This is a genomic window from Halorussus halophilus (genome assembly GCF_008831545.1).
Lineage (GTDB): Archaea > Halobacteriota > Halobacteria > Halobacteriales > Haladaptataceae > Halorussus > Halorussus halophilus.
This window is the reverse complement of the sequence record NZ_CP044523.1, coordinates 3,136,871-3,189,272: the sequence shown is the minus strand read 5'-3', so window position 1 is coordinate 3,189,272 and position 52,402 is coordinate 3,136,871. Positions and strand designations below refer to the sequence as shown.

The window sequence follows — 52,402 nt, the reverse complement described above, 5'->3', positions numbered from 1 at the left end:
AGCGGACAGTAGAAGCAATCGCGCTGGTCGCAGTAGCCGTAGACGAACAGCACCATCTTGCCCCCTTCGGCGCACTGTTCACATCCCTTCGAAATCATTCGTTACAGCCGTTTATCGTCCCGAGACCCAAAAAGCGTGCGAATCTGGTGGCTGGGCGATACGCGTCGTTCGAACCGTCGGAACCACGTCCCCGAAAAGAGTTAAAGGTAGCACTCGTAGCCCCCGACGATGCTGCTGGTCCTGTGCGTGGACCTCGACGACGACCTCGGACGCAAGACAGACTTCGATACCCCGGTCATCGGCCGCGACAACGTCGAAGCGGCAGCGGTTGCGCTGGCGACTGCGGACCCCGAAGACAGCGACGTGAACGTCATGTTCGAAGGCGTCCACCTCGCGGACCGCATCGACGACGAGACGGTCGAAGTCGCCGTCGTTACGGGCGTCGAGGGGAGCGACATCGCGGCGAACCGCGCAGTCGGTGACGAAGTGGACGAAGTGCTTGCGAGTCTCTCGACCAGCGAAGAAGTGCAGGCTATCATCTGCACCGACGGCGCACAGGACGAGAGCGTCATCCCGGTCATCCGCTCGCGGGTGCCCGTCGATGGCGTCCGGCGCGTGGTCGTCCGGCAGGCGCAGGACCTCGAATCGATGTATTACACCATCAAGCAGGTGTTGGACGACCCCGAGACGCGCGGAACGATTCTCGTCCCGCTGGGAATCCTCCTACTCATCTACCCGCTGGCAGTCGTCTCCCAGTGGATGGGCCTGACCGGCGCGGCGGTCTTCGGGATGGTCTCGGGACTGCTCGGTCTCTACGTCCTCGGAAGAGGACTAGGCGTCGAACGGCTGCTCGACCGGGCCGCCGAAAAAGCTCGAAACAGCCTCTACGCGGGTCGCGTGACGATTATCACCTACGTCATCGCGGCCGCCCTCCTCGTCGTCGGCGGCGTCCAAGGCGTCGAGACGTTGGAGACGGTCAAGAGCCAAGTCGGAGGCGAAGTCGGTCCAACCACGGTGCTAGCCTCGCTCGTCTACGGCGCGGTGACGTGGTTCACCGCCGCCGGTATCACGACCAGTCTCGGCCAGATTACCGACGAGTATCTGGCAGACCGATTCCGGTGGCGCTACCTCAACGCGCCGTTCTACGTGCTGGCCATCGCCGTCGTGTTGCACGCGATTAGTGCCTTCTTCCTCCAACGAGTACCGCTTGGTCTGCCCAGACTGACTTACCTCGCGGTCATGCTTACCGTCGGTACCTTGCTCGGACTCGCCAGCACGCTCGCGTTCGCTATCGCAGAATCTCGACAGGCAAAACGAGCGAAGCCGAGTTGAAAATTATCTCTCTCGTGTGACGACGAACTCCGCGAGGTCTCGCAGATAGCCGGTCGCTTCGTCGTCGGGCGTCTCCGCGCGGTCGAGTGCCGACAGAGCCGCCTCCGACTGTTCGTGTGCGAGTTCGTTGGCCTCCGCGGCGTCTAAGTCGGTCACTTGGACGACGGAGGGGCGACCGATTTCTTCGTCCTGACCGGTCGGCTTTCCGAGGTCGTCGGCGTCGGCAGTCGCGTCGAGAACGTCATCCCGAATCTGGAAGGCGATGCCGACTCTCTCCGCGTACTCGCCGAACGCTTCGACCGTCTCGGGCGAGGCGTCGGCCGCGATTGCGCCCAACTCGGCGGCCGCCCGAAAGAGCGCACCGGTCTTCCGGCGCGCGAGTTGCATGTACTCCGCCTCGTCAGTCGGCTTGGCGACGAGTTCTGTGGCTTCGCCTTCGCCGAGTTCGACCATTGCTTCGGCGACTGCCTCTGTCGCACGGGGGTCCTTCGAGAAGAGACCGAACGCTTCCCCCAGCAAGCCGTCGCTGGCGATGATTGCCGGGCCGTGGCCGTACTCGGCCCACGCGCTGGCACTCCCCCTGCGCACGTCCGAGCGGTCGATAATGTCGTCGATGACTAGCGAGGCATCGTGGACGAGTTCTACACCCACCGCGAAATCGACCGCGTCTTCGGTGTCACCACCTGCCGCCTCGCAGGCCAGCACCGTGACGGTCGGCCGGACGCGCTTGCCCCCCGACAGCGCGACGTGGCGGACCTCCTCGGAGAGTTCCGTCGGCTCGACGCGGTCGAGGACTGCTTCGAGGCGCTCCTCGACCAGCGCCCGCCGAGACTCGGGATAATCCATTACCGGGATTCGGGAGCGACAAAGCAAGTAGGTGACGATAGCGCGTAGGTGACGACGGCGTGGCAGTTTACTATATTTAATCTTACATATGCGAACATTTATAATTTACCGGTTATACGTACGGAGCATGATACCGGTCGTGCCAGCGGTGTTCCTCCCGTTGTTCACCCTCGCCGTTACGGCGTACCTCTGTTTCGCGGGGACACTGTGGATTGCAGGCACCATTGGCGACGTACCGGAAGCCCAGCAGTTCGCCAAGTCGTTGGCAGTTAGCACCGCCGGAACTGTCACGCTGGTCATCGCGAGTCATGTACTTAGACTGTTCGCCGCGGACGTTGGCGCGGAACCACTCGGCGACCTCGTGGGTCTGTTGCTCGTCGTCGCGCTCCCGGGGATGCTCCTCGCGCCGCTCCTCTACAGTCTGGTGTCGTTCGCGCGAACCCGGCGACTCCGGACGGCGCTCCGCGACCGGGACGCGACAGACCCTTAGAATCGACATTCGTTTTTGTAGATGTGCCGCGTCGTTAGTGTCCTACTCGTCGTCCTCCTCGTCGGCGTTGCCAGCGGTGCCGTACTCGACTCGACGGTGACGAGCGTCGATGGCGACGACGTTCCCATCGTCACGGAACTCGGTGCAGGGACGAACCCACTGCTTTCTGACACCGACGGCGACGGAATTCGGGACGACGTAGAACGTGTCGTCGGCCGTTCCAACTCCGCGTTGAACGGCTTCGTCGGCGCGCGCTCGGCGTACTCGTCGGCCATCTTTTCGTAGGCGTCGAGCGCCAGCGGCGTGTCGTCGGGCATGGCTCCCGAGTTTCGATACTGGTTCTAAATAGCCGTCGCGTCGCGCGCTCTGTCGCCGTCCCGAAGAAGGTCGTTCTGTATTAGTCGCCGAACGGCCCCATACCGCCCATTCCACCGCCGCCACCGCCGCCGCCGCCCTGCATCTTCTTCATCATGCGTTCCATGTTCCCTTGGCCCATCCCTTGGAACTGCTTGAGCGTCTGGGACATCATCTTGTGCTGTTCGAGCAGTTCTTGGACCGTCTGTTCGTCCTGGCCGCTTCCGCGGGCGATGCGCTCGACCTGACTCGCACCGATGGAACGGGGGTTCTCCATCTCGTTCTCGGTCATCGAGTCCATGATGACCTCGAAGCTCCGCATCCGGTCTTGGGTCACGTCCATCGCGTCGTCCGGCAGTTCGTCCATCATGCCGCCGCCCATGCCCGGAATCATGTCCATCACCTGGTCGAGCGGCCCCATGTTGTTCATCGCCGTCATCTGGCGGCGCATGTCCACGAGCGTGAACTCGCCTTTCAGCATGTCCTCTGGGTCCCAGTCCTCGTCTTCCTCCTGGGTCTCCTGCATCGCGCGCTCGACGCGCTCGGTGAGTTGCTTGAGGTCGCCCATCCCGAGCAGTCGAGAGATGAATCCCGAAGGCTCGAAGCGTTCGATGTCTCGGACCGTCTCACCAGTACCGAGGAACGCGATGGACGAATCGGTCTCGTTGACGGCAGTGAGTGCGCCACCACCTTTCGCAGTACCGTCGAGCTTTGTGATGACGACGCCGTCGATGCCGATGGCCGACTCGAACTCGCGGGCCTGGTCTTTCGCGCCCTGGCCGATTGCGGCGTCGAGGACGAGCAGCGACATGTCGGGGTTCACGACCCGGTCGATGTCCTCGATTTCGTCGATGAGGTCGCCTTCCAGCGCGTGGCGACCGGCCGTGTCCACGATGTGAACGTCGGCGTCCGCGGTTTCTTCGAGTCCGTCGCGGGCGATTTGGACGGGGTCCTCACCGTCCGGGTCACCGTAGAAGTCCACTTCGGCGCGCTCGGTCATCTCCTTCGCTTGGTCGTACGCACCGGGGCGGAAGGTGTCGGTCTGGATGACCGCCGGGCGAAGCCCTTTCTTCGAGAACCAACTCGCCATCTTCGCGGACGTGGTCGTCTTACCGGACCCCTGAAGCCCGGCGAGCAGGATGGTCTGGTTCTCCAGCGGAATCTCGGTGCTGTCACCGACGAGTTCGACCATCTCCTCGTAGACGATTTTGAGGACGTGGTCGCGCGCGGACGTGCCGCCCGGTGCCTCTTCCTCCAGCGCACGCTCTTTGATGGATTCGGAGAGGTCCATCACCATCGAGACCTCGACGTCGGCCTGCAACAGCGAGCGCTGAATCTCTTTGACGATTTCCTCCACGTCCTCCTCGGTCACGCGGGACTGCCCGCTGAGTTTGCCGAGGGAACTCTGGAGGGAGCTTCCCAAGTCGTCGAGTACCATTGTTACGGGAAGTTAGCGCGCCGACGCGTTAAAGGCTTTTTCTCCACCTTTTTTGCCGTCGGGTGCCTGCGCGCCAGAGGCGCTTGGCACCACTCCGGCAAAAAATGTGGATCAAAAAAGGGACGCGACGAAATCTGGCCGCGTCGCGGCCAGATTTCACGCGTCTTCTGCGTGCTGGTGCGACGACCACACCGCTACCACAACCGTACCGCTACCGCACCTACCGCAATCGCACCGCTACCGCCCCACGCCCCGTGCTTCCCACTGTCGCAGACGCTCGGAGTCTGCTCAGTGTACCCTGCGGATTGTGTCACTTCGCACAGTTCTGTCGTCTGTGTGAGTTCTCGCAACCCGACCGTGACGACTTTCGACGCGAGAAGGCCAATAAGATTATAACCTCCCATTGAAAATCAACGGTCGCGGCACACCTCAATGCATGGCACGCGATTTAAGTCAAAAAAGGGACTCCACCGCGCCACCCCCCGACACGTCCGACGTGACCGGTGAACCCCGAAATCAGTCGCCCCGCGACTTGGCGAGCGAGTTAGCGTCCGACGCCTACAACATCGTCGTCGCGCTCGCTATCCTCTCGCTGTCGTACTGGGTGCTGTTTCGCAATCTCCCAGTCGAGTGGTTCACGCTCGGACTGACTGCGACGGTACTCATCGCACTCAACGTCCTCGTGGCCGCGAAACGCTGGTACTGAAAGAAAGAGACTACTCTTCGTCTTCGCCGAGCAAGTCCGAGACCAACTCTTCTGGCACGAACTGCTCGATGTCGTCGTAGCCCTGTCCAGTTCCGAGGAACAGGATGGGCTTGCCCGTGACGTGCGCGATGGAAATCGCCGCGCCACCCTGTGAGTCGGCGTCGGCTTTCGTCAGAATCGCGCCGTCGATTTCCGCGGCGTCGTTGAACTGCTTGGCGCGCTGGACCGCGTCCTGCCCGGCGACCGCTTCGTCTACGAAGATGGTCATGTCCGGACCGACGACGCGCTCTATCTTCTCCAACTGCTCCATCAGGTCGTCGCTGGTGTGGAGTCGGCCCGCCGTGTCGCCCAACACCACGTCCACGTCGTTCGACTCGGCGTACTCCACGGCATCGTAGATGACCGCCGCGGGGTCGCCACCCTGTTCGTGGGCGATGAGCTTCGTGTCGAGATTCTCTGCGTGTTCTCGAATCTGCTCGTTCGCCCCGGCACGGTAGGTGTCGCCGTTGGCCATCACCGACGAGTAGCCCTTCGTTTCGAGGTATTGGGAGAGCTTCGCGATGCTCGTCGTCTTCCCGACGCCGTTGACGCCGGTGAAGATGATGGTGACGGGCTTGTCCGCTTCGGCGATTCGCTGGTCGAAGTCGAACTGCCCGACGGAGATGACCGACACGAGCGAATCGTGGAGTGCCTGTTGGACGACGTCGCCGGTCTCGTCGCTGAACGAACGCGTCGCGCCGACGAGGTCTTCCCGGATGTTCTCCAAGATTTCCTTGGCGACGTTCATCTCCACGTCGCTCTCCAGCAGTGCCATCTCCAACTGCCAGAGCGGGTCTTCTAAGTCCTGCTCCTCGATGACGATTTGGCCCTTGGCGAACGACGTGAGCTTCTTGCCGAACCCGCCGGAACTGGCGGAGTCGCTCTCCGCGTCCTCGCCAGATTCGGAACCAGCGTCCGTCACGATGGATTTAGAGGCAGTCGAATCGGCGTCGGCCGTCTCCGCTTCGACTGTCTCCGCTTCACTCGACTCCGCTTCGGCCTCGGTCGTCGCGCCTGCGTCGGCAGTGACCGCTGCGTCGGCAGTCGCTTCCACGTCCGCCTCAGCAGCGGCTTCTGCTTCCGCATCCGCTTCAGCGGTCGCTTCCGCCTCGGCTTCCTCCTCGGCCTTCTCTTCGGTCGTTTCCTCGACGTCTTTGCGGAAACTCCCGAGTTTGTCCTTCAGGCTATCGAACATCGCCCGTTATTCGTCCTCGCCTTCTTCGCCCTGTTGCATCTGCTGCATCTGCTGTTGCATCTGCTGTTGTTGAAGCTGCTGGGCCTTCTCTTCGAGTTGCGAGGACTCATCGTCCAGTTCAGCGATCTCGTCTTCGAGGTCGTCGATACGCTCGTCGAGCACGTCCTGCTTGGTCTCCAGCGTATCGATGGCGTCGTCTTCCTCACGCTCTGCGGCGTAGCCGCCACCGAGGTCTACGACGACCTCGTCCATATCCTGCACTTCTGCGCGGACGTGCGCGCCGCCACCGAGCGGCACCTGCACCGTCGAACCGCTTTCGAGGCCCTCGATGGTTCGAATCGCCTCGTCGATGTCTCCCTTCTCGTCGCGGAGGTCCTCGACTTCGCCTTGGACTGCTTCTTTCTCCTCTTCGATCTGCTGTAGCTGCTGGGAGAGCTCCTGAAGCTCCTGATTTCCGCCACCGCCCATCATTGTGCTTCGACCTCCTCGACCTCGACCTGCGAACGGTTCAGACCGTGACGACCACCGAAGTTCGTGTACGTGTGTTCCTCTGCGACGTTCTCGTTTACGGCTTCGATGCTCGTCTCGAACTCTTCCCACCCGTCTCGGGCTTGATAGCGACCGCGAACAGTAAACTCACTCATGGCTCATGGTGAGGTACGAGGAGGGAAGAATCTTCCTACTCGGGAAGACGCGAAGCGACCGAAGAAGGCGAGAAAATTACTCGACGTCGATGTAGCCAAGCGCGTCCTCGATGCGACCGAGTTCCGGACCGGTCGTGTCTTGCCCGACGACGTAGTCGTGGGCGTTGGCGAGCAGTCCGGAACCGACGAGCGGCGCGCCGTAGTTGATGGTGCCGATGTCGGCGGGCACGTCTAAGACCTCCTCCAAGAGGTCGAGTTGTGCGTCGGTCGTCTTGGGATGACAGAGGACACCGCGGTCTGTCGCGACGGCGGCGGTGCCGACGGTTCGGACGCCCGCGATTTTCCCGCGTTCGACCTCCACGTCGAGGGTGTCCTGTACTGCTTGGACGGCCTCGCGCGAGAGGTCCGGATGAACGTACGCGCCGCTGTCGTTGGCCAGCACGACGTTTCCGGCGGCGTTGATGCGACCGGGGAGTTCGCCGACCGGCACGTCGAGTTCGTCTTCGAGACGGTCTTTCTCGCGGTCGGTGATTCGACTGCTGACGAGCAGGCCGTTGCTGTTGCTCACGGCCAGCGCGCCGACGGTCGAGGAACCGCCGACGTTTGTCTGAATCGCTTGCACTTCCAACTCTTCGGCGAGGTCCGCGACGAGGTCGTCCTCCACGTCCGGGCGAACCAGCAGGTAGTCGTCCGTAGCGCGTGCGAAGACACCGACGTACGACGACCCAAGAAAGGCGGCGCGAAGCAAAGCTCTACTCTGCGTGTTCCGCTTCGACGATGGTCTCGCCCTCTTCCTCGAATCGGGCGGCGCGCACGCGAAGCTTGCTCGGCGGGTTCTTGCGGCCCTGCGACCAGATAGCCTCGTTGATGGAGGGGTCGAGTCGGACCTCCTCGCCCTCGACCTTGAAGTGTTGGGAGAGGTGGTCTCGGACCAGCTTCATCGCCTTGTCGGCGCGCTTGTGCTTCGCTTCCGCTTTGGCGTCTCGGAGCGGCACCGTCATGACGCGCTCCTCGAAGTCGTTCGCGCTCATTATTCGTCAGTGTCGTTACGACGCCAGTTACGGCGCTTGGGGTTTCGCATCGTGTTGCGGTCGGTCTTCATGATGACCCACGCCGGAACACGGCTGTTCTGCCGGTCGAGCTTGGAGAGGCGCTTCTTTTTCGCCTTCGACTTCTTGCTCATGGTACCGGACATTACCCTACGGTGGCTTAAAATCGTGTTGCTTTGAGACTGTTCCCGCAAGTTACTCCCTGACGGCGCTCTCGCCCGCCGACAGCACGGTCTCGTACGTCTCGGACCCGACGTCCAGCAGTTCGACGGGCCGCGGTTCTTCCGGGTCTACGGGCCGCTCCTGCAACTGTTTCTGCCACCACCCGACGTCGTGCCACGCGCCGTGCTTGTAGCCCACTGACTCGTAGACGCCGACCGGTTCGAACCCGAGCGACTCGTGTAGCCCGACGCTCGCGGCGTTCGGCAGCGAGATACCCGCGTAGGCGTTGTAGAATCCCTGTAGCTGAAGGAGGGCGAACAACGACTCGTACAGCCCTCGCCCGACTCCCGTCCTGCGGTGGTTCTCTGCGACGTACACCGATACGTCCACCGACCAGCGGTAGGCGTCGCGCTTGCGGTGCTGGCCCGCGTAGGCGTAGCCTGCGATTTCGGTATCGGAGTCTTGCTCCTCGGAGTCTTGCTCCTCGTTGTCTCCGCTGTCCTCGCTCCTGCGCTCACAGACTAGCCACGGATACCGCGGGAGTGTGTCGCCGATGCGCTCGGCCATCTCCTCCGTCGTGGGTGGCGTCTCCTCGAAGGAGGTCACGGTGTCTTCGACTATCGGTGCGTAGATAGCCCTGATTTCTGTGGCGTCGGCCTGTTCGGCGAGGCGGATGGTGGCGGTAGTCATGTGGAATCTTCGACTACCCCAGCGGGAACGACTCGACGGTCGTGTACTCGGGCCCGGCCTCGGTCTGGGTGCTCTCGGTCAGTCGGATTTCGGACACCTGCATCCGGCCGACGGTCGGTGCTAACTCCTCGACGTTCTCCTGTACCATCTCTTTGCCGCCAGCGTGTTCCATCCTCGCGAGGGTCACGTGCGGCGTGAAGTCGTGGTCCTCGGGGTCGAAGCCGAGTCTCGTGACTTCTGGCTCGATAGCTTCGTGGAGTTTGGTCATCTCCTCGCTCCCGTCGCCGACGCCGAGCCAGACGACGTTGATGTAGCCCAGTCCGGGAAAGACGCCGAGTCCTTCGAAGGAAGCTTCGAACGGTTCGACGTCGGTCTTGGAGAGTGCGCGCCTGACGGCGTTCTTCACGCGGGGCAGTTGGCCGCGACTCACGTCACCGAGGAATTTGAGCGTGACGTGAACTTGCGCGGGGTCGGTGAAGTTGAGGCCGGAGGCACCGCTGAACTCCTCTTGGAGCGCGCGTACTTCGGCTGTGAGTTCGTCGGGGAGGTCGATGCTCACGAACAGTCGCATGCGTGGGCTATTGTTGGATGACGGCTTGAAGGTAGTGGGACGCTGGGTTCGTGATGGTTTCCAGGTTGGTATTTGGATTTTTGCGCTCTTCTCGTCGATTGACGGTGCTGACGCGATGGAGCTAGCTACTCCGATACCGAGAATACCGCACCCACCCTCCCCAACCGACTGCGCGATTCGGTTCTGGAAAGCGCGACCACGGGTCGCACTTTCCACGCTCGTTGTCTACGGATTACATCCGCAGATCAGCGAGACGCGAAGCGTCTCGCAAGTCTCGTCCCTCGCACGAGTCGCTCCTGTCGTCGCTCCCGCGCGCCATCTGGACGGTGTAATGCGCGAAATTGACCAACCGACACGGCGCGCGCTTGCGCGGCCCGTTAGTGGCCGCGCTAAAACGTGCGAGGGATGAGCGAAACGACCGCAGGAGTGGAGCGAATCGGCTGGGGAGGGATGTGGCCCATACGGTGCGGCGCGGTGCTGTGCGGTCTCTCCTCGGCACCGGGAGTAGCTAGCTTCGACTTGACTGCAATGGAATCACGAGCGGTTGCAGTCTCCAATCCAGGCGAACCAGAACTACGATTCCACACCTCTCGCTTCCACGCCTTCCAATCTCGAAGACGCAGTTCTTAACCCCATTCGACCCCAAACACGTCCACATGACCGACCCGACGGACGAAAATCGAGACCACCAGTTCTCCGAGGGCGAGGGCTTCGACGACCCTTACGAGGAGTTCGACCTCGACCCGCCGGAACTCGACGTGGACCCCGAGAAGGTTGACCCCGTGGACTCGCGGGTCGTCGCCGACCTGCTCGACCAGCGGAGCGTCGCCGACGACGAGGTAGACGTAGAGCAACTGCTCGACGTGGGCCTGAACTACATGAAGATAAACCGCTTCGAGCAGGCCGCAGACACCTTCGAGCGGACCGCCCAGTACGCTCCCGACGACAGTCTCCTCGAACAGGAGGCGTGGACGAACAAGGGCGCGGCCCACTCGAAACTCGAAGAGTGGGACGAAGCCATCGGAGCCTACAAAGAAGCCCTGCACATCGACGACGAGAGCGAACACGCCGCCACCGCGGAGACCAACCTCGCCTACGCGCTCTGGGAGTCGGGCCGGAGCGAGCAGGCGCTCGAACACGCCGAGAAGGCGGTCGAGATAGACGACCGCTTCGCCGAGGCGTGGTTCAACCGCGGGTTCTTCCTGCTCGAACGCGGCCTCGCGGAGGACGCGCTCAACAGCCTCGAAAACGCCATCCGACTCGGCCTGCGCAACTCCCAAATTCTAGACGAGAAGGCCCGTGCGCTCGAAGAACTCGGCGAGTACGACGAAGCCGAAGAGATAGCCGAAGAGGCCGAAGAGATGCGCGAGCAGGCCGAACAGGAACTGGTGGACGAACACCAACAGAAGCAACAGGAGTTGTAGATGATACTCAACGAGCGACAGACCGACGAAGGACTGCTCGTGGCAGTCTGTGACGACGACGTACTCGGCGAGACGTTCGAGGACGGGCAAATATCACTGCACGTCTCCGAAGAGTTCTACGGCGGCGAGGAGGCCGACGAGCAGGCGATTGCGGACAGTCTCGCCCGCGCCACCGTCGCCAACCTCGTCGGCGAGCAGACGGTCGAAATCGCGGTCGAACGCGGGTTCGTGGACGAGGAGAACGTCCTCGACGTGGATTCGACGCGGCACGCGCAGTTCCTGCGGATGTAGTTTCTTGCGGATTCCCGATTTCTCACCGATTTCCCGCATTTCTCGCTGACTTCCGTCTCGTATCAGCTATGGAGAAAGCATTTACGGGACCAGTGTCGTCTTTGTCGAAAATGCCTCCGTCGAGACGCCGCCTGCTCCGTAGCAGTCTCTCAGCGGGACTCGCGAGTATCGCTGGCTGTGTCGCCGGATTCGGGAACCAGACAGAGTGTCAGACTGGGCGGACGCGCCACGAGTCGGACGTTTCCCTCCCCGCGACGGCGGCGTGGCCGACGTACCAGTACGACGCCGGGAACTCCGGCTACAATCCCGAAGCAACCGGCCCGCAGGAAGACGCGTCCGTCGCGTGGCGCTACAGTGCTTGCACGGAAGCCGGAGCCGGTGTCGTCGTCAGCAGTGGCAGGGCCTTCGCCGGGAAGTTGGCTGTCGATGGCGAAACCGGCACCGCGAACGAGGGCAACTGGAGCGGCCACATGAGTACGCCAGCGGTCGATGACAATATGCTGTTCGTGGGCACGTCCGACCTCGAAGCGAAGAACGTAGAGACCGGGTCGGACGCGTGGACGTTTCAAACCGACGAGGACGCCGGAGCGCTCCCCTCGCCCACGGTCGCGGGTGGCACCGTGTACGTTCCCGGCGCGATTGACGACCCGACGATATACGCCGTCGATGCGGCCGATGGCTCCGAAAAGTGGCGATTTCAGACGACCGCGGACGTTCGAGTCCCCGTCGCGTTCAGTGATGGTGATACCGGTATCGTGTTCGCGCTCGACGAATCGCCCACGCTGTTCGCGCTGGACGGGAAGAGCGGCGAGGAGTTGTGGACACGCTCTCTCGACCGTTCAGACCCGGGGATTGCACCAACCGTCATCGAGGGACGCCTCTACGTCGGGTCGGCGGACGGCGGCGTCTACGCCATCGACCCGAACAGCGGCGAGACCGTCTGGCGACAGCAGGACGGTATTGGCGGGGCAGTTGCCGGTGGAGCAGGCACCCTATTCGTCGCCGGTCGGGACGCGATTGGCGCACTCGACGCCGCGGATGGCAGTGTACAGTGGCAGACATCGACGGGCGATTTGAAGCCGGGACCACCGGCCGTCACGAACGATGCCGTGTACGTCGGCGACACCTCCCGAACGGGTGACGGCGCTGTCGTCGCATTCGACGCCACGAGCGGTGAGGAACGCTGGCGAGTGCAGACGCGCCAAGTCCTCTTCGGGGATTACACGCGGGCCGGAATCAACCACGGTCCGGCCGTGGTGGACGGCGTCGTCTACGTTGCGACGGCCCCCGGCGACCTGTACGCAATCACGTGATTCGAATCCGATGGCGCAATCTCACTCATCGCCTCCACTCTCACCGAGCGCTGGCAGGTTGACGACGACCAGACTCAACAGCGATATTCCAGCCAATCCGGCACCGACTTGCGCGAGTCCAGTGCCGAACGCGACGGCCGCGACTGCGTGGAACGCGCCGACGAACGCCAAGCCGAGGAGGAGCAGACTCGCACCGAGTCGCCGTTTCGAGACCATACCAGTTGGAGGGACCGGAGCGTCTTAACCGCGTTCCCCGTTCGCGCTGTTCTGCTCTGCTCTGCTTTGCTTTGCTTTGCTTTGCTTTGCTTTGCTTTGCTTTGCTTCGATTCACGCTCTCGCCCGGACAACGAGTTCCAGTTTCGTCACCGCCGGTCCAGCTAAAACGTAACCATTCGTGGTTTCGAGCAGAGCGTCGGGACCGAAGGAAAGTTCATCCTCGAAGCCGTAGACGTGCCTAATGGGAATTCAGAAGTCAGACGCGCTCGACGTAGAGCGCATCCGGGAGGACTTCCCGATACTACAGCGGGAGTTCGACGGCCAACAGGTCGTCTACCTCGACAACGCCGCGACGACCCAGACGCCAAAGCAGGTCGTCGAAGCCATCTCGGAGTACTACTACGAGTACAACGCGAACGTCCACCGAGGTATCCACCAGTTGAGCCAAGAGGCGTCCATCGCCTACGAGGAGGCCCACGACACAGTGGCCGACTTCGTCGGTGCCGACGGCCGAGAGGAGATGGTGTTCACGAAGAACACCACAGAAGCGGAGAATCTGGTCGCCTACTCGTGGGGCCTGAACGAACTCGGCCCCGAGGACGAAATCGTCCTCACGGAGATGGAACACCACGCCTCGCTGGTCACGTGGCAACAGGTCGGCAAGAAGACCGGCGCCGAGGTCAAGTACATCCCGATTACGGAGGACGGCTACCTCGACATGGAAGCGGCCGCCGAACTCATCACCGACGACACCGAGATGGTCAGCGCAGTCCACGTCTCGAACTCGCTGGGCACTGTCAACCCCATCTCGGAACTCGCCGACATCGCCCACGACCACGACGCACTCATCTTCGGCGACGGCGCGCAGGCGGTGCCGAACCGGCCGGTGGACGTGAAGGACCTCGATGTGGACTTCTACGCCTTCTCGGGCCACAAGATGGCCGGACCGACCGGCATTGGCGGTCTCTACGGCAAGGAGGAGATTCTCGAAGACATGGAGCCGTACCTCTACGGCGGCGACATGATTCGGAAGGTCACCTACGAGGAATCGACGTGGAACGACCTGCCGTGGAAGTTCGAGGCAGGCACCCCGTCTATCGCGCAGGGCATCGCCTTCGCCGAGGCCGTCGAGTACCTCGAAGACATCGGCATGGAGAACGTCCAACGCCACGAGGAACGGTTAGCCGGGTACGCCCTCGAACAACTGAGCGAACTGGGAGACATCGACATCTACGGGCCGATGAACCACCGGGACCGCGGCGGACTCGTCGCGTTCAATTTGGAGGGGGTCCACGCGCACGACCTCGCGTCCATCATGAACGACTCGGCGGTGGCGATTCGCGCGGGCGACCACTGTACGCAGCCACTGCACGACAAACTGGGCGTGGCGGCCTCTGCGCGTGCGTCGTTCTACATCTACAACACTACAGAGGAAATCGACAAGTTGGTCGAGGCTATCGACGACGCTCGCGAACTGTTCGCATAGACTGCGCCCTCGTCGCCTCTCGTTTCGCGTTCGACACGCTCTCTGTTGCCGTCGTTCGAGACGGCGCGTTCACTTTTCGGTCGAATCCTTCCACGCGCCCGGTTCTCCTTCGCGGAACTCGCCCTTCGCACGACGCTTTCGGGGCCAGAACGCGACGACGACCAGGAGCGCGTAGAAGATTCCGACGCCAGCCACGACGGCGACTCCCGGAAGGTAGGCCACTCTGGCGGCTTCGATCCACGTGCGTCCGGCCGGGGTAAACGCCGTAATTCGAAAGCCCCACGCGACGAGCAGCACGCCGAGCAGCGCGAGGTAGACGCGTCGAAGGCGGTTCGCGAGCGCTTCCTGCGAGGAGACCTTGAGCGCCGGGACGCGCAGGTCTCTGGCCAGTTCGACGCGCCAGTCGCGATGTTCGACATCTCGCGAGGGGTCGAGGGCGTTCGCAAACAAGTTCTCCTGGAGCAGTCGAACGCGCGAACGAAAGACGTCGTAGTCGCGGTACCGACGCGCTTCGATGCCGAGAAAGGCCGATACCACGACGATACCGACGAGCAAGATGTAATGGGGATTGTCGGCGCTCGAAAACGCCCACGTTAAGATCGCGGCCATCACCGTCACGGCCCACGTCGTCGTCTGGTCGAGTCGCTGACGCCACGTCGTCGCTCGACTCATCTCCCCGCGATAGAAGTGCGCCATCACCGACCCGAGTCCGGTGCTCTCGTCGACCATCTCTCGTCCTATCTGGCGCTGCTCGGGCTCCTCAGGGTCGAAATCGTCGTCGTCTCGGTCGGCCATGGAGCGGTTACACCGCCTCCGTACATAAGCGAGGACGTGGCGGGGAGCGACGCGCTGGTTCGACCTTCGACACGCTTTTGACACGTTTTGCACTCCTCACTCGTATGCAAGACGAAGTGCGCGAGCGGGCACGGTCCTACTTCGGAGGCGTCAACCCCTCCCACGATTGGCACCACGTCCAGCGAGTCGCGCGACTGGCCGAGACGCTCGCCGAGCAGTACGACCCAGACGAGCGCGTCCTGTTCGCGGCGGTCTGGCTCCATGACGTGGGACGTGCGAAGGAGGACGACGGCGAAATCGAAGACCACGCCGAGTGGGGTGCGAAGGAGGCCGCAGACATTCTCGCGGACCTCGACGCCGACCCCGAGACCATCGAGGCGGTCCAGCACTGTATCCGAGCGCATCGCTACTCGAACGACGTGGAACCCCAGTCGCGGGAGGCCGAAATCCTCTCCGACGCGGACAACCTCGACGCGCTCGGTGCGGTCGGTATCGCCCGCTGTTTCTCCTACGGCGGCGAACTCGGCCAGCGACTCCACGACCCCGACCTGCCGCCGGAGGCGGACGAGACCGCCGCCGGACAGACGCAGTTGAACCACATCGACAAGAAGATTCTCGACCTCCCCGAGCGGATGTACACCGACGCTGGCCGCGAACTCGCCGCTGAGCGGGCCGCCTACGTCACCGAGTTCGTGGAGCGATTCGAACGGGAAGTCGCGGGCGACGCCTGAACGTCGTCTCCGTTCGCCGCTCGTACGTTCTCCCTTCGGCACCGAACGACTATTATCACGCCGCGTGATTCGCAGGGTGAGATGCTCACCCAAGTCACCCCGTGGTACGATTTCCTCCTCGTCGCCGGATTCGTCGTCTCGCTTCCGGCCACGATTCTCGGTCTCTTCTACCTCTACGTCAGAGCGTTCGACGAGTAGACCACAATCTCTTCGTTCCCTGTCTCGTATTGCCTGCCATGCCCGACGCCGACGCCTTCGAAGAGCAGTCCCCCGAGCAGGCGTTCTCCTTGCTCGGCAACGAGACCCGAATCGCCATCCTCTGGGCCATCCACGAGGCCGACGAGGCGGTTCCGTTCTCGGACCTGCGCGAACGGGTCGGCGTGCGCGACAGCGGTCAGTTCAACTACCACCTCGACAAACTCGCGGGGACGTTCGTCCGGAAGACTGAATCTGGCTACGAACTGACGTTCGCCGGCTTGCGGGTCGTCGGCGCGATTCTTGCGGGGACGTACACGAAACAGGGGTCGCTCGACCCGTTCGAAATCGACTCCCGTTGCAGGGCCTGCGAGTCGCAGGTCGAGGTGCACTACAGCGAGGAGCGAGTGACGGTTCGGTGTCCGACCTGCGACGACCAACTGTCCGCGTTCGGCTTCCCACCCGGCGGGGTCGAGGGCCGAATGAACGACGAACTTAGCGAGACGTTCATCAGGTGGATGCGCGGGGTCTTCTCGCTCATGGTCGGTGGCATCTGCCCCAACTGCATGGGACCGATGACCACCGGATTCGTCACCGGGTCGGAACACGTCGCCGACGACGTCGGTGTCGAGTTCGACTGTCAGCGATGTAGCGAACGCGCCTACTCCTCGCTCGGGTCGTACGCGCTCTATCACCCCGTCGTCGTCGCGTTCCACCACGACCACGGAATAGACCTCAACGAGACGCCGTGGTGGGAGTTAGCGTGGCTTCGCAACGGTTCGCCGACCGTTCGCTCCGAGGAGCCGTGGGAAATCGAAATGACCCTCGAACTCGACGGGGACACGCTCGACATCTCGATAGACGACGAACTGACCGTGACCGCCGAATAGTGTCCATCGCTTGACCGAAATCCGTTTCGGCTAGCTCGCTCACAGAAATGTATTTCTGCGAACACCTTTTTGGTCGGGAAGCCTCCGCTCTCCCATGCAATCTGTCTTCGAGAATCGGACGTTCCGGCGACTCTTCGCCGGGCGACTCGTCACGAACGCGGGCGATAGCCTCTACTACGTCGCGGCGATGTGGCTGGTCTACGACCTCGGCGGGTCGGCGTTCTACACAGGTCTCGCTGGCGCACTGACGCTCGGCCCCCAAGCACTCCAGTTTCTGGCCGGACCGCTCGTAGACCGTTGGAAAATCAGCAGGACGCTGGTCGGCACGCAACTCCTGCAAGCCGTTCTCGTTCTGGTCGTCCCAATAGCGCACTTCACTGGTCACCTCTCGGTCGGCCTCGTGCTGGTCGTGATGCCAGTCCTCGCGCTCTGCAACCAGTTCGTCTACCCCGCCGAGACTGCGGCGCTCCCTCGCGTCGTGGAGGACGAGGAACTCGTGGACGCCAACTCCGCGTTCTCGTTCGCGTATCAGGGCGTGGACCTCGCGTTCAACGCGGCGGGCGGCGTGCTGGTCGCGGCGGTCGGTGCGGTCGCTATCTACACGCTCGACGCGGTGACGTTCGCGCTCGCCGCTGGACTGTTCGCCGTCGCGCGGATTCCGAGTAGTGGTGACGGTGACGAAGTAGAACTCGACGCCAACCCCGACACCGAAGAGGCGGAAGAACAGGCACCGCTCACCGAGTACTTCGACAAACTCCAGGAAGGTATCGACCACGTTCGCGGGACGGTACTCGTCCCGGTGATAGCGGGGTCGGTCGTCGTCAACTTCACCATCGGCGCGACGATGGCGGTCCTCCCGGCGTTCGCGGCCGAGCGGGGCGGCCCGGAGACCTACGGTCTCCTGCTCGCGGCCATCACGGGCGGGATGCTGGTCGGCGCGCTGGTCGCCTCGCCGCTCAAGCGCCGCTCGCTGTACGTGCTATCGGCCACCGGATTCGCGGTCGGTGGCGTGCTATGGTTTGCTGCGCTCGCCGTGCCCCAGACGCTCGGAACAGTCGCGCTGTTCGCGCTGGCGTGGGTTCCGGTCGGAGTGACGAACGTCGTCTTCGCTGCGTTCAAGCAGTCGGTCGTCCCCGACCACCTGCTCGGACGCGTCTCGTCGGTGGGCGTGAGCGCCGGGACTGCGGCGGCCCCACTCGGGTCGTTGTTGGGTGGCACAGTTGCGGATGCGTGGACTCCGACGCTCGTCGTCGCCGCGACGGGCCTCGGATTCCTGTTTCTGACCTTCTACTGGGTCGTCCATCCCTCGCTTCGTGGGATGCCAGCACTCAGTGACATCGACCCCGGAGACTACGGCTTGGCGCGCGAACCGGCGGGCGGGTCAGAGAGCGAATCGGCGAGCGAGTCCGTCACCGACGAAAAACCCTCAGCGAGCGACCGGCAGACCAGTGCGGATTAATCGTCTGCTCGTCGTCGGAGCGACTCCGCGAGCGCGAGACCGCCGCCGACCATGGAGGATACGACGCCGAATCCCGGCACGTCGCCCCCTGTTCCGGTGCCTGTCGTGGTTTCCACGGGGTCGGCGGTCGGTGTGTCAGCGGTGGTCTGTCCCGTCGCGTCGGCCGGGGTCTCTCTCGTCGTTCCGGTCGTCCGGGCCGTTTCGGCTGTTTCGTCGGTAGTCGTCTCAGCCGTTCCACCCGACTGGACAAACATGCCGCCCGTCCGAGCAGGTTCTGCGTTCTCTGCGGAGGGTTCCGGGAAGGTGAACAGTTTCGCGGACTCGTTCGGCTTCCGTTTCTCTTCTCGACTCAGTTGCTCGTACTTCGTCGGGTTGAGTTGGCTGGTGGCGACGAACCCGCCAGCTACGGGTTGGGCCGTCCAGAAAGAGGTCTCCGCTGGCTTCGCCCACGCATCCACTAGCATCGGTTCGGTGGGCGTACTCACGTCGTACACTCGGACGCCGCCGCTGTACCACGAGGTGTAGAGTCGGTCGCCGCGGAACGCGAAGTTGTGCGAGGTCCGGTTGACGAACGAAGACGCGTCTTCGAAGGTCGGCGGCGCGAGTCGCACGAGTCGCTCGGGCGAAGAGCGGTCGCTGACGTCCCACAGCGTGATGCCGCCCGGTCCGCCCATTCGCTCGCTCGCGTCGTCGTCCCACGCTTCGCGGCCGACTGCGAGGAGCGTTCCGTCCTCGTTCGGCGCGACGTAGTGGCTGTTCCCCGGTCGCTCCCTAATTTCGGTGAACATCTCGAAATTCGAGTCCAGAACTGTGTCGGGGTCTCGGCCGCCGAGTTGCGCTTCGGCGGTCGGGTTCGCAGGGTCGCTCACGTCGAGTAGCCACGTTCCGGCGTCCCAGTTGGCGACGTACGCCGTGTCGTCCTGCACGTACACGTCGTGACAGGTGTGGATGGAACTCTGGACCGGTCCCCACGTATCGTTCTCGTCGGTCACTGACCACCGCGCGATTTCCTCCGGGTCGTCGTCGGACACGTCCACCACGACCAGCGGTTCGTCGTCTAACCCGGTCCCGGTGAGATACGCAGTCTCTCCGTGGAGGAAGGCGTTGTGGATGCCGTGGTCGGTTTCGAAGAAGGCGACCTGTTTGGGGTTCGCGGGGTCGCTTACGTCGTAGAGGAGAAATCCGGCGAGTTCGTCGCCGAACGCTCCGTAGTTCGGCCCAGCGACGAGTAGCCTGTCGCCCGAGACTTTTACGTCGTAGATGCGTGTCAGCGGCCCGTACTCGCGGTCGCCGAGCAGGTTTCGTCGCTCTGTGAGTATCTCCGGATTATCGGGGTCGCTTACGTCCGCGACTGCGAAGCCGTCGTGCGTGGCGAGATACACTGTGGTGCCGTCGTCGCCGACCACGGCTTCGAGTGCGCCGGTCAGCGAGACGCTCGTTGGTGACATCGACTGGGCGGTCGTGCCGTTGGTGGCCAGACTCGGAGCGGCGACGAACGCCGGAGTGGCACCCACGCCACGGAGGAAGGTACGTCGATTCATCGTTCCCCAGCGGTTCGTAACCGTCGCTGTGTCGAGTTCGTGGAGGGTGATTCGGTCGAAATTGGGCGCGGAATGACCATTCTCCTCAAAACTGAACAGCGAGACGTTATAAATTTCAGTGTCGTGAAACGAGCACTCGCTCCGCGCCGTCACCGAGAACCGGCCGTATTTTGAGGTCGCCGTCTCACGGTGTAGACATGGTGAACACTCTCGCAATCGTGATGGCTGTCCACACGTTGATGGCGGTCCTCTGGACGGGCGGCTACATGGTCACTGGCATGTTGGTCATTCCCGCCGCAGAGCGCAACGGCGACCCGGCCGTCGCGTTGGACGTGCTGGATTCGCTGAAGTGGTTCGGATTCGGTGGCATCCTCTTGATGGGCGGCACTGGTGGCCTCGCGCTCGCGCAACTCTACAACAACGAACTTCCCGAGGGACTCCGCGGCACGGTCCTCATCGCCATGATGACCCTGTACGGCATCTTCGCACTCACGAGCCTCTGGGCGTGGCGCGAGACGAAGAGCGCCCGAGAAGCGAACGTCGGCGAACTCCCGACCCGACTGAAGATGGCGTTCCGCACGAACGCACTCGTCGCGACGCTCCTCGTACTCGACGCCGCGGCAATCGGCTACGCGGCCTAAATTGTGGTGCGGAGGCGGTGGCGTTACGGTCGCGGTGCGGAGGCGGTGGCGGTAAATCACCAGCGCACCCACCGCGAGTGAGGCGAGGCGCGCCACGCGCGCCTCGCCGAGCGAGCGCGTCCGAGGAACCGTCGAAGGCGCGGCGAAGCCGCGCCGTAGGCGGTGACGACGTGTCTTCCTGAGCGGATGTGAAGGAAGGCTCGGAAGACGCGGTTTGTCTTCCGGTGATTTTCATCGACGTTTTGCCAGTGGGCGGGCGCCTCGCGCCCGCCCCGCAGGAAAAGGTCGTCGGTAGCCTTTTCAACGCCACTCCCGTACGTGCTTCCAATATGACCATGGGTTCGGACATGTATCGCCAGCAGATTCTCGACCACTACAAGAACCCCCGAAACTACGGGGAACTGCCGGAGGTCACCTACTCCCACGCTGGCGAAAACCCGATGTGCGGCGACGAAATCACCGTCGATGTCAAACTCGACGACGACGAAGAGACCATCGAACACGTCGCGTTCCGCGGCGACGGCTGTGCCATCAGCCAAGCCAGTGCCAGCATGCTCTCCCAGAAGTTGCAGGGCATGAGCGTCGAGGAGATGCAGGAACTGGACCGCGACGACGTCATCGACATGCTCGGCGTCGATATCAGTCCGATGCGCGTGAAGTGTGCGGTGCTGGCCGAGAAAGTTGTCCAGGACGGTGCAGACATCTACGAGGGCGAGAAGGACCTCGACAAGACGACGACCGAAGAAGACGACTGAGGCTGTTTTTGGTCCAGATTTTGCAAGCGAGCGATTTCGCGGCCCCCGGCCGCGCAATAGCGAGCGCAGTAAAAGGTGGGCGCAGAAGGACCTCGACAAGACGACGACCGAAGAAGACGACGAGTAGACGGAGTTGTCCTGTTCTATCGCCGCGTTTCGCCCGCGTCGAACTGCCGTCCGGTAGCTCGTGCGATATCGAGCAGGAACCCGAGTCCGCGTTGCACGTCTGGGTCTCGTATCGCGCGAACCAGCCCGACCGCGCCGACGCGTTCCGGAGGGGTCTCGGAGTCGGCGGCCTCGCCGACCGCCGAGAGCATCGTCTGGAGACCTTCGACGGTGTCGGGGTCCGACGCGGTGTCGGCGACCTCGCCTAACGAACTGCCGGTGCGAGCGAGGTTCGTCACCATCTCGTCGTCCAGCGCGCCGGACAACAGTGGTAGCACGTCGGCAACTGCCGCGAGGTCGTCCAGCGTTCCGTTCGCTTGCAGTTCGACCAGTGTCTCCGCGGCGGCCGAGAGTTCGTCACCGTTCTCGCCGACTGTCTCGGCCAATCGCGTCGTCTCGTCGGTCGCCAGTCCATCGGCGGCCTCCGCGAGCGTGCTGCTCGTAGCGGCAGCGTTCGTCACCATCTCGTCGTCCGCAGCCTCGCTGACGAGTTCGCCCGCGTCGAGGAGGTCGTTGACGAGTCCGAGTCGTCGGACGAATCTGGCGACCTCTTCGGGGTTCTCCGCGATGGCCTCTTCGAGCGCACCCGAAGTTTCGAGTTCCGCTTGTTCGTTCATCTCGACCACCTCACAGCAACCCCTTGGCGGTCAGCCAGTACGATTCGTTGTACGAGAGCTTCGCCCAGTGGATGAATCGGGACGGTTCTGGCAGCGTCGGTTGCTCACCGTAGTTGAACCGGACGAACGTCGCTTCGTCCATTCCGGCCTCGATGAAGCAAACGGTCTTGCCGTCGTAGCGCGCGGTCGGTGTCCGACCGCGCACTCGGTCGGCGAGGCGGTCGGCGACGACGCCCGCTTCGAAGTGGGCGACGCTCCCCGCTTTGCTCGTCGGTACGTCGGCGGTGTCGCCGATGGCGTACACGTCCTCGGCTTCCTCGGCTTCGAGCGTGTGCTTGTCCACGGCGACCCAGCCGTCGTCCCCGAGACCGGCCTCTGCTATCAGTTCGTCGCCGCGATGGGGTGGAATAGCGACCAGCAGGTCGTAGTCCATCTCGGTGCCTTCGACCGTCGAGATGACTTTCTCGTCGGAGTCCACTGTCTCGGCGTTGAAGAACGTCTCGACGCCGATGTCGCGTTCTTCGAGTTTCGGCGTCGCCCACTCGGCGATGGCTTCCAGTCCGTGCGCCCGGCCGATGGGGTACGTGTAGGTGATGTCCACGGCTTCGCGTCGTCCGCGCTTGCGGAGCCAGTCGTCGGCCATGAGGACGAATTCGAGCGGTGCAGCCGGACACATGTGCGGCGTGCCGACGACGCTGAGGACGAGGTGGCCCTCGGTGAACTCGGCGAGTTCGTCGCGGAGTCGTTCCGCGCCGTCGGGGCCGTAGAAGTGATGGCCGCCCTCCGCGAGTCCGGGCGTCTCCTTCGGTGTGACCGTCGCTCCCGTCGCCAGCGTGAGGTAGTCGTACGAGAGCGTCGTCTGCCCGTCCTGACAGTGCAGTCGCTTCTCATCCGTGTCGATGTCAACGACACGGTCGATTCGGAGTTCGACGCGGTCGTCCAGCAGTTCCGAGAGCGGTCGCTTGGCGTCCGCGACCTCTCGCTCGCCGAAGGCGACGTAGAGGTACGTCGGTTTGTACGTGTGGTTCGGGTCGTCGGTGACGAGTGTTACAGCAACCTCGCCCGCGTCGATTTCCGTCGAGAGCGACTCCGCGAGTCGGTTCGCGAGGACGGTCCCGCCGGTTCCGCCACCGACGATGGCGATTCGTTCAGTCATGCTTCTTCACGTAGATGCTCCAGTAACCGTCTCGTTCGACGACGTCGAGGAGTTCGTGTCCGGCCTTCTCGACCCACTCGGGCACGTCGGTCGTCGAGCCGCTCTCCTCACTCTGTAGTTCGATTACGGTGCCCGGTCCGACGTTCTTGACCTTCCCGATGAGGTCCATCATCGGCCCCGGACAGGTGGCACCGCGTGCGTCTACCGTCTCGTCGGCTTGAATCTGTGAATTGGTCATCGGATTCCCTCTGTCTATCTGTTGGCAGTGAACCGTATAGTATTGCACTGTAATTCCAATATAGTGAGAATCGGCTGACGCTGCGGTAAGCTTGGCTGTCCCCGCTACGAATCGGCGGGTTCCCGGTCGATGAGGCCGACTGCCGACGCATACTAGTCACGACTCAGTTTTCGAAGCTTCTACTGCACGAGTAGTCGCGACCGTCTAACGGATACCGAAAACGGCTACAGAATCAGTTGATGTGGCCTTCGCGGCGCAGTTGGTCGGCGTCCTGCTCGGTGTAACGCCACTCAACGTTAGCCTTCTCGTCCTGCCAGTCCCACGGTTCCACGAGCACTACGTCGTCCTCGTTGATCCACGTGCGGTACTTCATTCGGCCGGGGATGCGGCCCATTCGGCTCTTGCCGTCCTCGCACTGCACGCGAACGTGGTTACCGCCGTTGTGTTCAGTTACTACTGCAAAGAGTTCGTCGTCGTTGGGCATCCGAAGATTTCGTCGCCCAGATTCTTCACTCATTACTTCCCGTAGGAGCGAGACACGGTTAAGTCATTGGATACTATCGGTAACAAGTACCACGCCGCCGTTCGGGCTTCTACCGGCTATTTTCTCGCCCTATCTCAGAAATAGAAAACGTGAAAATCGCGTTACTCGGGCTTCAGGCCGCCGTCTTCGACGCGCATGACCGCCTCGCCGTCGGCGAGGTTCGGCGCGTCCACGAGGCGGACGATGCGTTTGTCGCCCTTCGACTTGCGGAGGTACATCCGGAACGTGGACTTGTGGCCGAGGATGTTGCCACCGATAGGCTGGGTCGGGTCGCCGAAGAACGAGTCGGGGTTCGACGCGACCTGATTCGTGACGACGGTGGCGACGTTGTGGAGGTTGCCGACCTTGTCGAGGTCGTGGAGGTGCTTGTTGAGTTTCTGCTGTCGTTCCGCGAGTTCGCCACGACCGACGTACTCCGCGCGGAAGTGGGCAGTCAGCGAGTCCACGCAGAGGAGACGAACTGGGAAGTCGTCGTCTTGGGTGTCGCTGGCGAGTTCTTGGGCCTTCTCGGCCAGCAGCATCTGGTGGTTAGAGTTGAACGCCTTGGCGACGTGAATCTTGTCGAGGAAGTCCTCGACGAGTTCCTCCATCGCCTCGTCGTCGTCGGGACTCCCTTCGATTTCGCGCTCGTCCATAGCCGCTTGGAGTGCCTCGTCCGGCAGGCCGCGAACCATGTCGTCGATGCGCTCTGGGCGGAACGTGTCCTCGCTGTCCACGAAGATTGCGCTCCCGCCGAGACCACCGTGTTCGCGGGAGAGTTGGACGTTGACCGAAAGCTGGTGCGTGACCTGGGACTTACCGGCACCGAACTCGCCGTACACTTCGGTGATAGACTGCGTTTCGACGCCGCCGCCCAGCAAGTCGTCTACTTCGTCTATCTTCCAGCTCAGTTTACCGATCTTCTCGCGGCGTTCGAGGACCGCGGAGCCAGTTTCGAAGCCACCCACGTCGGCGGCCTTCCGCGCGGCCTGGATGATGTCCGCGGAGGTGGACTCACCGACGTCGGCGGTGTTGGAGAGTTCGCCGGGACTGGCTACTGCGAGGCTGGGATACGAGTCGAAACCTGCGTCTTGGAGCTTCTCGGCCGTCGCCGGGCCGACGCCCGGGAGTTCTTCGAGGTCTTCGTCTGCCATCGTATTCTTGCCTTGTGCGGCCCATCATATAAACCCACGTTAACACCAGACTGAAAGTGAAACTGGCAGACGTGGGCGCGTCGATTCGGAATTGAAACCGAGTATATATACCCGGGGAGAAGTGTATCAAAACCTATATTTTTGTCGCCGTGAATAGTCCCGATTTAAGATGCTCCTCTCACAAGGCCGACGTAGATACTTCCATGGACCGCTCTCCTGCTCCGGCTACCGAGGACGGGCCTGGCGTCGCTCCGTGGGCGGTGAGTGCCGTCGGTCTCCTACTTTCGGGTGGCGCAGTGTTGAACCTCGTCTCCGACTTGGAAACGACTCACTTTCTCGCATTCCCGATTCTCGCGTTGTTCTTCGGTCTCATATTGTCGGGCTCAGTCGTCTACGCTGGCTACTGGCTCACGACAAGTGAACTGACGCCCAACCAGGAGTGGCGGACGTTCTACTGGACGGTGGGCGGACTCGCCACGATGCTCGGTATCCAAGGGTTCACTATCGCCGTCCGATTGGCAGAGAAACACCAAGTTGGCGAAGCGGCGTTCAGCCTGCTCTTCGCGGCAGACGCTGGAGCTATCGTCGGATTCATCTCTGGCGTCCTCGTCGTTCGCCTCCGTAGTGAGACTGCGGAGGTGCGCCGTACCCGGGACGCGATGTCGTTCCTCAATCGTCTGCTCCGCCACGACATCCTCAACGACCTCGCCGTCATCCAGAGTCACGCGGCCATCCTCGAAGACCACGTAGACGAAGAAGGCGAACCGTGGCTCGACACCCTCAGCACGCAGAGCGAGGACGCGACGAAGCTAATCAAGTCCTCTCGGACGGTCACGGAGACGGTTATGGACGAGGCGGAACTACACTCCGTCGAACTCTCTCCGATGCTCGCGTCGCAACTCGACACGGTCGAACAGGCGTTCGAAGACGCGGAGTTCGACGCCGACGTGCCGTCGAACCTGACCGTCACTGCGAACGACGCGCTGTCGCGTGCGTTCGTCAACCTGCTGTCGAACGCCGTCGAGCACAACGACAAAGACGTGGCCCAAGTCTCGCTCCACGTCGAGGAGAACGACGAGACGGTGACCGTCTGCATCGCAGACAACGGGCCGGGAATTCCAGAAGAGGAGAAAGAGACGCTGTTCGAACCGGCCGAGGACGGCGACCACGGTTTCGGTCTGTTCCTCTCACAGACTCTCGTCTCTGCCTACGACGGCTGTCTCTCTGTCACCGACAACGAACCGCGCGGTACCGTCTTCGAGGTCGAACTGCCGCGACATTCGGCGAATTAGCTCTCGGCTCTCGGGACTCGTTCAGTCCCACGGATGTTCGCCCGGCGCGTCGGGCCACAGCGGATACCAGTACTCCTTGTCGCTCTCCACGTCGAGTTCGCCGTCCAAGTTGCTCTCCAGTTTGAACTCCACGCTCGAATCGCGCTCGTGGTCGCCTTTCGGCGCGAAGGGGTAGTACGCGCCGCGCCGGAACGAGTAGACCCAGTAGGCTGGCTTGCCGTCGGCGGTTCCACCGCCTCCGTTTCGATGGTTCTCCGAAGCATCGCGGAAGGCAAAAACAGCCGCCAAGAGACGCGAGCCGTACCCACGCTCCATCAGCGTGTCCGCCGCGAAGTTGAGGCTCGTCACGAGGTCCTCGAAGTCGTCGTCGCGCAGAACGACCCACGAGTAGCCGTAGTCGTCGGTGTGGCCTTCGGCTTCGGTCCCCGTCTCTTCCGCGCCGACTTCCAGAATGTCGTGCACTTCCTCGACGGCGTCGCGGAAGTCCGTGTTGTCTACCTCGGAGAAACAGAGCGCGGCCTCGCCGACGGCCGCGTAGCCCAACTCTGCTTCCATCGTGATGTAGGCGGTACTCATCCCGAAGAGGTCCTCGGGGTCCGCCTTTCGCGTCGCGTCCGCTTCCGCGCGGATGCCCAGCACCTCTCGCAGTCCGTCGAACAGTCCCATGGTCGGGTCTACGCACGCATGGATAAAAAGAGGCGGCTCCGACTGCGGTGCCTTCCGGAGTTATTTGGGTCTCCGAAAGTGGGCTTATCTGGCGCGTAATAAAGCAACCCCCAGACCAACCATGGCGTACGATGTCCCACCGTAGCCGCCGTCGGTTCTTGACGGCCGCTGGCTCTGGGGCCGTCGTCGCGCTCGCCGGTTGTGCGGGCAGCGACGGCTCTTCGGCGGCGACCGAACAGACCAGCGCACGAACTAGCACGCAGACGACCGACGAAACGACGACTGACGAGCAGACGTCGGAAGACGAGACCAGTACCACTACGAACTCAGATATGACTGTCGTACTCCACTTCAGCGGCGAGAAAGGCCAGCAGAATCACGCGGTTTCGAACGTCCAGAACCTCCTCGCGGACGAGACCACCGACACCGATGCGGTTGCTCTGGTGGCGAACGGACCGGGCGTCTCGCTGTTGACGAGCGACTCTGACCAGCCCAAAGAGGTCGAGCAACTGGCCGAAAAGGGCGTGTCGCTCCTCGCGTGTCAGAACAGCCTCGACGCGAAGGGGATGACCGAAGACGACCTGCTCTCCGGGGCCGAGACTGTCCCGGCGGGCGTCGGCGAACTGACGAAGTTACAGGCGGAGGGCTACGGCTACATCAAGATTCCCTGATCGTCGAACCGGGGTGGCCGAAACGTCCAGTATGGTTGCCCACGATGCACTGTGAGGGAAACCATGGACGCGCTACTACACTTCAGCGGGGGCGAAGGCGAACAGGCACACGCGATTGCGAACGTCGAAAATTTGCTCGAAGACGACTCCACGACGGTCGAGAGCGTCGTCTTCGTGGCGAACGGCGACGGCGTGTACTTACTGACCGAGGACGAGACCACGAAGCGAGACGAAATCGTGGCGTTAGTCGAGAAAGGCGTCTCGTTCCGGGCCTGTCGAAACAGTCTCGGTCTCCGGGACCTCACGCCGGAGGACGTACTGGAAGGCGTCGAGACGGTGCCCGCGGGCGTGGGAGAACTAGTGAAACGGGAAGACGAGGGATACAACTACGTCAAGACGCCGTGAGGCCTCTTTTTGGAGAGTACTCGACCGGTGGCCTGTTAGGGCGGGTAACTGGAGACGTGTAGGGTTGCTCTCCAGACGTCGTTCTCGTATTTGAGATGGTTCCCTGTCGTCTCGGAGGGAATCTTCCCGCCCCAGATGCGACTGAGGAGCGCACGGTAGTCCTCCGAGAGTTGTTTTCGTTCCCGATAGTCGTTTCTCCGGGCTTGCCGCAGAATCCCTCGCTGTTTCTCCGACATTTTCGAGCGGTCGAACTGGACAGTGACGACTTCCTCGTAGACGTACTCGCGGAACGCCGTCTCGGTGTCGGCGACCTTCTCGGTCGTGTGGGTGTACTCCGTTTCGATGAGGCGGTACTGACCCACGACGAGACGGAAAACTTGGCCGTCGTAGCTCACGAACTCGTGTTCTGGTTCGGGAAGCAGGTCGCTCGAATCCGGGTCGGAGTCGTGGAAGACGTAGTAGTCCTCAGATGTCGCGTCGTCTTTCTTCGCGTACTCGATAGCTTGCCTCACGGCCGGGCCATTCTCGAACTCTACGAAATCCACTGCACGTCGCTCGGCGCTCTCGCTCGTGACGACTTCGCCACGAAGTGTCGTCCGCTGGTGGGTCTTCTGCCCAGTTTCTTCGACGTGTATTCGATAGAACTCGCCGCCTTTCTCCACCGCCGTCGGGACGTACTTGAACGGCCTGTGCCCGTAGGTTCGGTGCTTTCCGTCGAGCGCGCTCAGGAAGACGTCGAGCATCTCGTCGGTCAGGTCTCCGGTGTTCGCGGCGAACTCGACTCGATATCCGTCCGGCGAGATGTGGTGCAATTCGAGCGCGTAGGGTGTTCCACCGGCTTCCGAACCGAATCCTGCACAGCCTGCAAATCCGCTAGCGAGCGCGGTGCCCGCGCTCCCGACGAACTGCCGTCTGTTCACGGCTCTGTTAGCTCGCAGAAAAGTCCAAAAACCTTCCGCTCAGGCCGATTCCATCTCGCGCTCCATGTCGCGGAGTCGCTCGATGCGGGCCTCGGTACTCGGGTGCGTGCTGAACACCTTGCCGATGAAGTCGCCCTTCAGCGGGATGATGAAGAACGCGTTCATCTCCGACTGCTCGCGGAGGTCTTTCTTCGGTACCTTGTCCATCCGGCCGTCGATGGTCATCAGCGCAGACGCCAGCGCGGCAGGTTTGCCGGTGATGCTGGCTCCGCCGCGGTCCGCGGCGAACTCACGGTAGCGCGAGAGCGCGCGGATGAGCAGGAAGCTGATAATCCAGACGACGAGCGAGGCGAGGATGGCGACCCAGACCTGCGGACTGTCGTCGTCGCCGCCGCCGAACCACCAACCCCAGCGCACGACGAGGAACGCGATGGTCGAGAGGAACGACGCGATGGTCATCACCATCACGTCGCGGTTCTTGACGTGCGCGAGTTCGTGGGCCAGCACGCCCTCTAACTCCTCGTTGTCGAGCGTGTTGAGCAGGCCAGTCGTCACGCAGACGGCCGAACTCTTCTGAGAGCGTCCCGTAGCGAACGCGTTCGGGACGCGGCTCTGCGACACTGCGACCGTCGGTTTCGGGAGGTCTGCCTGCTGGCTCAGTCGGCCGACCATCCGGTGGAGTTCGGGGTACTCGTCTTCTTCGACTTCATGTGCCCCCATGCTCCACAGCGTAATCCTGTCGCTGAAGAAGAACTGGGCGAGCGAGAAGCCACCCAGTATCAGGAGGACGAAGAAGATACCGACGTTGAAGAACTCGGTCAGGACACCGACGAACACGATGTACAGCGCGAACAGCAGGAACATCGTCAGTCCCATGCGTGCCCGCAGACCCCAGTCTGACTTCCATTTCATACCGCCCCCTAGGATTTCACACCGTTTAAACGTTCAGTCAAGAGGGGCGATTTCGGGGCGTCGTTCTCGCCATCCGATTCGAATCGCTACGAACGTATTTGTTTCTGCGTGTTGTCATCCACTGTGATGTCCCACACCACCGCCAGTCCACTTCGCCGTGTCGGGATCGCTACCGGTCTCTCACTGCTCGGGATCCTCTTCGGAATCTTGCTGTCTATTCCCGCGATTCTCGTACAGATGAACGTCCTCACGCAGTTCGTCGCCGCGTTCGTCCTCTCGGAATTGGGCTTCGTCGCGGCCGCGCTCGTGTTTCTCCGGTTGACCGACCGCGAATTCGAGTACCTCAACGTTCGGATGCCGACCCTTCGCGCAGTCGGATTCGTCGTCGGCGGCACCGTCGCGCTGTTCGTCTTCCGACTGGTCGCCATCCTCGCAGCGCAAGCGCTCGGCCTGCCACTCGCTGGCAACTCCGTCACACAACTCGCGGAGGAGGGCCTTCTCGAAACCTTGCTCGTTCTCGTCCCTCTCTCTATCCTCGTCGTCGGCCCCGCCGAGGAGATACTCTTCCGCGGCGTCATCCAACGCTACCTCGGCGAGACGTTCTCGGAAGTCACTGCCATTCTCGTCGCCAGCGTCCTCTTCGCGCTCGTCCACTTCCCGACGATGTACATCGCCACACCGGACCTCTTCGCCGTGGGCGTGACGATGGTCATCCTCTTCGGTCTCTCGATTCTGCTGGGCTACCTCTACGTCTGGACGGAAAATCTCGTCGTGCCGATTCTCGTCCACGGCTTGTACGACGCGCTGTTGTTCGCACTGGCCTACATCGCGCTCTCGCAGGGACTCGTCGAGTCGATGGCGGTCGCGGGATTCTGACGAATTCCGGGACACCTAGTCTTTACTCGCGGTCCGCCGATAGTACCGCCATGGAAACCGTCGTCGTCACGGGCGGACTCGGACGCTCCGGCCGCTGGATAGCCGACTACCTCGCGCGCGAGAATTTCGTCGTCTGCATCGACCAGACGCATCCGGGGTGGGAAATCGACGCCCACGAGAACGTGGACTTTCGCGCCGCCGACCTGACTGACCGCGGGCAGGCACTCGACTTGCTCGCGGAACTCGACCCTGACGCGGTCGTTCACTGGGCCGCCCTGCCGTCGCCGACGCGCCACGCCGGAGGGCGGGTGTTCGAGACGAACGTCACGGCGACCTACAACGTTCTCGTGGGTGCTGGCCGCGCAGACGCCCGAATCGCGTGGGCGTCGAGCGAGAGCGCCTACGGGTTCCCCTTCGCCGACGAGAAGCGACTGCCCGACAGACTGCCGATTCGGGAGGCGACCGACCTGCGGCCCGAGGACCCCTACGGCACCTCGAAAGTCGTCGGCGAGGAAGTTGCGAAGATGGTCACGCGGAAGTACGACGTTCCGGTCGCCTCGATTCGCCCCTCGTGGATTCAGTACCCCGGCGAGTACAACTGCCTCGACGCCCGCGAGGACCTCGAAGCGGGGGCTGGCAACTTCTGGTCCTACGTGGACGTGCGCGACGTAGCGAGCATCGTGGCTGCCAGTTTAGCGGCCGACTTCGACGGTCACGAACCGTTCCACGCCGCGGCGGCCGAGAACTATCTGGAGATGCCCATCGAGGAGGCGTTGCAGGAGGTCTTCGGGGAGTTGCCCGCTGACTGCAACGTCTCGGGCGACGACGGAGCATTGTCGGTGGCGAAAGCGCGGGAGGTGCTGGACTGGGAACCTGACCATTCGTGGCACGAGGCTGGTGACGAGGAGGTTGAGGGGCCGGAGTTGGTGAGGTAGCGGGATTTGATTTTCTGGTAATCTATCTAGTTTTCCCAGAGAAGACTAATCTTCTGTCGTGTTGTACTCCGGGAGTTAGTCGGGGTGGGGTCCCGGCGGATGGGGCATGAAACGAACACACGCGATACTCGTGGTTTGTGTACTACTGATTTCGATGGGGAGTTCTGTGGTGATCGGGTCGGTTGGGGAACAGAGCGAGAGCGAACAGACGGTGCCGATAGATTTCGAACGAAGCGGGTCGGTCAATGTGGAAATCCAGCCCAATGACGCCAAGAGCCTACGTGACCAGACCGAGACCTTTTTCTTGAAAATTGATGTCTCAGATAGTGATTACGAGGAACTGAGGATTGAGATTAAGACTGAATTGAATGTGGCTGAGAGAGAATTTAAAGACGAAGATGTGGTTCCGTTTCACCTACCATACCCGTGGTTGAAACACGGAGCGTACACAGTCGTCCAAGATTTCGACTCTCACGATACGGTGTTTGTCCCGGTTTCTATCTCCCCAGAAAATCGGTTTCAGACAGGAAGGTACGATGTTCAGGCGACGGTCTTTTCCTTAGATGGACGACCGTTGGATACAGACGAGTATCAGCTACAGATTCCTTGCTCTCTCGCCTGCCAAACTGAGCGAGGTATTGGCTTTATTGTCGAATATCTCCCAGAAATTGTCGCCATACTCAGCCTATTAGTCGCCTTCTTCGGCCGAGAGAAAATCTGGGAAATGATCAACGACCTACGGAATCGCGGCAACGGAGGCATGGAACCGCGTTCCAGAGATGAGCAGTCCGACGACCAACCAGACCCAACAAAGTAGCCCTCCCCGCTTCTACAACTTTAAAAGCGAGAACGCCCTAGCCTCCTCCATGACTACTGACGCCCGCGGATTCTGTCCCGAGTGCGGGGACTCCCTCGAAGTAGACCCCGCCGAACGGACGCCCCTTCCCGACGCGGTCGGCCAGCGCGGCAAGGCCCAGAAGCTTTGCGACGCGTGTTATTTCGACCGCTTCGACCTCGTAGACGCCCCCGAGGAGATTCAGGTGCAAGTCTGTGCCCGATGTGGTGCCCTCTACCGTGGGAACCGCTGGGTGGACGTGGACGCTGACGACTACACGGACATCGCTATCGAGGAGGTCAGCGGAGCCTTGGGTATCCACCTCGACGCCCACGACGTTGCGTGGCAGGTGGACCCCGAGCAGGTGGACCAGAACAACATTCGGATGCACTGTTACTTCTCGGGGGTCGTGCGCGGCACGGCAGTCGAGGAGGAAGTCGTCGTGCCCGTGAAAATCTCTCGGCAGACCTGCCAGCGGTGCGGTCGCATCGCGGGCGACTACTACGCCAGCATCGTGCAGGTGCGGGCCGTAGACCGCGACCCCACGCCAGAGGAAGTCGAGCGCGCGGACGTCATCGCCCACGATATCGTAGCCGAGATGGAGGCCACCGGCGACCGGGACGCTTTCGTCACCGAGTCGAAGGAGACCGACGACGGCATCGACATCAAGGTCTCCACGTCGAACATCGGCAAGAAAATCGCCGCGAAGATGGTCGAGGAGTTCGGCGGGAGTTACTCCGACTCGGAGACGCTCGTCACCGAGGACGAGGACGGCAACGAAGTGTATCGCGTGACCTACGCCGTCCGACTGCCACCGTACGCGCCGGGCGAGATTATCGACCTGCGAGACGACGACGGTGGCCCCGTCCTCGTCAAGAGCGTCCGCGGCAACCTGAAGGGGAGACGACTGACGACGGGCGAGCAGTACGAGGCCACCTACGAGGAGGGCGACGCCCCCGACGCGCGCCGACTCGGTTTCGTAGACGAGGCCGAGGAGACGACGGTCGTGACCGTCGAAGACGAACACGCGGTGCAGGTGCTGGACCCCGAGACGTACCGCTCGAAGACGATTGCGCGCCCGGAGTACATGGACGCCGATGCCGACACCGTGCCGGTGTTCAAGAGTCGCGCCGGACTGCACGTCGTCCCCGAGGACGCCGCCGAGATGGAGGAGTGACGAGGTAGAAAATGGCCGACCAGCAGGACGAGCAACCACCACATCTCGCGGCAGTCGTACCGAAACCCGACAGCGAGACGACCATCGCGGCCTTGCGAGCGGAGGGCGTCTACGACGACGCCCGAAAAGTCCGGGAGTACGACGAGCAGACTCTCGCGCTCCCAGTCACTGACCCGCCACAGGAGACGGCCGTCCTCGAAGTGGTCGAACAGCGCGACCCGGAGCGACGCGCGCCCGGTCTCGATTCGTTGCTCCTCGACCGCAGGTGGTCCGAGGAGGCGGTCGAACGCGCGCCGAGTTCGTGGGCAGTCGTCGGCGACATCGTCCTCGTCAACTTCGATGCCGACTTCGACGACGCTCTCGGTGACGACAAACGTGAGGAGGTCGGCGAAGCCTTACTCGACCTTCACGGCGAGACCGACACGGTTCTCGCTCGCGGTGGCGTCTCCGGTACGTTCCGCGAACCCGACGTGGAAGTCGTCGCCGGACAGGGCGACACCGAGACGGTACACACGGAACACGGCACCCGGTACGCACTCGACTTCGCTTCAGTCATGTTCTCGCCGGGCAACAAGGCCGAGCGTGCCCGGATGGGCGATGTGGTCGAATCGGGCGAGCGCGTCTTCGACATGTTCGCCGGTATCGGCTACTTCACGCTCCCGATGGCCCGCGCAGGCGCGAACGTCGTCGCCGTCGAGAAGAACCCAGCCTCGTTCAAGTATCTGGTCGAGAACGCGATGCTCAACGACGTGCAGGGCCGCGTCGAACCGTTCCGCGCCGACTGCCGCGAGGTGGAAATCGACCCGAAAGCCGACCGCGTGGTGATGGGGTACTACGAGTCGCACGAGTACCTCGACAGCGCGCTCGGCGCGTTGAAATCCGGTGGCGTCGTCCACATGCACGAGACGACGCCCGAAGACCTGCTGTGGGACCGGCCGGTTTCGCGGTTGCGGGACGCCGCGGCGTCCCACGACCGTCCCGTCGAGATTCTGGACCGCCGCAAGGTCAAGAGCCACAGTGAGGGCGTCTGGCACGTCGTCGTAGACGCCCGCGTCGAGTGAACCGTGACGAACGACTGCGCCGAGTGAGTCGCACCGAGTCGTCGCGTCGTTCGGCGACACCCAAACCGTTATTTTGTTCGAATCGCAGGCGTTTCGTATGGACGACAACACACGCCAGAAACTCATCTCGATATTCTTCGTGCTGCTGATGCTGACCTCCGGCGTCGCATACGCCGCGAGTTTCTTCTGAACGAGGTCTGAGACGCGATTCGAATTGTAACGCCCGTAGCCGTTGGTTCTCGCTTTCAGTCCAGTCACCACAGCCACGACTGCCGCACGCAAGTTTGAATACGGGTGAAACACGACTTCGACGTGTGAAGTTGAATTGTAATCCGAACAAAATACAGATATTAGATATTACTGGCAACTTTATCCGGCAATATTTGTGTCTAAATCAGTTGGTGGGGCCATGAGAGACCGCACCGTCGCGGCGATGTTCCTCCTGCTCGGACTGCTCTGGGGCAGTTCGTTTGTCACGATAGACGTCGGACTCGAATTCTTCCCGCCGGTGCTGTTCGCCGCGCTCCGATACTACGTCGCGGGTCTCGTCGTCTTGGGGTTCGCCGTCTGGACGACTGACCGCTGGCGACCCCGGACGCGAGCAGACTGGACTGTCGCCGTCCTCGTCGGCGCGCTCATGATTGCAGGCCACCACGCGTTGCTCTACATCGGCCAGCAGTACGTGTCGGGACCGGTCGCCGCAGTCGTCATCAGTCTGAGTCCGCTCCTGACCGCTGTGTTCTCGGTTTTCCTGCTCGACGAGCGACTCACGGGACTCGGCGTCGTCGGCTTCGCGCTCGGGCTCCTCGGGGTCTCCTTAGTGGCGCAACCGAACCCCGACAAAATACTCTCGGCGAACGTTCGCGGCATCGCCATCGTCTTCGTCGCCGCGGCCGTCTTCGCTCTCGGTTCCGTGTTGACGAGGCCGTTGGAGTCGAACTTGCCTGCCAGAAGCGTCCAAGCGTGGGGGATGCTCGTCGGTGCGCCGATTCTGCACTTTGCGAGTCTCGCCCGCGGCGAAACGTTCGCGGCCATCCAGTGGACGCCGACCGCGACGGCCTCGCTGGTCTACCTCGCACTGGTCTGTGGTGCGGGGGCGTTCCTCATCTACTTCGAACTGCTCGACTTGCTCGGCCCGACGGAAATCAATCTGATCGGCTATCTCGAACCGGTGGCCGCGACGCTCCTCAGTTGGGTGCTGTTGGGCCAACTCGTGGACCCGCTCACGGCCGCAGGATTCGTCGTAATCTTCTCGGGATTCGCCTGCATCAAGCGCCGCGCACTCGCCGACTTGGTGTCGGGAGTTCGCGCAGAACTGGCGAGTTGAGAATTCTACTCTACGTCCCACACGTCCGCCATCGGACTCTTCTTGTCGCGGCCGGACTTCCCGTTGCGCTCCGATTCGTCACGTGACTGCCCGTCCGACTGCGAGTTGCTACTCGACTGCGAATTACTGTTCGACTGCGACGACCGCGAAGTCCGCGTTCGCTGTCGATTGTTCGTCCGACTTTTCCCGCTACTGTGGCTTCTGCTCGCGGCCTGCGGGTCGAACTCCGGCAGGTCTGGGTCGCTCATCAACTCGACCTGCTCGCGGAACCACGGCGGGGTGTCCTGCTCGGCGCGTTCGAACAACTGGAGCAGACTCGTGTCCGCGAGGTACGTCGCGCCGTAGTCGTCGGGGGCACGGACGACGCGCCCGCAGGCCTGAATCACGGTTCGGAGCGCGGCGCGGTAGTACCACGCCCACTGGCCGTGTTCGAGGCGGTGGGCGACCCGCGAGTCGCCCGTGTTGAGGAACGGAGCTTTGCACAGCACCTGCCAGCGCGCGAGGTCGCCTTTCAGGTCGAGTGCTTCCTCCATCTTCACCGAGAGGAAGACCTCCTCGCCGTCGGTGGCCTTCCACGACTCCAGTTCGTCGTCGCGGTCGTCTTTCGTATGCGTGCGAATCCGGTCGCCGACACCCATCTGGTCGAGTCGCTCGGCGAGTCGCTCCTGAATCGCGTAGGAGTGGGCGTGAATCAGGCCCTTCTCGCCGCGGTGGTGTTGCATGATTCGGACGACCGTGCGGGCAATCTTCGGGAGGGTCTCGTCGCGGTGTTCGTATGTCATCTTCCCCTGCGTGGTGTCGTACAGCGGGCGATTTTCCACGGGGAAGGTGTGGCCGACCTCCACGAGTGCGACGTTGTCGGGGTCCAAGCCAACCTGCCCGCAGAACGACTCTTTGTTCAGAATCGTCGCCGAGAGGAGCGCGAACTTGTTGCCCCGTTCCCAGACAGTGTGGTTGAGGTACCGCTCGGGGTTCATCGGTTTGATCGTGATGCCGCCACCCTCGCCGTCTGGCTGGTCCACGACCCACGTCGTCGCGCTGTCTTGGTTGCGGTAGTCTTCGACGAACCAGTCCAACTCGCCGATGAGTTCCTGCAAGCGGTCGCGCTTGGCGGCCTCGGCGGGCGTCAACTCGGGTTTCGTGATGAGGTCGTCTTTCTCGCGCTCGCAGACGTTGCCCAGTCGCTCGGCATACTGGACTGCTCTGTCCAAATCCGTCAGTTCGGGCACCTTCAGTTCGTCCCAGATGGGTACTGTCCGAGGGTTCAGATCGATTGCCGCGTACATCTCGGCCCACTCGGCGAGTCCGTGCGCTTCGTCCACGACGCAAACGTCGCGCTTGCGGAACACCTCCGAGCCAGCGGTGCGCATGAAGTACGCCAGCGTCATCGCCGCAATCTCCCTATTGCTGGCGATAGCTCTATCAGAAAAGTACGGACAGCGATGCTTGACCGAGCAGTCGTAGCCCTTCTCGCGGGCACAGGGAGCGCGATTGACCGGGGTGTCGGTCTCGCCCGGCAGGATGCAGTCGTAGTTGCGCTTCCCGCGAATTATCTTGAGGTCCGTCAGCAGGTCGTCTTCCGCAACGTCGTCCAGTTGCGAGACCTGCGGCGTGGTGTAGTACGCCCCGGTCGCTTCGCTCGGTGCCACGTCGTCCGGTTGGTCGGCACAGCCAGCGATGGAGCGGGCGAGCAGGGACTTGCCGCTCCCGGTCGGTGCGCGCACCAGCACCACGTCGTTGCCGCCGTCGAAGGCAGCTTTGATGTCTTCGAGGGCCTGCTTCTGGTTGCCGCGATAGGAGGGCGCGGGGAACTCGTCGAAAATCCGCTCGGACTTCACTGTCGGGCACGACGGTAGCCGGGGGCCTAAAGCCTCCGGAAGTTACGAACCGAGCGCGACTACGAATACGCGCCGAACGTGACCACAACTACGACCGCAGTCCAGCCACGTCTTCAGCCGTCGGGTCGTCCGGCAGACGGTCCATGCAGTCGAAACAGAGGAAGTGTTCGGAGCCGTCAGAGTCGAACTCCAAGGTCATCCCACCGGTCGATTCGTGGTCGAGCGACCAGAGGCCCGAAATGCCGCCCGCGATGTGCACCTGCTCGCCACAGCCGTCGCACGGGTCCGTCGCCATACTGGGAAAGAGAGTGGCGACGCCTAAAGTCGTAGCGCCCGACAACCCTCACAAATCGATTCCAAACCGTATATAACTGTGGCCAGTGGTATCTGTGTGCATAGTTGGGATGGGGCCCGACTGGGTAGAAATGACACACGACTCGCACTCACCGATGGCGACCGCAGCAGCACTCGGCAAGCACTCTTCGAACGTCCACCAAGCCTACCACGACGTCGAAACCGACGGCGACATCGCGAACACGATTCTCGACGCGCTCGAAGCCGTCTCCGGCCGCCCGGCCGAGCGACTGGGCGTCTGTTTGTACGACAGCATCGACCCCGACGCGCTGAACGACCTCTTCCAACCGACGCACGCCGCCGACCAGCGGCTGAGCGGGCGCGTCTGGTTCACGGTCGGGTCGTACTCCGTGACTGTCCACGCCAGCGGCCACGTCTTCGTCCGGCAGACGGGATAGTCGAGCGACCCGATCAGACTTCGTCGTCTGGTTCGTGGTCGGCCGCCATCCGGGACGCTTCCTCGGCGTAGCGCTCGCGGGTTTCGGGATCGTTCACAGCTCCGAGGTTCCGGAGCGGCGCGTCCAACGCGGCGGTCGTCGGCCGGTCGTCGTCGAAACTCGTCAGCGCCCGTTCCTTGCGGAGGTACTGCTCCCCGTCGGGCGTGGCGTAGACGAGGATGACCAAATTTTGCTCGTCGTCGGAGAAGGTTCGTTCGACTAACCAGACGCGCTTGGTCTGCTCTTCGTTCGCTGACTCTCCGTCGTTCGCTGTCCGTTCTTCCATACTGTTCACTACTCGGGATAGGTAATAGAAGTTCCAGCCCAGTCGTTTATGTCCTCTCACGCCATACAGCAGACGGTCATGGAACTCGACTGTCAAGGCTGTGCTGGCTGTTGCATCGACTGGCGAGCCATCGCACCCGACCCCAGCGACCACGAGCGTCGCGGCCCGCGACGACCGCTGGACGACGCGTACAACCTCGTGGCCCTGACCCGCGAGGACGCTCGGGAGTTCCTCGCCGCCGGACTCGCCGACGCGCTGACGCCGCGACTCTGGCACGACGAGGACGGCGTCGAAATCGACGGCGTCTCTGTCGCCGCTATCGATGATTCTCCCGTCTTCTTTCTCGGCCTCAGAAAACCGCCCAAGCCGGTCGCGCCGTTCGACGGGGACTCGACGTGGCTCCCCACCTGCGTCTTTCTCGACCCGACGACTCTCCAGTGTCGGATTCACGACTCGGAACTCTACCCCGAGGAGTGCGCGGAGTACCCCGGTCACAACCTCGAACTCGACCAGGAGACGGAGTGCGAGCGCGTCGAACGCGCTTTCGGGAGACCGCGCCTCTTAGACGACGAACCGCCGGACGAACTCTCGGCGCTCTTGTTCGGCCCGCAGGCACTCGGGCAGAAACTGTTCGTCTTCCCCGACGCCGAGCGACTCGACGGTGTCGTAGAGCGCGTCGTAGCAGGCGAACTCACTGCTGAGGACCGTGCGCTGTTCGTCGCGGCCGCAGTCTCTGGTTCTCCGGGCACGACGTCAGTGAACGACGACTACTTCGAGCGAGCGTTCGAGCAGGCCACGAACGCCGACTCGTGGGCTGGTCGCGCTATCGAAGACTGGGAAGCGCGGGCGACTGCTGTCGGCGAGGACGGGGGAAGCGCCGTTGGCGAGAATGCGGGCGACGCTATCGGCGAAGACGCGATAGACTCGACGGTAGCCGAGCGAGTCGAAGAAGAGCGCGGCGCGCCTGCTACGCCGGGGTGGAACTAACGCAGAACTGTCGCCGTTTCACGTATCGGACTTGATTTGCTCGAACTGTTCGAGGAGGTCTTCCGTGGAGTCGCCCGAATCGTACTCCACTTTTCCGTGGTAGGTCGTCCGCTCGTCGTCGAAACTCGCATCGACGCTGTTGTTCTTCCGCTCGCGACGTTCGTGTTCGTCTTCGTCATAGGCACCCATTGACATGATAACCACACTCATGGTTCGAAACACCACATTATGAATGTAACGGATAATCACACGAGTTACGGCAGCTAAAAAGAGGTTAGGAGCTACTCGACGCGGAGTTCGTCGTCCGTCTCTACTTCTTCACCCTCCCACGTGAGTTGGAAGCTGACGTGCTGAGTCTCGCTGCTACCCACCAGCGCGGCATCTGAATCGACCGAAACGTCGAAGTCCACAGTTCCGGGTGGGTTGATTGTCGCACTCTCGTTGCCGACCAGCAACGTGACTTTTTCGCCGCTGGGTGTCTCCGCTTCGTCCTCTCGTGCCGTGTCGCTCTCCGCTTCGTCCGTCGGCCGGTTCGTCGGCGTCGGTGGCGTCTCTGCCGGTTCGAGTTCCTCGGCGAACTCTCTGAGATACTCGGCGACTTCCTTGCGAGATTTTTCCATCTCGGCGTCGATGTTTGCCATCGTAATCTATCCAAACTCGCTTAGGCATTGTTATATACGATATAGTCTCATCTTAGGCCGCTATATCTCATGCAGCGCTTTCGCTGTCATGCGCGTCGGTTCGAAGGTGGTCCCGTATCTCGCTCAGTTCGCAGGCTCGAAGTGCTGGTATCCCGACAGTGTCGAACCCTATCCCCCCGTAGAGAGGAACGGCCATCTCCGGGGATTGCAACACTCCGATTCGACAACCGGCGTCTCGTCCGCGTGAAGCACCGCCCACGTAGTGGCTTCTCCGACGCCTCGACGGCGGGACGGTGTTCGTCTTCCGCGCTTCCGCGCTTCCGCGTTGCTCTGGGCTCTCGCTTGCACAACACGTAAATTCCTCCCGTGGCAAGAAGAGATGTGGCAAGCCCGCTCCGCTTTCGCCGCTCTACGGAGCGGTGGACCGACGACCGCGTCGAACGCGACGTTTTCTCTCCTCTCGACGAGAAATTCGGCGCGACCTACGAGACACCGCATTACGCCGGTCCGAACGGTTACGACACGTTCCGCATCGAGATGGGGAACGGCGACCTCGCGCTGTTCGTCCGAGACGACGACGAGGCCTTTTGGCTCGGAAACACCGAGACGCCGTCCGCGCTCTGGCGCACAGAGAAGTACACCTTCGAGGAGATTCCGTACTCAGTCGCCCGCTGGGCGCAACGCGAACTGCTCGGCAATCTCCAAGTCGAAGCCCCGTGGTTGGCCGAGTACGACCACCTCTCGTGGTTCTTCCTCCCGGTTCTCTTCTCGAAGGACGGCCGACACAGCTCTCGAAAATTTTTCAAAGAACACGCTGCCGGGTTCCCGGACGCTCCGCGCGACGCCGCGTTGGACTTCTACGAGCGACTGCTCCAGACCGGCGCGCTGGACGACTATCGGTACACGATGGCCTCGAAACTCGGCACGAGTCCGCACGTGGACCCGGTTCGAATGGCCTCGGCGATGAGCGAGTTCACCGCGGCGAAGATTCTCGTGGACGCCGACTACGAGGTCACGCCCGAAATCGAGGTGACGACGGGTCACTCGCTGGACTTCCGCGCGGAATCGCCAGACCAAGACGAGTGGCCGCTCGTGGAGGTCACGCGCCCACGACCACCCACGCGACGGAACGCCGACACGCCAATCGCCGCCGTTCGGGAGACGGCCGAGACGAAGACTTCGGGACAACTCCAGAAACACGGTGGCGGTGCGGTGCTGTTCGTAGACTGCTCGGGATTCCGCGACGACGAGTGGTCTGCGGTGGCGGCCGAGAAACCCGCCGTTCGGCACCGCCCTGCGGTGGTCTTCCGCGCTAGACCGTCCGGATACGTCGAGGGCTATCAAAAAGGGAACCTGCCGCTCGACTTGGACCGGGCGTTGCAGTGGGTGTGATACCCTGAGCGCGTCAGTGGCGTGTGGGTCTCCCGGTGCAGAAGTTACAAGAGTTCAGAAGACGCGAGAAATCTGGACGCGTTGCGTCCAGATTTCTCGACGTCGGTTTTTTGGTCCAGATTTTTTGGCGGAGGGTGGCAGGCGCGCAGAGCGTGCCGTCGCCACCGACGCGAAAAAAGGTGGAAGCGTCGTTTAGAAGCTCACTTGCTCAGGACCGTTCGTCCCCATCACCGTCGGGTCGCGGTCGCTGTACCCCTTCCGACCGATGGCCTTGCTACTGACCGCCGAGTATAGCGTCGTCTCGGCCTCGCCCGCCGACTGAAGCGTCTCCGAATCGACGCGGCCGAGTACTTCGCCGATGGTCTCGGTCCCGTTCGGGAGGTCGAGTTCGTAGTCGCCGTGCGTTGCGGCGAGTTGTTCGGTGGTCGCCGGATAGTCGTGGTCGGCCAACAGTTCTGTCGCCTGTTTCAGGGACATCAACAGCTCGTACATCAAAGTTAATGATAAACTTTGTCGCCAAGTGAGATTCCAGAATTTAAGGAATATAATGTCGTGGGGATGGTCTCGTCTCCAGACAGACACACTTTCCACGCACCCCGCCCTTCGGGGCGTATGAGCGTTTTCGCGGACCTCCACGTCCACACGACGAACTCCGACGGCGAGATGGAACTGTCGGAGGTTCCCGCCGCCGCCCGCGACGCGGACGTTTCGGTCGTGGCGATTACCGACCACGACCGACTGCATCCCGACCTGCCGACGCCGATTACCGTCGTCGATGGCATCACCATCGTCCACGGTATCGAGTTGCGCGTCGAACCCGAGGGTGGGGAACGCGTCGATATTCTGGGCTACGGCGCGAATCCGACGCCGGAACTCATCGACGAGTTGGACCGAGTACAGAGCGACCGCAAGGAACGCGGCCGGAAGATAATCGCCAACGTCGAAGGCCACCTCGGCGTTGACCTCGGACTCGAAGCACGCGAAGGACTCGGCCGTCCGCACGTCGCCCGCGCTGTCGTGAACCACCCCGACACCGACTACGAGGAAATCGGGGCGGTCTTCGACGACCTCATCGGCAACGGCGGTCCATGCTTCGTCGCCCGCGAAGTGACGAGTTTCGAGCGCGGTATCGAACTACTGAACGACGCCTGCGGACTGATCGGACTCGCTCATCCCTACCGATACGAGGACCCGACCGCCGCACTGGAACTGACCGAGCATCTCGATGCAGTGGAGCGTTACTACGACTACGGCCGCGAGGTCGATACACGCCCCCTCGAACGCGCTATCGCCGACCACGACCTCGTGCCGACCGGCGGGAGCGACGCCCACGACCACACGCTCGGTAAGGCGGGCCTGTCGAAACCGGAGTATCGCCACTTCCGCTCTGCGGTGTCGCTCTAACTACTGTCACCGTCGCTGAAATATGCGCAGGGTTCAATAACCGTGGAGAACGTACGGATAGCTATGCGGTGTCACTACTGCGACCGGGAGGCCTCGTTCGCGCCTGAACTCAACGGCGTCGAGGTCGGACTCTGCGACCAGCACTTCCGCGAGCAGTTCGAGTATCTCGCCGAGAACGACGCACTCGCCTATCTTCGGCACAAGTTCGACATCGACCGCCCGGACTGACCACTACTTCTGGGGCACGCGGAACGCGACGCCTTCGTACTCGTATACGCGCTCCGACCGGGGCGGCGTCTCCATCTCTCGCGTCGGGTCGCGATACGCGCTGCCGAGTACTATCGGCGTGTGCCCCATCGTCGTCTCGACTCGCACGGTCGTTATCTCGTCTCTCAGTAGATACGGGAGTCCGTTGCGGAGGCCGTGAGACTGAATTACTTGCTCGGCGACGAGGGGTGCAGCAGTTTCGGAGTTCGTCGCTTCGACCAACTCCAGTGTCTCCGGTGCGTCGCTCGCTTCTGCGCGGCCGGTTCTGACGGTCAGCACGTCGCCATCGCGCTCGGTCGCAGTTACGTCGTCTGGTTCGAGGACGAGCGGGTCGCCCGTCACCTCGAAGAGCGCGAGGGCACCCGCGTGGACGAAGGCGTAGACGCCCGGCCCGAGCTTTTCGACCCTGGCGGACCCGCCCATCGCTTCGGAGTCGGCACTCGCGTCGCCGATGGCGAACTGCCACGCGAATCGCCCGCCTGGTTCGACGTACGTGTACGGTTCCGGAACCGCGTGGGGCGCGACGAACGACCATCCATCCTGACGGCGTTTCGCCACCGTCCACGAGTAGGGATTCATACCGATTCTCTCCTCGCTCCCGTTGTAGAGCGTGAACGTCGTCGCGTCGCTCGGCCCCTCCAGCACCTCGCTCTCGGGAACGATGTAGGCGTCGTCGTGGACGCCGTTACTGAGCGCGTGGTAGCACGTTCCGTTGCCGCCGAAGAACGGAGGACACGGGTCGCCCTCGAACCGCGACTCACCGACAGGCAGTGGTTCGGAGTCTGGCGTTTCAGTATCGTTTTCGGTCGTTTGAGACGTGTTCGAGATTGGTTCGTCCGAATTGGTCGTAGTCGGTGTCGTCGAAGCCGTCGTCTCGCCGGGGGCTGAAGACGACCCGCCGAGACAACCTGCCAGCGCGCCCGCGCCGACGAGTGCGAGAAAGCCGCGCCGGTCTGTCGCGCGAGAAGTGTCTTCGGGGGAACGCGGAGGGCGGTTCATACGAACGAGTTCTAAACCTGCCGGTATATGCTTTCAGTAGAGTCAAAAGAACGTTTGAACTATTCCGAGGGAGCTAGGCCCGACCTGCGTCCACGTCGATAGCGTCTACTGGGCAGACGTCTACGCAGAGCATGCAGTCGATGCACTGCGCTTCGTTCGCCGGGTCGGCCTTCCGTTCGCTCTCGGGATGGCCGGGCGAATCGACCCATTCGAACACGTCTACCGGACAGTCTTCGAGGCACGCGCCGTCTTCGATACAGAGGTCGAAATCGACTGCGACGTGGGTGCCGTGGATACCCAACTTCTCGGGTTCGTCCACCGGTCCCCACACGTCGTGGCCCTCGTGGGTGTCTACTTTCTCTCGGTTTTCGTGGAATTGTGGGTCAATGGCCATAGCTGTCCACCTACACGGTGGTACGACGATGATGCACTTAAATCCTGCCGCCTAATTTAAACTATCTGTCCAGAAACAGTTTTAGGCTAGGCTAAAAACGCGGGACGGCGAGGGGTGTACTGACGAGTCGTCGAATCTCCCGAACTCGCTTTAAGTGGCCTCGACGGCCGACGTAATTCGGACGACCGCCGCAGGACTCCGGCACAACTTTGTCTGAATGGTCCGAAATGAAACATATGGAGAAGGTCGATATCGAGGACGTGAACTCTCGGATGGGTCCCGCGGCAGTGCGAAAGCGCTTGACGGAATCGCTGGGCACGACGGACGTATCGCTGAACTACTACGAACTCGAATCGGGCGACAGTTTCGCCTTCGGCTATCACGCCCACAGCGACCAAGAAGAGGTCTTCTACGTCCAGTCCGGCACCGTAACGTTCGAAACAGGCGACGAACACTTCGAAGTCGGTGCGGGTGAACTCGTTCGGTTCGCTCCCGGCGAGTACCAGCAGGGGACGAACGAAGGGTCCGAGCGCGTCGTCGCGCTCGGACTCGGCGCGCCCAAGGAGTCGGGCAACCTCGACATGCGACGCGAGTGCGAGAACTGTGGGGAACGAACGCCGAACCGCATCGAGATGGCGGACTCTGGTGAGGAAATCGTGACCCTGTGCGAGCAGTGCGACGCCGAAACTGGTCGATTCGACTGACCTCGCTACTTCAGTTGATCCCGCTATTTCGACTAACTCCGTCGTTTCCAGATTGCGCCGACGACACCGACCGTCAGTACTGTCACGAGTATCTGCACCAGACTCGCGCCGAGTCCGCCCGCGATTGCGCCACCAGCGAGGGAGGCACCGCCGACTGCCGCCGCACTGCCCAGACAGCAGAGACTCGCCACGCCACCGATGCCCAGCAGTCCCCACGGCACGTCGCGCTCGGTCATAGAGAAGAATTCTCGCACGGCCACTTTCCAGTTTCCAATCCTGGCAAATAAAATACAGTAATTCGATTCAGCGAGCGTTTTTACCGAGCGGCCGACAACTCCCCCCAAGAGAGTCTCCCGTGTCTGACCGTCTCCCCTCTTCGCCCGTCCTAAAGTACTATCTCTATCAGGCCACGATTTCGTTCGGCTTCTTCTCGCCCATCTTCACGCTCTTCTTGCTGAGTCGTGACCTGAACTACACGCAGATTTCGACGCTCTCGATGCTCTACGCGGTCCTGACCGTCGCTGGCGAGATTCCGACCGGCTACGTCGGCGACCGAATCGGCCGCCGAAACAGTCTGCTGGCGAGTTCGGCGTTCATGACCCTCTCCATCCTCGGTTTCGTCGTCGTCCAGTCGTACCTCGGTCTCGCCGTCCTCTACGTCCTCTGGACGCTCTCGCTGGTGTTCCGCTCCGGGTCGGGCGACGCGTGGCTCTACGACACGCTCGAAGCCGAACTCGACGAAGGCCGATTCGCCTACGTTCGGGGCCGCGGCGGGTCTGTCAACAGCGCGGTGACCGTCGTCACGATGCTCGCGGGCGGCGTCCTCTACAGCGTCGAACCGACTCTGCCGTTCCTCGCGTCCGGGGTCCTGAACGGTGCGGGAGTGCTGGTCCTGCTCACACTGCCGAAGAACCGCCAGTACTCGGAGAATGGTGACGGTGTCGAGGGAGCGCACGACAGCGAAGACACCTTCACCATCCTCGAAGCGCTCCCCGTCCTCCGGCGGCAACTCGCGCGCCCGCCACTGCGCTCGTTCGTCGTCTACGCCGCGCTGTTCTTCGGCGTCGTCGCGGCCGTCAACACCTACGTCCAGCCTATCAGCACCCGTACGCTGGGCGTTCCGGAGGCGTCGATGGGTGTGCTGTACGCCGCGTTCACTGCTGTCTCTGCCGTGACAAGCTACTACGCCGGAGCGGTGCAGGACCGGTTTGGCGTCCGCGGTGCGATGCTGGTCGTGCCGGTGTTGGTCGGCGTCTTCCTGCTCGCGCCGCTACTCTGGCCCCTGCTCGCGTTCCCGGCGTTCTTCGTTCTCCGGGGGTCGAGTACGCTCCTCCGGCCCATCGTCTCGCAGTTCATCAACGACAACGCCGAGTCGGTGGGCCGCGCGACGGTCCTCAGCGCGGCGTCGATGCTGTACGCGCTGGTCAAACTTCCCTTCTACCTGCTCGGCGGCGTAGTCGCAGACGCGTACTCGGCGCTTTTTGCGGTCGGTGTCGTGGGTACGGTGTTTCTCGTCGGAATCGTGGTCGTACGTGTAGTATCCTCGCCGGTCGCCGTCGGAGACCGGGAGACGACTGCGGACTGACGCCTTGCCGACGCGCGTAGCTTTTTCCCCGCTCACAGACATTCCACGAGTATGACTCACGTCCCGAGTCCGGGTCTCGGAACCTCCGGCAACGACGACCCAGACCAGTGTACCGAGAGCGTCGCGACCGCGCTCGAACTGGGGTATCGACACCTCGACACGGCCCAGATGTACGAAAACGAGGACGCAGTCGGCGACGGCATCGCCGAGAGCGACGTCCCCCGCGAGGACGTGTTCCTCGCTACGAAGGTCCTGCCCGAAAATCTCGCCCCCGAGGACGTGTTGAGGACGGCCGACGAGAGCCTCGACCGACTCGGCGTCGAGCAGGTAGACCTCTTCTACGTCCACTGGCCGATGAAGGCCTACGACGCCGAGGAGACGCTCCCTGCGTTCGACGAACTCCGAGAAGACGGCGTCACCAAGAACGTCGGCGTGAGCAACTTCACCGTCGAACTGCTGGAAGAAGCCGACGAAATTCTGGATTCACCTATCGTCGCCAACCAAGTCGAGATGCATCCACTGCTCCCGCAAGACGACTTGCTCGACTACTGCCGAGCGCACGACATCACAGTCGTCGCGTACGCGCCACTGATGCGAGGTGACGCGAGCGACGTAGACGAACTCGTAGACCTCGCCGAGCAGTACGACACCACGCCAGAGGCGATTAGCTTAGCGTGGCTGGACGCTCGTGAGGGCGTCGTCCCCATCCCGAAAGCGACTGGCGAGGAGCATCTCCGGGCGAACCTCTCTCCCCCCGAACTGACCGACGACGAACTGGCGCAAATCGACGCCATCGACCGAGAAGAGAGACTCGTGGACCCCGACGACGCGGCGTGGAACTAGCGAGGTGTGAGCGATTGGAAGGAGCGAGGCGTGCGCGACCGGAGGGAGCGAGATTCCGCAGAAATCTCGTCCAAACGAGCGGGGAGCGATGTTCGAAGAACCGAGCGAACGAAGTGAGCGAGAGCGACCCGCGAGTAGCGAAGGCCTCGTACTGGAACGGCGAAGCCGTGGAATCAGCGACACCGGGCTTCCATCCGATTTATACCGCCCCGCACTGAATTTTAGGGTATGACGGTCCGGGACCACATGTCCCAACACGAGGCGGCCGAGGAACTGCCCATGATAACGGAGGGGGCGCGAGTCGTCGCCGTCGAGACGATGGACCACAACCGCCACGAGGAGGTCCACAAAGTGACCAGTCGGCTACTGGACCGCCACGACTGTGGTGACTGGCTAGCGGAGGCCGAGTCGGCCAACGGCAAAGAAATCGACTGGGACGTACTCGCGGAGTGTTGGGAGAACTCCGACGAACCGCCCGAACTGACCGAGACGCTCTTGACGCTCCGCGCCCGAAGCGAGCGACCGTACCCCTCGTTGCTCCGCATCGAGTTCGAAGAAGAGGAGACGGACATCGACTTCGTTCCCGGTCAGTACGTCACCGTGCGCTACGACGGGACGCCCCGGCCCTACTCCATCGCCTCCTCGCCGAACGACGAGTACGTCGAAATCTGCGTCCGCAGGGTCCCCGGCGGAACGCTCACGCCACGTCTCGCAGACACAATCGAGGAGGGCGACGAAGTCGTCTTGCGAGGGCCGAACGGCGACTTCACGCTTCAGGAGCCGTCGGCGCGCGACGTGGTTTTTCTCGCCACCGGCACCGGTGTCGCGCCGTTCAAGAGCATGATAGACTACACGTTTCAGGAGGGCCGCGACGAGTACGAGAAAGGGAAACGCGACGTGTGGCTCTTCCTCGGCGCGGGGTGGAAAGACGACCTCGCGTACCGCGAGGCGTTTCAGCGACTGGCCGACGAATGCGAGAACTTCCACTTCGTCCCGACGGTCTCGCGCGAACACTGTCTCACCGGGTGGGACGGCGAGACGGCCTACGTCCAGCAGACGCTGTTGAAGTACGTCGCAGACGACGCCCTCGGAGGTGCCGACCTCCCGGAAAGTGCCGAAACAGTCGCCGAAGAGTCGCCTGCCTACGACATCGACGCTCGCATCGACCCCGACCACGCGGAGGTGTACGCCTGCGGCACGAACGCGATGGTCGAAGGGTTGACCGACACGGTGTCTCGAATCGGCGTGCCGAACGACTGCGCCGAGAGCGAGGGGTTCGGATAATGAGTCGCCCGACCGTCGTCTACGACGACGACTGTGGCTTCTGCACGTGGTCGGCGGGGTACGCCGCCCGTCACGGCGACTTCGACCTCGTGGGCTTCTCGGAACTGACGACTGGCCAGCGCACCCGTCTGCCCGACGACTACGAGCGGTGCGTTCACTTGCTGACCGACGAGCGAGTCTACTCCTGTGGTGCGGCGACCGAGGAGATTCTGTGTCGCATCGACTCGCCCGCGACCCCCTTCGCCGAGGCGTTCAGCGAGATTCCCGGCCGAGAATACGTTCGGGAACCGCTCTACCGGTGGGTCGCCGACCACCGCGCGTGGTGGGGGAAGATAGTGAGCGCGAACCCGCCAGCGAGGAAGTAAGTTCGGGCTACAACTTTTCTATCTCGTCGCCTGCTCGAATCGTCCCAGATTCGAGGATTTCGGCGTTCAGGCCCCCGCGGTGCAGGAACGCCGACACCGCACCCTTCTCGGTCAGCGATTCGAGGTGACTACAGGGTTCACAGAGTTCGATGCCCTCGCAGACGACCTCTCCCACTCGAAACCGCTCGCCGACGAGATGGTTTAGCGCGGCATCGCTGGTGGTAATCTGGCGGCGGTGTTCGCCGTCGCTCATCTCGATGCCGTCCTCGGCGACTGCGTCGATTGCTTCCTGCTCGATGAGCGACAGGTCGAAACTGTCGCCGCCGAACTTGCGGTCCCCACGGAGTCCCTCGCCCGCGACTGCCTCTACCGATTCGATGCCTTCCGTCGCTTCGCCCTCCTCGGCGGCGACGTGAATCGCTTCGACGGTTCCGGTGCCGTTCATAACTGGGGTATCGGAGCGTGGTGACTTAACTGTCGGCGGAGGTACTGCACTCGCTTTCACACCGCCATTTTATCAGGCGGTCTACGTAATGGCAGACCGATGCCCTCCAAGATACTGATCGCTGTCCTCCTCGGATTTCTGGCACTCTCCGGTTGCAGTGCCCTCCCGGTCGATTCGGGACCCCAGTACGACGTGTCTGTCGAGTCGGTTTCGGTGAACGACTCGGAGATTCGAGTCGTCGCTATCACGCCGCCCGAAGGCGAAACCCTCCCGAAAGGAGCGCACGTCACCGTCGATGGCGGCTACGTAGAATTCACCGAGATGGCGACGATGCCCTACGACGAGACGGTCTATCTGACCTACGTTCCGTCTCGGACCAAGTTCGACCTGACGAACGAACTCGATGAGGACGTCCGTGGTCTCGACACGACGAACTTCACGGTCAGCGAAGTTCGAATTTCAGCGCAAGGAAGCACTACGACGTACGAACTGTAGGTTCGGTAAGTTGCGTTCGAGAACACTCGTTCTCGGACTCTACAGGGTCACTCGAACGCCGCAATCCCGGTGAGGTCTTGGCCCAGAATCAGCGTGTGGATGTCGTGGGTGCCCTCGTAGGTGTACACCGTCTCCATGTTCGCCATGTGGCGCATCGGTGGGTAGTCCGTCGTGATGCCGTTGCCGCCGAGCATCTCGCGGGCGATTCGCGCTTGGTCGCGGGCCATCCGGACGTTGTTGCGCTTGGCCATCGAGACGTGCTGTGGTCGCAGGTCGCCGCGCTCTTTCAGTTCGGCGAGTCGGTGGGCGAGCAGTTGACTCGTCGTAATCTGGGTGGCCATCTCCGCGAGTTTCTGCTGTTGAATCTGGAAGCGTGCGATGGGACCGCCGAACTGGTCGCGCTCGGTAGCGTAGTCCCGTGCCGTTTCGAAGCAGTCCCGCGCCGCGCCGACCGCACCCCACGCGATGCCGTAGCGGGCCTGCGTGAGACAGGAGAGCGGGCCTTTCATCCCTTCGACGCCGGGCAGCACGTCGGCCTCGTCCACGTAGACGTTGTTCAGGCCGATTTCACCCGTGATAGACGCTCGGAGCGAGAGCTTCTCGTCTATCTTGTTCGTCGTCACGCCGTCCTTGTCGGTTTCGACGAGGAAGCCACGAACTGGGTTCTCCTCTGCCGAGCGGTCTTTGGCCCAGACGACTGCCACATCCGAAATCGGGGAGTTCGTAATCCACGTCTTCGAGCCGTTGAGGACGTACTCGTCGCCTTCCTTCTCGGCGTAGGTCTCCATATTGGAGGGGTTCGAGCCGTGTTCCGGTTCCGTGAGGCCGAAACAGCCGATGGCTTTGCCTTCGCCCATGTCCGGAAGCCAGCGCTCTTTCTGCTCTTCGGAGCCAAACGCGTGAATCGGGTACATCACGAGCGCGCCCTGCACGCTGGCCATCGAACGAAGGCCGGAGTCGCAGGCTTCCAGTTCCTGCATCAACAGACCGTAGGCCGTCTCGCTGAGGTTCGGCAGGCCGTAGCCGTCCAGATTCGGCGCGTAGAAGCCGAGTTCGCCCATCTCGGAGATAATCTCCTTCGGGAACGTTCCGGCCTCGAAGTGGTCGCCGATGTCGGGGCGAACCTTCTCCTCTACGAACTCGCGGGCAGTGTCTCGGACCATCCGCTCCTCTTGGCCGAGGTCGTCTTCGAGTGAGACGTAATCGAGCATGCCGTTGTGTGGGCGAGCGAGCGTGAAAAACGCTCCTACTCGTTCGCAAGAATTACCGTCCGCCGCTGCTCCCTCGTGACCTTCTCTCTGCTCGAAACCGCTACGTTTCGACGTTCTCGTCGCGGGCCACGGCGACGTCGAGATACGCGTCGGCTTGCTCGGCGTGCGGCCCACGACTGACGACGTGGTCGTCTTGGTCGTACTCGACCAGCCCCATCATCGACAGTTTCGGCAACTGCGAGTGACACAGCGAGGTGAACACGCGACTGCGGTGTTCGTTGGAGACGA

Annotated in this window: 67 protein-coding genes (2 of these 67 cut by a window edge); 33 read left to right on the top strand and 34 right to left on the bottom strand. The window is 62.5% G+C overall.

All coding sequences use genetic code 11. From position 1 onward, the window contains the following. Positions 1-98 carry the 5' portion of a radical SAM protein gene (locus tag F7R90_RS15880; protein WP_158058382.1) on the bottom strand. 895 nt of this gene lie to the left of the window's left edge, so 98 of the gene's 993 nt are visible here — the first part of the coding sequence; its start codon is at positions 96-98; its stop codon lies off the left edge, out of view. A gap of 130 nt (positions 99-228) precedes the next feature. Between F7R90_RS15880 and F7R90_RS15875 the strand changes: the two genes are divergently transcribed. Then, entirely contained in the window at positions 229-1,332 is a 1,104-nt protein-coding gene (locus F7R90_RS15875) for a DUF373 family protein (protein ID WP_158058381.1), read from the top strand. A 3-nt stretch (positions 1,333-1,335) separates the two neighbouring features. Here F7R90_RS15875 and F7R90_RS15870 read toward each other — a convergent pair whose 3' ends face one another. Further along, positions 1,336-2,178, bottom strand: coding sequence for a polyprenyl synthetase family protein (locus F7R90_RS15870; RefSeq protein WP_158058380.1), 843 nt, complete (start codon positions 2,176-2,178; stop codon positions 1,336-1,338). A 127-nt stretch (positions 2,179-2,305) separates the two neighbouring features. Between F7R90_RS15870 and F7R90_RS15865 the strand changes: the two genes are divergently transcribed. Both F7R90_RS15865 and F7R90_RS15860 read left to right on the top strand, forming a co-directional pair. Next, positions 2,306-2,668 carry a hypothetical protein gene (locus F7R90_RS15865; protein WP_158058379.1) on the top strand — a complete coding sequence of 121 codons (363 nt, stop codon included), beginning with the start codon at positions 2,306-2,308 and terminating at the stop codon, positions 2,666-2,668. Between the two features lie 21 nt (positions 2,669-2,689). Beyond that, positions 2,690-2,953, top strand: coding sequence for a hypothetical protein (locus F7R90_RS15860; RefSeq protein ID WP_158058378.1), 264 nt, complete (start codon positions 2,690-2,692; stop codon positions 2,951-2,953). Positions 2,954-3,065: 112 nt separating this feature from the next. Here F7R90_RS15860 and F7R90_RS15855 read toward each other — a convergent pair whose 3' ends face one another. Continuing rightward, entirely contained in the window at positions 3,066-4,460 is a 1,395-nt protein-coding gene (locus F7R90_RS15855; protein ID WP_158058377.1) for a signal recognition particle protein Srp54, read from the bottom strand. A gap of 496 nt (positions 4,461-4,956) precedes the next feature. Here F7R90_RS15855 and F7R90_RS15850 point away from each other — a divergent pair, with 496 nt between their 5' ends. Further along, positions 4,957-5,166 (top strand): hypothetical protein, encoded by a 210-nt coding sequence (locus F7R90_RS15850; RefSeq protein WP_158058376.1) that lies wholly within the window; start codon positions 4,957-4,959, stop codon positions 5,164-5,166. A gap of 10 nt (positions 5,167-5,176) precedes the next feature. Here F7R90_RS15850 and ftsY read toward each other — a convergent pair whose 3' ends face one another. From ftsY to thpR, 8 genes are all read right to left on the bottom strand, one after another. Continuing rightward, positions 5,177-6,400 carry a signal recognition particle-docking protein FtsY gene (gene ftsY, locus F7R90_RS15845; protein ID WP_158058375.1) on the bottom strand — a complete coding sequence of 408 codons (1,224 nt, stop codon included), beginning with the start codon at positions 6,398-6,400 and terminating at the stop codon, positions 5,177-5,179. A gap of 6 nt (positions 6,401-6,406) precedes the next feature. Then, positions 6,407-6,868, bottom strand: coding sequence for a prefoldin subunit alpha (gene pfdA, locus F7R90_RS15840; RefSeq protein WP_158058958.1), 462 nt, complete (start codon positions 6,866-6,868; stop codon positions 6,407-6,409). Further along, complete coding sequence (rpl18a, locus tag F7R90_RS15835) at positions 6,868-7,044, bottom strand: 50S ribosomal protein L18Ae (protein ID WP_158058374.1); 177 nt, start codon at positions 7,042-7,044, stop codon at positions 6,868-6,870. Before rpl18a ends, pfdA begins: the two co-directional genes overlap by 1 nt. A 76-nt stretch (positions 7,045-7,120) precedes the next feature. Then, positions 7,121-7,792 (bottom strand): translation initiation factor IF-6, encoded by a 672-nt coding sequence (locus tag F7R90_RS15830; protein WP_158058373.1) that lies wholly within the window; start codon positions 7,790-7,792, stop codon positions 7,121-7,123. Positions 7,793-7,796: 4 nt separating this feature from the next. Continuing rightward, a complete protein-coding gene (locus F7R90_RS15825) occupies positions 7,797-8,075 on the bottom strand; it encodes a 50S ribosomal protein L31e (RefSeq protein ID WP_158058372.1) in 279 nt (92 codons plus the stop codon). Next, entirely contained in the window at positions 8,075-8,227 is a 153-nt protein-coding gene (locus F7R90_RS15820; protein WP_158058371.1) for a 50S ribosomal protein L39e, read from the bottom strand. The genes F7R90_RS15825 and F7R90_RS15820 overlap by 1 nt, the downstream gene beginning before the upstream one ends. A gap of 61 nt (positions 8,228-8,288) precedes the next feature. Then, a complete protein-coding gene (locus F7R90_RS15815) occupies positions 8,289-8,945 on the bottom strand; it encodes a GNAT family N-acetyltransferase (RefSeq protein WP_158058370.1) in 657 nt (218 codons plus the stop codon). Positions 8,946-8,958: 13 nt separating this feature from the next. Further along, the gene (gene thpR, locus F7R90_RS15810; RefSeq protein ID WP_158058369.1) at positions 8,959-9,516 is read right to left on the bottom strand and encodes an RNA 2',3'-cyclic phosphodiesterase; all 558 of its coding nucleotides are present in this window, start codon (positions 9,514-9,516) and stop codon (positions 8,959-8,961) included. A 656-nt stretch (positions 9,517-10,172) separates the two neighbouring features. Between thpR and F7R90_RS15805 the strand changes: the two genes are divergently transcribed. From F7R90_RS15805 to F7R90_RS15795, 3 genes are all read left to right on the top strand, one after another. Continuing rightward, the gene (locus F7R90_RS15805; protein WP_158058368.1) at positions 10,173-10,940 is read left to right on the top strand and encodes a tetratricopeptide repeat protein; all 768 of its coding nucleotides are present in this window, start codon (positions 10,173-10,175) and stop codon (positions 10,938-10,940) included. Then, positions 10,941-11,231 (top strand): DUF424 domain-containing protein, encoded by a 291-nt coding sequence (locus tag F7R90_RS15800; RefSeq protein WP_158058367.1) that lies wholly within the window; start codon positions 10,941-10,943, stop codon positions 11,229-11,231. It abuts the gene before it with no gap. A gap of 110 nt (positions 11,232-11,341) precedes the next feature. After that, positions 11,342-12,544, top strand: coding sequence for an outer membrane protein assembly factor BamB family protein (locus tag F7R90_RS15795; protein ID WP_192498338.1), 1,203 nt, complete (start codon positions 11,342-11,344; stop codon positions 12,542-12,544). A gap of 21 nt (positions 12,545-12,565) precedes the next feature. On the opposite strand, the gene F7R90_RS15790 is transcribed toward F7R90_RS15795, so the two are convergent. Further along, on the bottom strand, positions 12,566-12,760 hold the full coding sequence (locus tag F7R90_RS15790; RefSeq protein ID WP_158058365.1) for a hypothetical protein: 195 nt from the start codon (positions 12,758-12,760) through the stop codon (positions 12,566-12,568). A gap of 247 nt (positions 12,761-13,007) precedes the next feature. Here F7R90_RS15790 and F7R90_RS15785 point away from each other — a divergent pair, with 247 nt between their 5' ends. Next, complete coding sequence (locus F7R90_RS15785; protein ID WP_368408564.1) at positions 13,008-14,246, top strand: aminotransferase class V-fold PLP-dependent enzyme; 1,239 nt, start codon at positions 13,008-13,010, stop codon at positions 14,244-14,246. A 69-nt stretch (positions 14,247-14,315) separates the two neighbouring features. On the opposite strand, the gene F7R90_RS15780 is transcribed toward F7R90_RS15785, so the two are convergent. Further along, positions 14,316-15,041, bottom strand: a complete 726-nt coding sequence (locus F7R90_RS15780; RefSeq protein ID WP_158058363.1) for a DUF2270 domain-containing protein — start codon at positions 15,039-15,041, stop codon at positions 14,316-14,318. Positions 15,042-15,145: 104 nt separating this feature from the next. On the opposite strand from F7R90_RS15780, the gene F7R90_RS15775 reads away from it, so the two are divergent. The 3 genes from F7R90_RS15775 to F7R90_RS15765 all read left to right on the top strand — a co-directional run bounded on the left by F7R90_RS15775 (position 15,146) and on the right by F7R90_RS15765 (position 18,316). Beyond that, a complete protein-coding gene (locus F7R90_RS15775) occupies positions 15,146-15,772 on the top strand; it encodes an HD domain-containing protein (RefSeq protein WP_158058362.1) in 627 nt (208 codons plus the stop codon). Positions 15,773-16,008: 236 nt separating this feature from the next. Continuing rightward, complete coding sequence (locus F7R90_RS15770) at positions 16,009-16,857, top strand: winged helix-turn-helix domain-containing protein (RefSeq protein WP_158058361.1); 849 nt, start codon at positions 16,009-16,011, stop codon at positions 16,855-16,857. Between the two features lie 94 nt (positions 16,858-16,951). Next, positions 16,952-18,316, top strand: coding sequence for an MFS transporter (locus F7R90_RS15765; protein WP_158058360.1), 1,365 nt, complete (start codon positions 16,952-16,954; stop codon positions 18,314-18,316). Here the strand turns inward: F7R90_RS15765 and F7R90_RS15760 are convergent. Next, positions 18,313-19,857 carry an LVIVD repeat-containing protein gene (locus F7R90_RS15760; protein ID WP_158058359.1) on the bottom strand — a complete coding sequence of 515 codons (1,545 nt, stop codon included), beginning with the start codon at positions 19,855-19,857 and terminating at the stop codon, positions 18,313-18,315. The genes F7R90_RS15765 and F7R90_RS15760 overlap by 4 nt on opposite strands. A gap of 197 nt (positions 19,858-20,054) precedes the next feature. On the opposite strand from F7R90_RS15760, the gene F7R90_RS15755 reads away from it, so the two are divergent. Together F7R90_RS15755 and sufU are read left to right on the top strand one after the other, a co-directional pair. Continuing rightward, positions 20,055-20,498: a hypothetical protein gene (locus tag F7R90_RS15755; protein ID WP_158058358.1), complete on the top strand. Its 444-nt coding sequence runs from the start codon at positions 20,055-20,057 to the stop codon at positions 20,496-20,498. Between the two features lie 329 nt (positions 20,499-20,827). Further along, on the top strand, positions 20,828-21,253 hold the full coding sequence (sufU, locus tag F7R90_RS15750; protein ID WP_158058357.1) for a Fe-S cluster assembly sulfur transfer protein SufU: 426 nt from the start codon (positions 20,828-20,830) through the stop codon (positions 21,251-21,253). A gap of 143 nt (positions 21,254-21,396) precedes the next feature. On the opposite strand, the gene F7R90_RS15745 is transcribed toward sufU, so the two are convergent. From F7R90_RS15745 to radA, 5 genes are all read right to left on the bottom strand, one after another. Next, positions 21,397-22,035, bottom strand: a complete 639-nt coding sequence (locus F7R90_RS15745) for a DUF1641 domain-containing protein (protein WP_158058356.1) — start codon at positions 22,033-22,035, stop codon at positions 21,397-21,399. Between the two features lie 10 nt (positions 22,036-22,045). Beyond that, complete coding sequence (locus F7R90_RS15740) at positions 22,046-23,191, bottom strand: NAD(P)/FAD-dependent oxidoreductase (RefSeq protein WP_158058355.1); 1,146 nt, start codon at positions 23,189-23,191, stop codon at positions 22,046-22,048. Then, a complete protein-coding gene (locus F7R90_RS15735; RefSeq protein WP_158058354.1) occupies positions 23,184-23,429 on the bottom strand; it encodes a sulfurtransferase TusA family protein in 246 nt (81 codons plus the stop codon). Before F7R90_RS15735 ends, F7R90_RS15740 begins: the two co-directional genes overlap by 8 nt. Positions 23,430-23,661: 232 nt before the next feature. Further along, on the bottom strand, positions 23,662-23,946 hold the full coding sequence (locus F7R90_RS15730) for a translation initiation factor eIF-1A (RefSeq protein ID WP_158058353.1): 285 nt from the start codon (positions 23,944-23,946) through the stop codon (positions 23,662-23,664). A 128-nt stretch (positions 23,947-24,074) separates the two neighbouring features. Next, positions 24,075-25,106 carry a DNA repair and recombination protein RadA gene (gene radA, locus F7R90_RS15725; protein ID WP_158058352.1) on the bottom strand — a complete coding sequence of 344 codons (1,032 nt, stop codon included), beginning with the start codon at positions 25,104-25,106 and terminating at the stop codon, positions 24,075-24,077. A gap of 203 nt (positions 25,107-25,309) precedes the next feature. On the opposite strand from radA, the gene F7R90_RS15720 reads away from it, so the two are divergent. Continuing rightward, positions 25,310-26,398 carry an ATP-binding protein gene (locus tag F7R90_RS15720; protein ID WP_158058351.1) on the top strand — a complete coding sequence of 363 codons (1,089 nt, stop codon included), beginning with the start codon at positions 25,310-25,312 and terminating at the stop codon, positions 26,396-26,398. A gap of 21 nt (positions 26,399-26,419) precedes the next feature. Here the strand turns inward: F7R90_RS15720 and pspAB are convergent, their stop codons facing one another. Further along, entirely contained in the window at positions 26,420-27,064 is a 645-nt protein-coding gene (pspAB, locus tag F7R90_RS15715; RefSeq protein WP_158058350.1) for a PspA-associated protein PspAB, read from the bottom strand. A gap of 131 nt (positions 27,065-27,195) precedes the next feature. On the opposite strand from pspAB, the gene F7R90_RS15710 reads away from it, so the two are divergent. Beyond that, positions 27,196-27,735: a DsrE family protein gene (locus tag F7R90_RS15710; protein ID WP_158058349.1), complete on the top strand. Its 540-nt coding sequence runs from the start codon at positions 27,196-27,198 to the stop codon at positions 27,733-27,735. 63 nt (positions 27,736-27,798) lie between these two features. After that, the gene (locus tag F7R90_RS15705) at positions 27,799-28,140 is read left to right on the top strand and encodes a DsrE family protein (RefSeq protein WP_158058348.1); all 342 of its coding nucleotides are present in this window, start codon (positions 27,799-27,801) and stop codon (positions 28,138-28,140) included. Between the two features lie 35 nt (positions 28,141-28,175). On the opposite strand, the gene F7R90_RS15700 is transcribed toward F7R90_RS15705, so the two are convergent. Both F7R90_RS15700 and htpX read right to left on the bottom strand, forming a co-directional pair. Further along, positions 28,176-29,060, bottom strand: a complete 885-nt coding sequence (locus F7R90_RS15700) for a twin-arginine translocation signal domain-containing protein (protein WP_158058347.1) — start codon at positions 29,058-29,060, stop codon at positions 28,176-28,178. 39 nt (positions 29,061-29,099) lie between these two features. Further along, positions 29,100-29,972, bottom strand: coding sequence for a zinc metalloprotease HtpX (gene htpX / locus F7R90_RS15695; RefSeq protein ID WP_158058346.1), 873 nt, complete (start codon positions 29,970-29,972; stop codon positions 29,100-29,102). A 126-nt stretch (positions 29,973-30,098) separates the two neighbouring features. On the opposite strand from htpX, the gene F7R90_RS15690 reads away from it, so the two are divergent. The 6 genes from F7R90_RS15690 (at position 30,099) to F7R90_RS15665 (ending at position 36,183) form a co-directional block, all read left to right on the top strand. Continuing rightward, positions 30,099-30,848, top strand: a complete 750-nt coding sequence (locus F7R90_RS15690; protein ID WP_158058345.1) for a CPBP family intramembrane glutamic endopeptidase — start codon at positions 30,099-30,101, stop codon at positions 30,846-30,848. 50 nt (positions 30,849-30,898) lie between these two features. Then, positions 30,899-31,783, top strand: a complete 885-nt coding sequence (locus F7R90_RS15685) for an NAD-dependent epimerase/dehydratase family protein (protein WP_158058344.1) — start codon at positions 30,899-30,901, stop codon at positions 31,781-31,783. A gap of 106 nt (positions 31,784-31,889) precedes the next feature. Then, on the top strand, positions 31,890-32,600 hold the full coding sequence (locus F7R90_RS15680) for a hypothetical protein (protein WP_158058343.1): 711 nt from the start codon (positions 31,890-31,892) through the stop codon (positions 32,598-32,600). A 49-nt stretch (positions 32,601-32,649) separates the two neighbouring features. Further along, complete coding sequence (locus tag F7R90_RS15675) at positions 32,650-33,795, top strand: 60S ribosomal export protein NMD3 (RefSeq protein WP_158058342.1); 1,146 nt, start codon at positions 32,650-32,652, stop codon at positions 33,793-33,795. A gap of 11 nt (positions 33,796-33,806) precedes the next feature. After that, positions 33,807-34,856: a class I SAM-dependent methyltransferase gene (locus F7R90_RS15670; protein WP_158058341.1), complete on the top strand. Its 1,050-nt coding sequence runs from the start codon at positions 33,807-33,809 to the stop codon at positions 34,854-34,856. A gap of 409 nt (positions 34,857-35,265) precedes the next feature. Further along, a complete protein-coding gene (locus F7R90_RS15665; RefSeq protein ID WP_158058340.1) occupies positions 35,266-36,183 on the top strand; it encodes a DMT family transporter in 918 nt (305 codons plus the stop codon). A gap of 5 nt (positions 36,184-36,188) precedes the next feature. On the opposite strand, the gene F7R90_RS15660 is transcribed toward F7R90_RS15665, so the two are convergent. Beyond that, positions 36,189-38,021: an ATP-dependent DNA helicase gene (locus F7R90_RS15660; RefSeq protein WP_158058339.1), complete on the bottom strand. Its 1,833-nt coding sequence runs from the start codon at positions 38,019-38,021 to the stop codon at positions 36,189-36,191. An 88-nt stretch (positions 38,022-38,109) separates the two neighbouring features. After that, a complete protein-coding gene (locus F7R90_RS15655; RefSeq protein WP_158058338.1) occupies positions 38,110-38,316 on the bottom strand; it encodes a DUF7561 family protein in 207 nt (68 codons plus the stop codon). Positions 38,317-38,470: 154 nt separating this feature from the next. On the opposite strand from F7R90_RS15655, the gene F7R90_RS15650 reads away from it, so the two are divergent. Next, positions 38,471-38,773 carry a HalOD1 output domain-containing protein gene (locus tag F7R90_RS15650; RefSeq protein ID WP_158058337.1) on the top strand — a complete coding sequence of 101 codons (303 nt, stop codon included), beginning with the start codon at positions 38,471-38,473 and terminating at the stop codon, positions 38,771-38,773. Positions 38,774-38,786: 13 nt separating this feature from the next. On the opposite strand, the gene F7R90_RS15645 is transcribed toward F7R90_RS15650, so the two are convergent. After that, positions 38,787-39,098 carry a hypothetical protein gene (locus F7R90_RS15645; protein ID WP_158058336.1) on the bottom strand — a complete coding sequence of 104 codons (312 nt, stop codon included), beginning with the start codon at positions 39,096-39,098 and terminating at the stop codon, positions 38,787-38,789. 78 nt (positions 39,099-39,176) lie between these two features. Between F7R90_RS15645 and F7R90_RS15640 the strand changes: the two genes are divergently transcribed. Continuing rightward, positions 39,177-40,085: a YkgJ family cysteine cluster protein gene (locus F7R90_RS15640; protein ID WP_158058335.1), complete on the top strand. Its 909-nt coding sequence runs from the start codon at positions 39,177-39,179 to the stop codon at positions 40,083-40,085. Positions 40,086-40,103: 18 nt separating this feature from the next. Here the strand turns inward: F7R90_RS15640 and F7R90_RS22305 are convergent, their stop codons facing one another. Both F7R90_RS22305 and F7R90_RS15635 read right to left on the bottom strand, forming a co-directional pair. Beyond that, positions 40,104-40,280 (bottom strand): DUF5786 family protein, encoded by a 177-nt coding sequence (locus F7R90_RS22305; RefSeq protein ID WP_225741197.1) that lies wholly within the window; start codon positions 40,278-40,280, stop codon positions 40,104-40,106. Positions 40,281-40,366: 86 nt separating this feature from the next. Then, positions 40,367-40,726, bottom strand: coding sequence for a hypothetical protein (locus F7R90_RS15635; protein WP_158058334.1), 360 nt, complete (start codon positions 40,724-40,726; stop codon positions 40,367-40,369). Positions 40,727-41,107: 381 nt separating this feature from the next. Between F7R90_RS15635 and F7R90_RS15630 the strand changes: the two genes are divergently transcribed. Further along, positions 41,108-42,118 carry a DUF5784 family protein gene (locus tag F7R90_RS15630; protein ID WP_158058333.1) on the top strand — a complete coding sequence of 337 codons (1,011 nt, stop codon included), beginning with the start codon at positions 41,108-41,110 and terminating at the stop codon, positions 42,116-42,118. 192 nt (positions 42,119-42,310) lie between these two features. On the opposite strand, the gene F7R90_RS15625 is transcribed toward F7R90_RS15630, so the two are convergent. Next, positions 42,311-42,595, bottom strand: a complete 285-nt coding sequence (locus tag F7R90_RS15625) for a DUF5789 family protein (RefSeq protein WP_158058332.1) — start codon at positions 42,593-42,595, stop codon at positions 42,311-42,313. 135 nt (positions 42,596-42,730) lie between these two features. Here F7R90_RS15625 and F7R90_RS15620 point away from each other — a divergent pair, with 135 nt between their 5' ends. Together F7R90_RS15620 and F7R90_RS22300 are read left to right on the top strand one after the other, a co-directional pair. Continuing rightward, positions 42,731-43,522: a PHP domain-containing protein gene (locus tag F7R90_RS15620; RefSeq protein ID WP_158058331.1), complete on the top strand. Its 792-nt coding sequence runs from the start codon at positions 42,731-42,733 to the stop codon at positions 43,520-43,522. 63 nt (positions 43,523-43,585) lie between these two features. Further along, the gene (locus F7R90_RS22300) at positions 43,586-43,750 is read left to right on the top strand and encodes a DUF6757 family protein (protein WP_192498337.1); all 165 of its coding nucleotides are present in this window, start codon (positions 43,586-43,588) and stop codon (positions 43,748-43,750) included. A 3-nt stretch (positions 43,751-43,753) separates the two neighbouring features. Here F7R90_RS22300 and F7R90_RS15615 read toward each other — a convergent pair whose 3' ends face one another. Further along, positions 43,754-44,788, bottom strand: a complete 1,035-nt coding sequence (locus F7R90_RS15615) for a hypothetical protein (protein WP_158058330.1) — start codon at positions 44,786-44,788, stop codon at positions 43,754-43,756. A 73-nt stretch (positions 44,789-44,861) separates the two neighbouring features. After that, entirely contained in the window at positions 44,862-45,182 is a 321-nt protein-coding gene (locus F7R90_RS15610; protein WP_158058329.1) for a 4Fe-4S dicluster domain-containing protein, read from the bottom strand. 236 nt (positions 45,183-45,418) lie between these two features. On the opposite strand from F7R90_RS15610, the gene F7R90_RS15605 reads away from it, so the two are divergent. Then, on the top strand, positions 45,419-45,886 hold the full coding sequence (locus F7R90_RS15605) for a cupin domain-containing protein (RefSeq protein WP_158058328.1): 468 nt from the start codon (positions 45,419-45,421) through the stop codon (positions 45,884-45,886). A 32-nt stretch (positions 45,887-45,918) separates the two neighbouring features. Here F7R90_RS15605 and F7R90_RS15600 read toward each other — a convergent pair whose 3' ends face one another. Continuing rightward, entirely contained in the window at positions 45,919-46,122 is a 204-nt protein-coding gene (locus F7R90_RS15600) for a hypothetical protein (protein ID WP_158058327.1), read from the bottom strand. Between the two features lie 119 nt (positions 46,123-46,241). On the opposite strand from F7R90_RS15600, the gene F7R90_RS15595 reads away from it, so the two are divergent. The 4 genes from F7R90_RS15595 to F7R90_RS15580 all read left to right on the top strand — a co-directional run bounded on the left by F7R90_RS15595 (position 46,242) and on the right by F7R90_RS15580 (position 49,963). Beyond that, entirely contained in the window at positions 46,242-47,471 is a 1,230-nt protein-coding gene (locus tag F7R90_RS15595) for an MFS transporter (protein ID WP_158058326.1), read from the top strand. A gap of 51 nt (positions 47,472-47,522) precedes the next feature. Continuing rightward, positions 47,523-48,314, top strand: coding sequence for an aldo/keto reductase (locus tag F7R90_RS15590; protein ID WP_158058325.1), 792 nt, complete (start codon positions 47,523-47,525; stop codon positions 48,312-48,314). Between the two features lie 228 nt (positions 48,315-48,542). Further along, the gene (locus F7R90_RS15585; RefSeq protein WP_158058324.1) at positions 48,543-49,598 is read left to right on the top strand and encodes a ferredoxin--NADP reductase; all 1,056 of its coding nucleotides are present in this window, start codon (positions 48,543-48,545) and stop codon (positions 49,596-49,598) included. Further along, positions 49,598-49,963, top strand: a complete 366-nt coding sequence (locus F7R90_RS15580; protein WP_158058323.1) for a thiol-disulfide oxidoreductase DCC family protein — start codon at positions 49,598-49,600, stop codon at positions 49,961-49,963. The genes F7R90_RS15585 and F7R90_RS15580 overlap by 1 nt, the downstream gene beginning before the upstream one ends. A gap of 7 nt (positions 49,964-49,970) precedes the next feature. On the opposite strand, the gene F7R90_RS15575 is transcribed toward F7R90_RS15580, so the two are convergent. Next, positions 49,971-50,408 carry an MOSC domain-containing protein gene (locus F7R90_RS15575; protein WP_158058322.1) on the bottom strand — a complete coding sequence of 146 codons (438 nt, stop codon included), beginning with the start codon at positions 50,406-50,408 and terminating at the stop codon, positions 49,971-49,973. A gap of 99 nt (positions 50,409-50,507) precedes the next feature. Between F7R90_RS15575 and F7R90_RS15570 the strand changes: the two genes are divergently transcribed. Continuing rightward, on the top strand, positions 50,508-50,903 hold the full coding sequence (locus F7R90_RS15570) for a hypothetical protein (RefSeq protein WP_158058321.1): 396 nt from the start codon (positions 50,508-50,510) through the stop codon (positions 50,901-50,903). Positions 50,904-50,950: 47 nt separating this feature from the next. On the opposite strand, the gene F7R90_RS15565 is transcribed toward F7R90_RS15570, so the two are convergent. Beyond that, positions 50,951-52,114, bottom strand: coding sequence for an acyl-CoA dehydrogenase family protein (locus F7R90_RS15565; protein WP_158058320.1), 1,164 nt, complete (start codon positions 52,112-52,114; stop codon positions 50,951-50,953). A gap of 100 nt (positions 52,115-52,214) precedes the next feature. Then, positions 52,215-52,402, bottom strand: the end of a protein-coding gene (locus tag F7R90_RS15560) for a DUF7344 domain-containing protein (protein WP_158058319.1). Its footprint extends 235 nt past the window's final position; the window shows 188 of its 423 coding nt (coding positions 236-423); its start codon lies off the right edge, out of view; its stop codon occupies positions 52,215-52,217.

Coding starts and splice junctions, on each gene's coding strand:
- F7R90_RS15875 (WP_158058381.1), top strand. CDS start 229: ATGCTGCTGGTCCTGTGCGTGGACCTCGACGACGACCTCGGACGCAAG.
- F7R90_RS15870 (WP_158058380.1), bottom strand. CDS start 2,178: ATGGATTATCCCGAGTCTCGGCGGGCGCTGGTCGAGGAGCGCCTCGAA.
- F7R90_RS15865 (WP_158058379.1), top strand. CDS start 2,306: ATGATACCGGTCGTGCCAGCGGTGTTCCTCCCGTTGTTCACCCTCGCC.
- F7R90_RS15860 (WP_158058378.1), top strand. CDS start 2,690: ATGTGCCGCGTCGTTAGTGTCCTACTCGTCGTCCTCCTCGTCGGCGTT.
- F7R90_RS15855 (WP_158058377.1), bottom strand. CDS start 4,460: ATGGTACTCGACGACTTGGGAAGCTCCCTCCAGAGTTCCCTCGGCAAA.
- ftsY (WP_158058375.1), bottom strand. CDS start 6,400: ATGTTCGATAGCCTGAAGGACAAACTCGGGAGTTTCCGCAAAGACGTC.
- pfdA (WP_158058958.1), bottom strand. CDS start 6,868: ATGGGCGGTGGCGGAAATCAGGAGCTTCAGGAGCTCTCCCAGCAGCTA.
- rpl18a (WP_158058374.1), bottom strand. CDS start 7,044: ATGAGTGAGTTTACTGTTCGCGGTCGCTATCAAGCCCGAGACGGGTGG.
- F7R90_RS15825 (WP_158058372.1), bottom strand. CDS start 8,075: ATGAGCGCGAACGACTTCGAGGAGCGCGTCATGACGGTGCCGCTCCGA.
- F7R90_RS15820 (WP_158058371.1), bottom strand. CDS start 8,227: ATGAGCAAGAAGTCGAAGGCGAAAAAGAAGCGCCTCTCCAAGCTCGAC.
- F7R90_RS15815 (WP_158058370.1), bottom strand. CDS start 8,945: ATGACTACCGCCACCATCCGCCTCGCCGAACAGGCCGACGCCACAGAA.
- thpR (WP_158058369.1), bottom strand. CDS start 9,516: ATGCGACTGTTCGTGAGCATCGACCTCCCCGACGAACTCACAGCCGAA.
- F7R90_RS15805 (WP_158058368.1), top strand. CDS start 10,173: ATGACCGACCCGACGGACGAAAATCGAGACCACCAGTTCTCCGAGGGC.
- F7R90_RS15800 (WP_158058367.1), top strand. CDS start 10,941: ATGATACTCAACGAGCGACAGACCGACGAAGGACTGCTCGTGGCAGTC.
- F7R90_RS15795 (WP_192498338.1), top strand. CDS start 11,342: ATGCCTCCGTCGAGACGCCGCCTGCTCCGTAGCAGTCTCTCAGCGGGA.
- F7R90_RS15790 (WP_158058365.1), bottom strand. CDS start 12,760: ATGGTCTCGAAACGGCGACTCGGTGCGAGTCTGCTCCTCCTCGGCTTG.
- F7R90_RS15780 (WP_158058363.1), bottom strand. CDS start 15,041: ATGGCCGACCGAGACGACGACGATTTCGACCCTGAGGAGCCCGAGCAG.
- F7R90_RS15775 (WP_158058362.1), top strand. CDS start 15,146: ATGCAAGACGAAGTGCGCGAGCGGGCACGGTCCTACTTCGGAGGCGTC.
- F7R90_RS15770 (WP_158058361.1), top strand. CDS start 16,009: ATGCCCGACGCCGACGCCTTCGAAGAGCAGTCCCCCGAGCAGGCGTTC.
- F7R90_RS15765 (WP_158058360.1), top strand. CDS start 16,952: ATGCAATCTGTCTTCGAGAATCGGACGTTCCGGCGACTCTTCGCCGGG.
- F7R90_RS15760 (WP_158058359.1), bottom strand. CDS start 19,857: ATGAATCGACGTACCTTCCTCCGTGGCGTGGGTGCCACTCCGGCGTTC.
- F7R90_RS15755 (WP_158058358.1), top strand. CDS start 20,055: ATGGTGAACACTCTCGCAATCGTGATGGCTGTCCACACGTTGATGGCG.
- sufU (WP_158058357.1), top strand. CDS start 20,828: ATGACCATGGGTTCGGACATGTATCGCCAGCAGATTCTCGACCACTAC.
- F7R90_RS15745 (WP_158058356.1), bottom strand. CDS start 22,035: ATGAACGAACAAGCGGAACTCGAAACTTCGGGTGCGCTCGAAGAGGCC.
- F7R90_RS15740 (WP_158058355.1), bottom strand. CDS start 23,191: ATGACTGAACGAATCGCCATCGTCGGTGGCGGAACCGGCGGGACCGTC.
- F7R90_RS15735 (WP_158058354.1), bottom strand. CDS start 23,429: ATGACCAATTCACAGATTCAAGCCGACGAGACGGTAGACGCACGCGGT.
- F7R90_RS15730 (WP_158058353.1), bottom strand. CDS start 23,946: ATGAGTGAAGAATCTGGGCGACGAAATCTTCGGATGCCCAACGACGAC.
- radA (WP_158058352.1), bottom strand. CDS start 25,106: ATGGCAGACGAAGACCTCGAAGAACTCCCGGGCGTCGGCCCGGCGACG.
- F7R90_RS15720 (WP_158058351.1), top strand. CDS start 25,310: ATGGACCGCTCTCCTGCTCCGGCTACCGAGGACGGGCCTGGCGTCGCT.
- pspAB (WP_158058350.1), bottom strand. CDS start 27,064: ATGGGACTGTTCGACGGACTGCGAGAGGTGCTGGGCATCCGCGCGGAA.
- F7R90_RS15710 (WP_158058349.1), top strand. CDS start 27,196: ATGTCCCACCGTAGCCGCCGTCGGTTCTTGACGGCCGCTGGCTCTGGG.
- F7R90_RS15705 (WP_158058348.1), top strand. CDS start 27,799: ATGGACGCGCTACTACACTTCAGCGGGGGCGAAGGCGAACAGGCACAC.
- htpX (WP_158058346.1), bottom strand. CDS start 29,972: ATGAAATGGAAGTCAGACTGGGGTCTGCGGGCACGCATGGGACTGACG.
- F7R90_RS15690 (WP_158058345.1), top strand. CDS start 30,099: ATGTCCCACACCACCGCCAGTCCACTTCGCCGTGTCGGGATCGCTACC.
- F7R90_RS15685 (WP_158058344.1), top strand. CDS start 30,899: ATGGAAACCGTCGTCGTCACGGGCGGACTCGGACGCTCCGGCCGCTGG.
- F7R90_RS15680 (WP_158058343.1), top strand. CDS start 31,890: ATGAAACGAACACACGCGATACTCGTGGTTTGTGTACTACTGATTTCG.
- F7R90_RS15675 (WP_158058342.1), top strand. CDS start 32,650: ATGACTACTGACGCCCGCGGATTCTGTCCCGAGTGCGGGGACTCCCTC.
- F7R90_RS15670 (WP_158058341.1), top strand. CDS start 33,807: ATGGCCGACCAGCAGGACGAGCAACCACCACATCTCGCGGCAGTCGTA.
- F7R90_RS15665 (WP_158058340.1), top strand. CDS start 35,266: ATGAGAGACCGCACCGTCGCGGCGATGTTCCTCCTGCTCGGACTGCTC.
- F7R90_RS15655 (WP_158058338.1), bottom strand. CDS start 38,316: ATGGCGACGGACCCGTGCGACGGCTGTGGCGAGCAGGTGCACATCGCG.
- F7R90_RS15650 (WP_158058337.1), top strand. CDS start 38,471: ATGGCGACCGCAGCAGCACTCGGCAAGCACTCTTCGAACGTCCACCAA.
- F7R90_RS15645 (WP_158058336.1), bottom strand. CDS start 39,098: ATGGAAGAACGGACAGCGAACGACGGAGAGTCAGCGAACGAAGAGCAG.
- F7R90_RS15640 (WP_158058335.1), top strand. CDS start 39,177: ATGGAACTCGACTGTCAAGGCTGTGCTGGCTGTTGCATCGACTGGCGA.
- F7R90_RS22305 (WP_225741197.1), bottom strand. CDS start 40,280: ATGTCAATGGGTGCCTATGACGAAGACGAACACGAACGTCGCGAGCGG.
- F7R90_RS15635 (WP_158058334.1), bottom strand. CDS start 40,726: ATGGCAAACATCGACGCCGAGATGGAAAAATCTCGCAAGGAAGTCGCC.
- F7R90_RS15625 (WP_158058332.1), bottom strand. CDS start 42,595: ATGTCCCTGAAACAGGCGACAGAACTGTTGGCCGACCACGACTATCCG.
- F7R90_RS15620 (WP_158058331.1), top strand. CDS start 42,731: ATGAGCGTTTTCGCGGACCTCCACGTCCACACGACGAACTCCGACGGC.
- F7R90_RS22300 (WP_192498337.1), top strand. CDS start 43,586: ATGCGGTGTCACTACTGCGACCGGGAGGCCTCGTTCGCGCCTGAACTC.
- F7R90_RS15615 (WP_158058330.1), bottom strand. CDS start 44,788: ATGAACCGCCCTCCGCGTTCCCCCGAAGACACTTCTCGCGCGACAGAC.
- F7R90_RS15610 (WP_158058329.1), bottom strand. CDS start 45,182: ATGGCCATTGACCCACAATTCCACGAAAACCGAGAGAAAGTAGACACC.
- F7R90_RS15605 (WP_158058328.1), top strand. CDS start 45,419: ATGGAGAAGGTCGATATCGAGGACGTGAACTCTCGGATGGGTCCCGCG.
- F7R90_RS15600 (WP_158058327.1), bottom strand. CDS start 46,122: ATGACCGAGCGCGACGTGCCGTGGGGACTGCTGGGCATCGGTGGCGTG.
- F7R90_RS15590 (WP_158058325.1), top strand. CDS start 47,523: ATGACTCACGTCCCGAGTCCGGGTCTCGGAACCTCCGGCAACGACGAC.
- F7R90_RS15585 (WP_158058324.1), top strand. CDS start 48,543: ATGACGGTCCGGGACCACATGTCCCAACACGAGGCGGCCGAGGAACTG.
- F7R90_RS15580 (WP_158058323.1), top strand. CDS start 49,598: ATGAGTCGCCCGACCGTCGTCTACGACGACGACTGTGGCTTCTGCACG.
- F7R90_RS15575 (WP_158058322.1), bottom strand. CDS start 50,408: ATGAACGGCACCGGAACCGTCGAAGCGATTCACGTCGCCGCCGAGGAG.
- F7R90_RS15570 (WP_158058321.1), top strand. CDS start 50,508: ATGCCCTCCAAGATACTGATCGCTGTCCTCCTCGGATTTCTGGCACTC.
- F7R90_RS15565 (WP_158058320.1), bottom strand. CDS start 52,114: ATGCTCGATTACGTCTCACTCGAAGACGACCTCGGCCAAGAGGAGCGG.